Raw genomic sequence first — 56,246 nt, 5'->3', positions numbered from 1 at the left:
TTCCGGGATCATCACCTTGGTAATGATCTGGAACGGCGTTGCGCCCATGCTCTGGGCCGCTTCCACCACGCCCTCGTCCAGCTCGCGCAGGCTGGTCTCCACCAGACGTGCCACGAACGGGAAGGCTGCCACCACCAGCGGAACGATGGTGGCTTTGGTACCCACCGTGGTGCCCACGATGGCACGGGTAAGCGGGAATACACAGATCATCAGGATCAGGAACGGAACACTGCGCAGGATGTTGATAACGATGTTGAGAATGTGCATCAGCCAGCCGGGCAGCGGCAGAATGCCGTCCTTATCACCGGCCACCAGCAGCACACCCAGCGGCAGGCCCAGCACCAGCGCAAACGCGGTGGAAAGGACCGTCACGTAAAAGGTCTCCCAGATGGCAAAGCCGTAATCTGCAATACTCATTCGCCGGTCACCTCCTCTACCGTAATGCCGGGCTGGGCGCGCATATAGGCCGCAGCCTGCTTTGCCTGCTCCACATCAGCGGGCAGCTTGAGCAGCATGGAGCCGTAGCACTGGCCGCTCAGATCACGGGTGTCGGCACTGAGTACCGACACCAGAATGCCTTTTTCTGCGGCAAGGCTTGCCACCAGCGGCTTTTCCGTGGACGAACCGTTGAAGGTGACGCGCACCACATGGTCGTCCGGTGCAAAGCTGGAAAGGTCCCGCGCGGCGCTGCCGCCGTTGGGTGCCACCAGACGCTTTGCTGCGGGCGTTTTGGGGTTCGAGAAGATCTCCTGCACGGAGCCTTCCTCCACCACAACGCCGCCGTCCAGAATGGCAACGTGATCGCAGATCTCTTCCACAACGCTCATCTGATGGGTGATGACCACCACCGTGATGCCCAGCTTCTTGTTGATGTCCTTGATCAGGGTCAGGATAGCATGGGTGGTGTTGGGATCCAGTGCGCTGGTGGCTTCATCGCAGAGCAGAACTTTGGGGTCCGTTGCCAGTGCGCGGGCAATGGCAATGCGCTGCTTCTGGCCGCCGGACAGCTGTGCCGGGTAGGCGTTGGCCTTATCGGGCAGGCCCACCACTTCCAGCAGCTCTCTGGCACGCTTTTCGGCATCCGCCTTTTTCACACCGGCCAGCTCCATGGGGAAGCAGATGTTCTTCAGACAGCTGCGCTGCATCAGCAGATTGAACTGCTGGAAGATCATGGTGATATCGCGGCGGCGCTCACGCAGCTGGGCTGCGTTTAAAGTCTCCATAGCGGTGCCGTCGATCACAACGCTGCCCTCGGTGGGGCGTTCCAGCAGGTTGATGCAGCGCACCAGCGTGGATTTGCCCGCACCGGACATGCCGATGATGCCATAAATGGAACCATCCGGGATGGTGAGGTTGATGTCCTTCAGCGCATTCACCGCGCCGTCCTTCATCTGGAAGGTCTTGGAAAGATGTTTGATCTCGATCACAGAAATTGCTCCTTGCTGTTGAATAAACTCCTTCAGTCAAACCCTTGCGGGTTTGCCAGTTCCCTCATGGAGGGAGCCTGAAACAGAACGGTCAGGCAAAGACCCCCTCCCCGAGGGGGCTGTCACCGCAAGGTGACTGGGGGAGTTTGCTTAGCCCTCGATCGGTGCCAGACTGTCCTGCTTGCCGCCGTAGATGCCCATAGGCTCCACGTGGATGCCGGCAACCGTCACCAGATGGGTGCCGTGCTCTGCATTGAAGTCGTCCAGATACGGCTGATGCTGGAAATAGTTGGTATCGCACTGGCCGTCCTCAACGATGTTGTTGGGAATGATGTAGTCGTCGTACTCCTGAATATCCAGCGTGATGCCCTTTTCGGCCAGAATGTCCTTGCAGATCTCCAGAACCTCGCAGTGAGGAGCCGGAGTAGCAGCGCAGCTGACGGTCTCGCCGTTCAGTGCATCGTAGTCGATGGAGGAGTCATAGCCGTCGGTGGGGTTCTCCACAACGGACACCACAGCGCCCTTGTAGTTTTCATCCATGAAGTCCTTCACCTTCTGGCTCTGCAGAGCAGCGGCCAGAGCCTTGATCTTCGGCTCTTCCTGATTGCCGTCCTTGCAGACCAGAATGTTAACGTAAGCAGAGGTGCCGTCCTCCATTGCCAGAGCATCGGTCATGGGGTCCAGACCAGCGGAGATGGCGTAGTTGGAGTTGATGACGGCGTAGTCCTCGTCCTGCAGGACGTTGGGCACCTGAGCAGCCTCGACCTCATCGACGGAAACATTCAGAGGGTTCTCCTCGATGTCCTTTGCGGTTGCGGTCAGGCCTGCATCAGCCTTCAGCTTAAAGAAGCCGTTCTTCTCCAGCAGGGTCAGAGCACGTGCCTCGTTGGTGGTGTCGTTGGGCACAGCCACCTTCACCTTGTCCAGCTTAGCCACAGCAGAAGAAGCTGCGGAAGAAGCAGTGCCGGAAGCAGCAGAAGATGCGGTGGAAGAAGAACCGCCGCATGCGGTCAGGGCAGCTGCAGCAGCTGCAGCTCCGGTAACTTTCAGAAAATCACGACGAGTAATCATAGTTTTGTTCCCTCTCTATTTGCTTATTATAATGTACAGCGGCCCGCACGGCACAGTTCCGTGCTAAGGGCCTTTGACGGATGCATGAAAAAAGCTCCCGTCCTTGACCTTGAGCCAACGCTCAGACAAGGACGGGAGCATAACATACTTCCGTGGTACCACCTTGGTTTACCGTACCCTTGCGGGCACAGCCTCAATGCTGCGGCAGCTTTGCTGCTTACAGCCGGACGCTGTAACGGGCGCATCCCGTTGCAAACTTAGCGCTCATGCACCTCGCCTGCACAGCTCCGAGACCATTTTCAGCTTCCTGTTTCCTGCCCTTTTCCATCGCCCGGGCTTTCTGGTAAGGATCAATGCGAAGGCCTACTCTTCTCTTCACAGCCATTTTTGTGATATTGCATTTATAATAATCCAATCGACCGGATTTGTCAACACCTACAACGAAGTTTTTTAGTAGGAAATTGCGTTTTTTTATCTTGTGCGCCAGCCGCGGACATGGTAGAATAAGACAGCATTATTTATAAAGGAGGTGCGGCAATGAACAGCCGCGAGGTTTTCCCGGATGAAGAACTGCGCCGCCGCATCATGGATTTTATCATGGCGGCGGGCCAGACATTGCTGGAAAACGGTGCCGAGGTGTTCCGGGTGGAGCAGACCATGGAGATCATGGCCCGGTCATTCCACCTGCGGGAGTTCCATGTTTACGTGCTGACCAACGGCATCTTTGCCAGTGCGGGCACCGCCGAGATCAGCGAGGTGCGCAATGTGCCTACCCGCACCACTCATCTGGGCCGAGTGGCGGCAGTGAACGCCCTCTCCCGCGAGATCGCAGAGGGCAGCATGTCGCTGGACGAGGCCGAGAGCCGCCTTGTGCTGGCACGGCGCATCCCCTTCCCCAAGGACTGGGTGCAGCTGGTCTCCGGCATGTGCGGCGCGTTCTGCTTTGCACTGATCTTCGGCGGCACGCTGCGCAGCGCATTGGCGGCGGCACTGGCAGGCTTTCTTGCCAGCGGGTATCTGCTGCTGTGCGGCCGGCACGACCTGCCCGGCGGCTTTTGCAAGATCAGCTGTGCGGCGCTCATCACGCTGGCGTGCATTCTGGGCTGCAACCTGCTGGGCACCTCTGCCAGCCACGCCATTATCGGTTCGCTGATGATCCTGACGCCGGGCATCGCGTTCACCATGGGCATCCGGGATTTCGTGCAAGGCGACTACCTTTCCGGCACCATCCGCATGATCGATGCACTGCTCATTGCGGCCAGCATTGCCATTGGCACCGGCCTTGTGCTGAGCCTTTATACATTCTTTACGGGGGTGGTCGTGGCATGATGTTGACCAGTACACAAATTGGGGAGCTGGCCGCGCAGTTCTTTATCGCCGGCGCAGGCACCCTGAGTTTTGCCGTTCTGTTCGGCTGTCCGCGCAAAAGCCTGCCCTTCTGCGGGCTGGTGGGTGCCGTGGGCTGGTTTGTCTACGAGCTGGCCGTAATGCTGGGGGCAGACAGTGCCGCAGCCTCCCTGCTGGCGGTCATTCCTCTCACCCTGCTCACCCGGGTGTTTGCCATTGTGATTAAAATGCCGGTAACGGTGTTCCTGCTGTCCGGCATCTTCCCGCTGGTGCCCGGCGCTGGCATCTACTACTGCGCCTACTATTTTATACAGGGCAACAATGCGCTGGCCCTTTCCAACGGCATCAGCACCTTTAAAGTAGCCGTTGCGCTGGCCATCGGCATCACGCTGGTGCTGTGTGTGCCGCTGCCGAAGCGGAAGTAAGACCCTCTCCGTCATCTCGCTTTGCTCGATGCCAGCTCCCCCGAAAGGGGGGGGAGCTTTTTTGCTCCTAACCGGCAGATGCTTAAAATTCCCCCTTCGGGGGAGCTGGCGAACGCAGTGAGCCTGAGAGGGTTCATCCGTTCCCTTGGGGAAGCTGGCAAAGCCGCAGGCTTTGACGGAAGGGGTTGCCCGCTGCCGAAAAAACGGTGGAACTGACTATAAACGTAAAAGAGCGGCAGTCGCACGATTGTCGCTCTTTTTGTACTTAAAAACAGGACGGTAGCCGTGTTGACTACCGCCCTGTTGGTGCTATTTGAGTTTTTTCAAAAAACTTCTGTGCCAGGAAATCAGAGCTTGGTCACAATGAAGACAGTATCGAAGGGACGAACCTTCAACAGCTCTTCCGCCGTGCCGTAGTCGGGGCTCAGCTTGTAGCCGTCCGGCAGCTGAATATCAGCAGCGCTGACGCCAGTTGCATCGACTGCAACCTCAGCCTTAGCCTTAATGTAGTTGTTCGGCAGCTCCAGCAGTTTGACATCGATGGTCTTCTTGGTCGGAGTCACAGTCACATCAGTCACGAAGACGATGATGTACTCACCCTTGCTGTCGTCCTTGCGGACTTCAACAACAGCGTTCTCGTTCTCCAGATGGTAATCTTCGGGAAGCAGCTTCTTATCGATGTCAGCAACCTTCACAGAGTTCTCGGTCTTCAGAACATCAATCTTGGCAGTCTCACCCACAACGTTGGTCACACCATTGCCTTCGTCCTTCATGAAGATAACCGTAACAGGACGAGTGGTCACACCGGGGACATCGGGGACATCGGGGCCAGCGTTGCCAGAGCAGCCAGCCAGAACACCGGCAGCAGCAACAGCCAGAGTAGCGACACCTGCGCCCTTCAGGAACTGACGACGAGAGATATTAGACATAATAATCAACCTCACAATCTTTTCTGCATGCCCCCATCACTTTTTTGTGGAGCCTGCTTTTTCTATATAATACCCTCCCTGGTAACTGTTTGTCAAGTGAAATTTTAACAAAAAAATAACACCAATAGGGCGGAGGCCTTGTTGGCCGCCACCCTGTTGGTGTTGTGTTCTTAAATTTTTAATTTAAAAATTCAAATAATTTTGAAAAATCCGGTTCAGCTTACATCGTAACATAAACGGTTGCAACGTTGTGCTCATCGATTTTACCGTTGACCACATCTCTAACATCAGCAATCTTGTAGCCGCCGTCGAGCTTCACGTCATCGAGGTCGATCACATCGCCGCCGCCATACACTTTAACCGTCTTGGTCCAATTCGAAGAAGTGGCAGCTGCAACCTCCTCGGGACCACTGGTGCCCAGAATCGCCATATACTTGATCGTGATAATCTGAGGCTTTGCAGTTTCGTTCATATTCATGTTGATCCAGACCGTACCGTCTGCAGGAATCTTGTAGTCAGTCGTGTTTACAATGTAGAAGTCCTTAGTATCAGCCGGTTTCTTTTCCTGAATGGTAGTATAGCTGATGCTGTCCACCAGAACTCCAACCTCGATATCAACCGAACCAAAAATCTTGCCTTCAGAGCGGCTATAATACTTCAGCGTGACCTTCTTCTTCTTCTCGGAAATGTCCGGCGTGCTCTGATCAGAGCAGCCAGCCAGAACACCGGCAGCAGCAACAGCCAGAGCAGCCACACCTGCGCCCTTGAGGAACTTACGACGAGAAATGTTAGACATAAGAATCAACCTCACAATCTTTTTGCATGCCCCCATCACTTTTTTGTGGAGCCTGCTTTTCCTATATAATACCCCCCCCCCGTAACAGTTTGTCAAGTGGTTTTTGGCATCTTTTTCCGCCGGATGCAGAAAAACAGGAGCGACCAAGAGAAAATCGTAAGTTCGGTCAAGCCCGGCAAAAAGGGCCGCTGCACAGCATCCCGTACAGCGGCCCTTTTTGTTCTCCGTTATTTTCATTCATTCTCAACATGTCTTGTTTTCATCTTCTGTCTGCTCATGTTCCCCTCTTGCCGCCCGCATCAGCCCGGCAAACAAAAAACCCAAATTGACCCCCAGAATAAAACCCACGATGCCTGCCGCCAATACCATTGCGCCTCCTCCTTTCTTCTACCATATTTTACCATGTATCATTTGTCGGATGCAATCGCAGCCTGTCGCAAAAGGCAAGATCACTGTCCAACGTGCAAGCTTTTTTGCGCCGGAGCGTTGCAAGACTCTGCCGCATCTGCTATACTTTTGACAACACTTATATAAAGGAGGTGCTCTTTATGTCTGTTATGGATACTCTTGTCAGCCGCCGCACCTACCGCCGCTTTGTACAGAAAGCTGTTCCGCAGGATGTGGTGGAAGATATCGTCGAGGCCGTCCGCCTGTCCTCCTGCGGAGCCAACCGTCAGGCTGTGCGTCTGGTGGTGGTGAACAAGCCCGAGGCGGTGGCAAAGGTGCAGCCGCTGGTCAAGTGGGCTGCCTATCTGCCGCCGGAGCAGGGCACGCCCAAAGCCGACGAGCTGCCCACCCTGTATGTGGCCGTGGTGCAGGACACTTCCATCCCCGGCGACCTTGCCACCGATACCGGCATCGCCCTTGCCAACATGACCCTTGCCGCATGGGACAAAGGCGTGGGCAGCTGCATCATGGGCGCGATCAACAAGCCTGCCCTCACCGAACTGCTGGGCATTGAAGAACCGCAGAAGCTGGCATTCATGGTGGCGTTCGGCTACCCGGCCCACAAGGCTCACATTGTGCCGCTGACGGCTGAGACCGGCGTAAAATATTATCTGGACGAGAACCGGGATTACTGCGTGCCAAAGCGGAGCAAAGAAGAGATCGCAAAATATCTATAATTTGTATATATACATTTCTTCAACGCATTTTTTGTATAATTGTTTTCAATTCGGTTTCAATTGATGAGATTTTTTGCACAAGTATTGACTTTTCAATTTGTACAATCTATACTAAATTCGTTCGCCAGATGTTCGATGAATCGCATCGTTCTGGCGTACCGCAAAAACATACAGTACATTTGAGGAGTGTTTGAATATGAAAAAGATCTCTCGTCGCAGCTTTCTGGCAGCTGCCGGTCTGTCCGTTGCCGCTCTGGCCCTGACCGCCTGCGGTGGTTCCTCTTCCAGCGTGGCTTCCTCTGTGGCAAGCTCTGCTGCCGCTTCTTCTGAAGCTGCTTCCACCAGCGCTGCCGCTGGCGAGCTGGCCACCGTTGAGGCTGGCAAGCTGACCATGGCCACCAACGCCACCTTCCCTCCCTACGAGATGACCACCGACGCCGGTGACATCGAGGGCATCGACGTGGAGACCGCTCAGGCCATTGCCGAGAAGCTGGGTCTGGAGCTGCAGATCGATGATATGGACTTTGACGCCGCTCTGCTGAGCGTGCAGCAGGGCAAGGCAGACATCGCCATGGCCGGCATCACCGTCACCGACGAGCGCAAGGCCGTGATGGCATTCTCCGACAGCTACGCCACCGGCATCCAGTCCATCATCGTGCCGGAAGGCTCCGACATCGCATCTCCCGATGATCTGGCAGGCAAGAAGATCGGTACCCAGCGCGGCACCACCGGCTACATCTACTGCACCGACGACTTCGGCGAGGACTCTGTGGTGGCTTACGACAACGGTCTGACCGCTGTGCAGGCCCTGAACAATGGTCAGGTGGACGCCGTGGTCATCGACAACGCTCCCGCCAAGGAGTATGTGGCTGCCAACCCCGGCCTGAAGGTGCTGGAGACCAGCTATGCCGAGGAGGATTACGCCATCGGCATGAATAAGGACAACACCGCTCTGGTGGAGGCCGTCAACGCTGCTCTGGAAGAGCTGAAGGCAGACGGCACCCTGCAGTCCATCGTGGACAAGTACATCACCGCTGAATAATCAGCTGGCTGATAACGGAACCACGGGGAGGCAGCCCCAACTGGGGCACCTCCCCTTTTTTGGAAAAATAAGGTTACAAAATTCTAACAAAACAGGAAAGTGAGGATGCGAATGGCTGCTCAATACGAACTGCTCAAAGAGCTGCTCAACAGCGGCACCAAGCTCAGCTTCGGGCAGGAGTTCTTCTTCAAATTTTATCAGGCCTTCGTCCTGAATGACCGCTGGACGCAGTACATCAAGGGCGTGGGCACTACCCTGCTGGTCACTGCGCTGGCACTGGCACTGGGCATCGTGCTGGGCAGCGTGGTAGCTCTGGTGCGTGTAGCACACGACCAGCAGCGCCCCGGCCACAAGAACCCGGTGTTGGGCTTCTTCAACATCATCTGCGAAATTTACACCACCATCATCCGCGGCACGCCTATGATGGTGCAGCTGCTCATCATGAGCATGGTCATTTTTGCCAACAGCCGCAACTTTACCATGGTAGGTGCGCTGGCACTGGGCATCAACTCCGGTGCTTATGTTTCGGAGATCATCCGCGGCGGTCTGATGGCCGTTGACCCCGGCCAGATGGAGGCCGGCCGCAGCCTTGGTTTGAACTACATGACCACCATGGTGGTCATCATCATCCCGCAGGCCATCCGTGCGGTGCTGCCTGCTCTGGGCAACGAGTTCATCGTCCTGCTGAAGGATACCTCCCTGATCACGGTCATCGGCGGCAAGGAGCTGCTGTACGCCGCACAGGGCATCATGAACCGCACCTACGAGCCCATGTTCCCGTTGCTGGGCGATGCACTGATCTACCTTGTGCTGGTCATGCTGTTCACCCGTCTGCTGGCAAAGTTTGAGAGGAGGCTTGCTCAAAGTGACCGATAAGATTCTGGAAGTCCGCGGCCTGACCAAGACCTACGGCGGCGAAAAGAAAAAGGGCGCAAAACAGCCCACCCCCACCCTGGACGTGCTGAAGGGTATTGATATCGACATCTACCGCGGCGACGTGGTCTGCCTGATCGGCCCCTCCGGCTGCGGCAAGTCCACCTTTCTGCGCTGCCTGAACCGGCTGGAGATTCCCTCCTCCGGCAGCATCAAATTTGAGGGCACCGAGGTGGACGAAGCCCACATCGACGGTGTACGCCAGAAGATGGGCATGGTGTTCCAGCACTTCAACCTGTTCCCGCACCTGACCGTGAAGAAGAACCTTGAGCTGGCCCCCACCCTGCTCAAGCTCAAGGATAAGCAGGCCATTTCCGACAAGGCCGACGAACTGCTGGCCCGCGTAGGCCTGTCCGACAAGGCCGACGCCTACCCCAAGAGCCTTTCCGGCGGCCAGCAGCAGCGCATTGCCATTGCCCGTGCCCTTGCCATGGACCCGGACGTGATCCTGTTCGACGAGCCCACCAGCGCCCTCGACCCCGAAATGGTGGGCGAGGTTCTGGAACTGATGAAGGAGCTGGCCCACACCGGCATCACCATGCTGGTGGTCACCCACGAAATGGGCTTTGCCCGCGAGGTGTCCAACCGCGTCATCTTCATCGACGACGGCAAGATCCAGGAGGACGAGCCGCCGCAGGAGCTGTTCACGAATCCGAAGCATCCCAGACTGAAAGCATTCCTTTCCAAGATGCTGTAAGGCTTTTTCCACAGAGTAAAAGGGGCTGTTGCATGTGCAGCAGCCCCTTTTACTCTGTATTATTCTTTGATGCGGAACACAAACAGCTTGCTGAAAATGTAATTCAGAGCCATGACGATGAACTGTACCGCAAACTTAGAGATCCGGTCATTCCAGTGCAGAATATTTACCAGCAATGTCATGCAGGCCATTTCGATAAGGAGAGTGGAAATCCTCGCACTGAAAAATTTCAGCATTTCGCGCAATTTATCAGCACTTTTGCTTTCAAAAACGAACTTCCTGTTTGTGATGTAAGCAAAAGAGACTGCGCAGATCCATGAGAGCGTATTGGCAGTCATCAGTTGAAATGGGTCTTGCGGGTTCAGAAAGACTGCAGTGAAAAAATAGTAACTTGCCAGACTCACTACCGTAGTCAGACCACCTACGATCACATAGTTGATCAATTCCTTATAACGAAAATAAAGTTGCTTTATTATTTGTATCATACGCAGTGCCCGGAATTGATTTTCTTTTCCACAATATAGATCGGACGGTTTTTCAGCTCTGCAAATGCAACGGAAAAATATTCACCCATAATTCCGACCAGCAAAAAGAGAACGGCAAATAAAACATTGACTGCCGCAAGGATCACCTTATACTCGCGGAATCCACACAGTGCACTTATAGCAAAAATCACAGCAGCAAGAAAACTTACAGCACCGGCATAGAGGCCGAGTTTCAGTGGAAAATCAGAAAAACCGACTATGGTGCTGATTGCAAAATTCATCAGTTTTTTTAGCGTATAGTGGCTGGCACCGCCAGCTCTTTCCGCAGCAGTGTATTCCAGCGTTGTTTTCCGGAAACCAACGCTTTGTACATATCCACGTAGAAAACGAGTTTTTTCACGGTAATTTGTACGTAGAACATCTGCCACACGGCTACTGATGGCAAAGAAATCCGATGCATTTTCCTCCAGCTTTACTTGATCAGACAAGGCGTTGATTACCCGGTAGAATGCTCTGGATGTAAAGTTTTTGATGGCACCTGCCGATTTGTTGGAGGTTCGGACCATGCTGATAACCTCATAGCCTTCCTCAAATTTCGCCATGATGGGGGCGATGCATTCCAGAGGGTGCTGCAGGTCGGCATCCATGCAAATGATCACGTCCCCCGCAGCATGATCGATGCCTGCAATCATGGCAGCCTCGTGGCCAAAATTTCGCGAAAAACTGATTACACGGACATTCTTGTTCTGCTGCGCAATCACTTCCAGAATATTCATACTGGCATCGGTACTGCCATCATTTACAAAAATCAGCTCATATCCCCCTTCCCCGTATTCCAAATTCTGTTCGATGGAGCAGAAAGCTTTATAAAACTTTTCCAGAACGGCTTCTTCGTTATAAACTGAAATAATTAACGATAATTTTTTCATTTAACTTCCCTGCTTTTTCGTAGTTCTTACGGCTCATCTGCAAATTTGACAACAATTTTTCCGTTGATGCACCGGATCGAACCCTGATCCGGATAGCAGGGCATAGATGCTACCTCGGCATTACCGTCAAACTCTGCGGCATCTCCTAATTCCGGTGCAAAGCCACACCAAAACTCCATGGCTTCCTTCCATGCGTAATCATTGAAAATAGGTTCTCCTTTATATGTAGCCAGATCCAAATCATCGAAATATTCGCTGATTCCAACAAGATTTTTATCGTGCTTGTCATACTCCCCGATATAAACAACCTGCGCATCTTCAGTATAACCTTCGATACTTTCAATTCGCGTGATCAAAGTTGTGTAATAACTGATCATTTGTGTCTGCATCACGTCTGCTTTTAGGTAGAGGATATTGCTGTAACGAATATTTAGAGTCACAAGTACTCCTAATAGGGCAACAGCGGCTTTACATAGGGCACCTTCTACTTTTGTTCTATCTTCGGGATATTTATCAATAAACCATACAACCAAAGCAAAGGCAAACGCCTGTCCAAAAGTCATTACGGCATGAACATCCCAAGGCTCTACCATCAGGTATACAAAGCATGCTGCAATAGGATATGCGATTAGGATCAATAGGGTTTGACATCCTTTTGGGGTCTTAAGAATATACATTTTCCGGAGCACAAATATGGCAATGATCGCAGTAACAATGATCAACAAAGTATAGACATATCTTGCGCTGAAGTCTTCCACAGCAGTGCTTGGATAAAAGAATGAGCCGTAACCGCACAGTATCCGATAAATATAATTGCTCAGATTTGTTCTTCCAAAATGATTGATACCTTTGTAATCCGTCAAAACAACGCCAAACTGATTCAGAAAATATTGATTGACTAGAAAATATTCTGTAACAAACCCAATGCACACAGTTGCATTACACAGGGCCATTTTCCAAAACGCTTTCCAGTTCATATCAGACTGCCGGATATCTTCCATCATATAAAGCAGCAATGTACAGATGCAGACCGGGATATTTGCCTGGTACACACCAACAGAGCAAGCCATCAAAACCGTGCAGAGTAATAGAGCGACAACATTCTTTTTCTGGTGAAAAATCCATGCTCCAACAACTCCCAGTAGGGATGCAGCATAATAGTATGGTGCAGTAAACATGTAACTGAATGTTCCCGTCACTGACGGAAATGTCACCATACTTCCGCACAGCAGAATAACAAGAGGCTTTGACTGGATCTTCAAACTATCCACCAGCAGATATACGATTGCTGCAATGCACAAAATCGTAATCGTACCATTTACCACTGGCAGGCTGTAGTTTTTACTACCCAGCAAATTTGCACTCAGACTTCCAAGAATGCCCAGCATCCACCGTCCAGATTCGTAAGTAGCGCCCACTTCATTGAAATACCGTACATCATCATGGAATGAGTATTTGTTGAACAGAACCATACCATGCGCCAACAATCCCCAAAAAGTAGCACTGCACAGTACTGTTTTTAACAGGCTCTCATTTACCTTTAGCTTTTCCGCAGTTTTTTCCATGTCTTTCTCCCAAACAAGGCATCATTCCCGAATTTAGCCAAAACTATATAGTTGTATTATGCAATGTCAGCCTATCTCCTGCAACTATTTCTGCAAAAAAACGTGCTCTGTGGTTTCTATTTTCCACAGAGCACAGTTCTCATCATTCTGTTTTGTTGCAACTTTTACAGCGCATTATTCGTACCATCTGTTTCCTGCTCACTGGTATACAGCACCATCAGATGGTTGGCGCTTTCTTCCAGCTGGGTCTTGGCCTGACGGAGATTGGCTTCCTCGTTTTCATTCATCTTTTCGGGCTTATCCTTGCGCAGGCAGCGGCGGAGGTTGGCGAGGTCGGTTTTGATGCGGTTCTTCTCGTCCTTGTCCAGCTCCTTTTTGCATTTGGAAAGAGCCTCGTCCACCTTGTAGGCCAGCACCTCGGCCTGATTGTGCAGGTCTAAGCGCTCCTTGCGGCGGCTGTCCTCGGCCTCGTAGGCGGCAGCGTCTGCCATGGCGCGCTGGATCTCATTTTCCGAAAGGTTGGTGCTGCCGGTGATGGTGATGTTCTGCTCCCGGCCGGTGCCAAGGTCTTTGGCAGACACCTTCACCACGCCGTTCACGTCGATATCGAAGGTAACTTCGATCTGCGGTTTGGAGGAGAAGCTTGCACGAATGCCGGTGAGCTTGAATTTGCCCAGACTCTTGTTGTCACGGGCAAAGTGGCGCTCGCCCTGCAGCACGTTGATCTCCACACTGGTCTGCATGGGCCGTGCGGTGGTGAAGATCTGGCTCTTGCGGGTGGGGATCATGCTGTTGCGGGTGATCAGCGGGGTGGCCACGCCGCCCAGCGTCTCAATGGAGAGGGTCAGCGGGGTCACATCCATCAGCACAAGGCCCTGCGCCGCTGCGCCGGTGGCACCGGCCAGCTTGCCGCCGCCCTGCAGCAGACCGCCCTGCACAGCCGCACCCATGGCAACACACTCGTCCGGGTTCAGGCTGTGGCTGGGTTCGCAGCCCAGCAGCTCCTTCACCTGACGCTCCACCGCAGGCATCCGGGTGCTGCCGCCCACCAGCAGCACCTTGCCCAGCTGGCTGGCAGAAATGCCTGCATCCCGCAGCGCATTCTGCACAGGAGCCACTGTGCGGGCCAGCAGGTCGCCGGTCATCATTTCGAACTGCGGGCGGGAAAGCGAGATATCCAAGTGGTGAGGGCCGTCCTTGCCCACTGCGATAAAGGGCAGGTTCAGCTGTGCCGACGGCGCGGCAGAAAGCTCCTTCTTTGCCTTTTCGGCTTCCTCTTTCAACCGGCCCATAGCTGCCGGGTCGCGGGAGAGGTCGATGCGATCCGACTTTTTGAACTCGGCCACGGCATATTCCACGATGCGCTGATCGAAGTCGTCACCGCCCAGATGGGTGTCGCCGCCGGTGGCAAGCACCGTAAAGGTCCCGTCCTCGATCTCGATGATGGACACATCAAAGGTGCCGCCGCCGAGGTCGTAGACGAGGATCTTCTGCGATGCTTCGTTATCCAAACCATAGGCCACAGCGGCAGCAGTAGGCTCGTTGATGATGCGCAGCACGTTCAGGCCTGCAATGCGGCCTGCATCCTGCGTAGCCTTGCGCTGGCTGTCGTCGAAGTAGGCGGGCACCGTGATGACCGCTTCGGTCACCGGCTCGCCCAGATAGCTCTCGGCATCGCGGCGGATCTTGGCCAAGATCATGGCGCTGATCTCCTGCGGGGTCAGGTCTTTGCCGTCGATGTGCACCCGGTAGTCACTGCCCATATGGCGCTTGATGCTGGAGATAGTGCGCCCGGAATTTGTGGCGATCTGGCGCTTGGCCGCACCGCCCACCAGACGTTCACCATCCTTCGTGAAGGCCACAACGCTGGGGGTGGTGCGCTCACCCTCCGCATTGGTGATGACCACGGGCTTGCCGCCCTCCACCACTGCCACACAGGAATTGGTCGTGCCGAGATCGATGCCGATTACTTTGCTCATACTGTCTGTTTCCTCTCCGGTGCTGTGCATCTTGGGCGCAGCTCTTCAAATCATTTCCGAGTATATCTTACCGTCCCGATATGACGATTTTTTAGTCCAATTGTAAAGATTCCATGTCGTAAGCTGTGGCTCGGGCAGGCAGTTCACTGGTCAGTTCCCGGATGAGCTGGTCGGCTTCGGCCAGCCACTGCTCTGCGTCCGGCTCGTGCTCACGGGCCTTGATGGCAAAGCCCTGCCTTGCTTCTGCGGCCAGTGCCAGCGCCTTTTTGCGGCTGGTGTAGCGCGTTTCGGTCTGGGCCACACGCAGGCACACCTGCGGAGTGTACTCGATATCCGGCATATGGGCTGCGTTGGCGCGGGCACGGCGGTAATACAAAAGTGCCCGGCCATTGTCGCCCCGGGCAGCGCAGTCATCACCCAGTGCAATGTTGGATAAGATCTCGCCGCTGTCTGCTGCTTCCTTCCACATGCGGCGGGCCTTGGCACGGTTCGTGCGGGTGCCGCGGCCCTTATAAATACAGTCTGCCAGCAGGGCAAGTCCCATGGCGCTGCCAAGCTCGGCTGCTTTTTCAAAGCATTCCACAGCCTGCGCCCAGTTGCCCTTGCGGGCGGCTTCCTTTCCGGCATCCGCTTTCTCATCACCGGGGTCTTCCGGCGTATGGCCCGCGTGCAGCAAACCGTTGAGCAGAGCGCCGTCCAGCGTAGCCGAGTGGCTCCACGGGTCCAGCACCACGCCGTCGATTCCCTCAGTGGAAAGGGCCAGCTCCATGGCATCCTGCAGGGTGTAATCTGCCATTGGCCGGGCAGAAGTGCTGCGGTCGGCGCAGGCCGCAGCTGCAGAGGTGAACATAGGCAGCCATGTGCGGCCCTTCTCGTTGCGCAGGGTCCACAGCTGCAGGTCCTTAGCCTTTGCCGTGGGCACCGGATGCTCCGTCCACGGTGCAGGCGTGTTGTGCACCGTCAGTGCCGTGCGCAGCGGCACCAGAACATGGGTCTCCATTTCCAGTGCATAGTTCAAAGCGCCCATCAGCGTCCAGAAGCTTTCTTCGTTCTGGCCTTTATATAAATTTTCCACTGCCTGCTCAAAGGCCGGGCAGCCGGTGCCCGCCGGGCTGTAGGCCGGAGCGTTCTGCCGATGCTTGCGGGTGCCCACCGGGCGCAGCCGGATGCCGCCGTCTTGTCTTTTTGCCATCTGCTCACCATTCTTCCAGTTTCTAGTCAGTTTTTAGTATAGCAGGAAATGGCTTTGGGTACAACGCCTATCTGTATGTATCCATTTTTCCCTGCTCAAAAAAAGCGGGGTGCCAGATCAGCTTCTTCTGGCACCCCGTTAAAAATACATTTTTCCTGAAACGCCTTATTCCGCGTCCAGATCTTCTTCGGTCTCAGCAGCAATATAGATCGGTCTGTGCTTTGTTTCAGGATATGTTTTGGCAAGGTACTCGCCCGCAATGCCCGTACACAGCAGCTGCACACCACTGCACAAAAGGATAATGCAGACAAGGCTCGGCCAGCCGGAAGTAGGGTCGCCGAACATCAGTGCACGCACCACCACGATTATGATGCCTACAAACGCCAATACGCAAAAGGCAAGGCCAAGGCCCGCCGCCATCAGCAGTGGAGCTGTGGAAAAGCCCACAATGCCTTCGATCGAATATTTGAGCAGACCCCAGAAGTTCCACTTTGTTGTGCCCGCCACACGCTCTACGTTTTTGTAGTCGATCCACTTTGTTTTAAAGCCGACCCAGCTGAAAATGCCCTTGCTGAAGCGGTTATATTCCGCCATGCTCAGCACGGCATCAGTCATTTTGCGGCTCATCAGGCGGAAGTCTCTTGCTCCATCCACGATCTCTGTATCCGAGAGCTTATTGATGATCTGATAAAACTTTTTGGCAAACCAGCTGCGAACGGGCGGTTCACCCTCGCGTGTCGTGCGGCGGGTGGCCGCGCAGTCATATTCGCCGGAGAACAGCAGCTCCAGCATTTCCGGCAGCAGCGAGGGCGGGTCCTGCAGATCCGCATCCATCGTTGCTACATAATCGCCCTTTGCCGCTTTTAATCCGGCATAAATGCCTGCTTCCTTGCCAAAGTTCCGGCTGAAGGAGATGTACCGCACACGGGCATCTTTCCGGTGCAATTCCCGCGCGATCTGCAGTGTGCGGTCTTTTGAGCCGTCATCCACAAAGATGAACTCAAAATCTGCTCCGTGGGATATTCCCATCTGCTGTGCGATCTTACTGGCCTCTTTATAAAAAATGGGAAGTGATTCTTCCTCATTGTAGCACGGAACGACCAAACTTATCAGCATTCCTGTTTCCCCTTTTGTGCAATATTTAAAATTATTGTAGCATACCCCCACCCTGGTTTCAACCGTTTTCGGCATTTTGCCCGGCGGTTTTCAGCACACTTTTGCAATAAAAACATTTTCTATGGCTTTTTAAGTTTTTGTACGCTATAATAAGTAGGATTTCATAAACCTTATAATGCAAGAAAGCAAGAAAGAAGGAGTATCGCCTTGAACAAGATGCTAGGCTATCTGAAGGACTACAAGCGCGAGAGCGTGCTTGCGCCCCTTTTCAAGATGCTGGAAGCCACGTTCGACCTGTTCGTGCCGCTGGTCATGGCGGATATCGTGAACATCGGCATTGCCGCCCACGACTTCCACTATATTCTTGTGCGGTGCGGCATTTTGCTGCTGCTGGCCATGATCGGCCTTGCCTGCAGCCTGACGGCACAGTATTTTTCCGCAAAGGCGGCCGTGGGCTATTCCACAGCTCTGCGCCACGCCCTGTTTGAGCACATCCAGACCCTGAGCTTTACCGAGATGGACACCCTCGGCACCAGCACCCTGATCACCCGTATGACCAGCGACGTGAATCAGGTGCAGAGCGGCCTGAACCTGTTTTTACGCCTGTTCCTGCGCAGCCCGTTCGTGGTGATCGGTGCCATGGTCATGGCCTTTACGGTGAATTCCCGTGCAGCGCTGATCTTTGTAGTGACCATCCCGCTGCTGAGCGTGGTGGTGTTCGGCATCATGGCTGCTACCCGGCCCCTGTACAAGACGGTACAGAATCGCCTTGACCGGGTGCTGGGCCTGACCCGCGAAAACCTGACCGGCGTGCGCGTGGTGCGCGCTTTTGATAAGGAAAAAAGCGAGGTAGAGCGCTTTGAGAATGCCAACGACCTGCTGACCAAGATGCAGCTCCATGTAGGCCATATCTCTGCCCTGATGAACCCGCTGACCTATGTGCTCATCAACATTGCCATTGTGGCACTGCTATATGTGGGCAGCATTGAGATCAATGTGGGTGGCATGGCTTCCGGCGACGTGATCGCGCTGGTGAACTACATGAACCAGATCCTTGTGGAGCTGGTCAAGCTGGCAAACCTGATCGTGCAGGTGAGCAAGGCGCTGGCCTGCGCAGGCCGCGTGCAGGCTGTGCTGGACACCACGCCCGGCATGGCCTTCCCGGAAAAGCTTCTGGGCGAGGTGCCCGCCGAAAAATCCGGCGATGCCGTGCGCTTTGAGCACGTAAGCCTGACCTATGCGGGTGCCGGTGCACCCAGCCTTTCCGACATCAGCTTCACTGCAAAGCGCGGCCAGACCATTGGTGTCATCGGCGGTACCGGCAGCGGCAAATCCAGCCTTGTCAACCTGATTCCCCGCTTCTACGATGCCACCGAGGGCACGGTGGAGATCATGGGCCGCGATGCCCGGAACTATCCCCGTGAAGAACTGCGCGGCAAGGCAGCCATGGTCATGCAGAAGGCCCAGCTCTTTGGCGGCACCATCCGCTCCAACCTGCTGTGGGGCAACAAGAATGCCACCGATGCGGACCTGTGGGCCGCACTGGAAACAGCACAGGCTGCGGAGTTCGTCAAAGCCAAGCCCCTTGGGCTGGACGAGCCTGTGGAGCAGGGCGGTCGCAACCTGTCCGGCGGACAGAAGCAGCGCCTGACCATCGCCCGCGCCCTTGTGGGCAAGCCAGAAATTCTGGTCCTTGACGACAGCGCCAGCGCACTGGACTACGCCACCGATGCCGCCCTGCGCAAGGCACTGGCTGCTCTGCCCGGCAGCCTGACCGTGTTCATCGTGAGCCAGCGCGCCGCCAGCCTGCAGTACGCGGATCAAATTCTGGTGCTGGACGACGGCCATCTGGTGGGCATCGGCACCCACGACCAGCTGCGCCAGACCTGCCCCGTCTACGAGGAGATCTACGAGAGCCAGTTCAAGAAAGGGGATGCGCAGAAATGAGTGCAAAAGCAAAAACAAAGCTGACCCCGCAGCAGCGCAAGGCCACCTTGACCCGTGTTCTGGGCAAAATCAAACCTTATTCCCTGTTTGTGGTGTGCAGCCTTGTGGTGGCCGCTGTGAGCGTGGGCGCGCAGCTGTATATCCCCATCCTCTGCGGCAGCGCCATTGATATGATGCTGGGCAAGGGTGCCGTAGATTTTGGCGGTGTGATGCGCATTATCATCGAGGTGCTGGTGGTTGCCGGTGTGGCCGCTCTTGCGCAGTGGCTGCTGAGCGTGTGCAACAACCGCATCACCTTCCTTGTCAGCCGCGACCTGCGCAACGAAGCCCTGCGCAAAATTCAGACCCTGCCGCTTTCCTACCTCGACAGCCACCCCTCCGGCGATATCGTCAGCCGCATGGTGGCCGATGTGGATACCTTTGCGGACGGCCTGCTGATGGGCTTTACACAGCTGTTCAGCGGCGTTCTGACCATCCTCGGCACCCTGCTGTTCATGCTCAGCGAGAATGTGCCCATCACGCTGGTGGTGGTGTGCATCACCCCGCTGAGCCTCGTGGTGGCAAGCTTCCTTGCCAAGCGCAGCTATGGTTACTTCCAGAGCCAGAGCGCCGTGCGCGGTGAGCAGACCGCGCTGGTCAACGAGATGATCGAGGGCCAGAAGGTGGTGCAGGCCTTCGGCCACGAGGCCGAGAGCCTTACCGCCTTTGACGAGGTGAATGGCCGTCTGCAGGACGTGAGCCTGAAGGCCATCTTCTTTTCCAGCCTGACCAACCCCGCCACCCGCTTTGTGAATAACATCGTGTACGCAGGCGTGGGCCTTGTGGGTGCCGTGTACGCGGTGCGGGGCGGCATCACCATCGGCCAGCTAAGCGTGTTTTTGAGCTACGCCAACCAGTACACCAAGCCCTTCAACGAAATCTCCGGCGTGGTGACGGAGCTGCAGAACGCTCTGGCCTGCGCCGCCCGCGTGTTCGAGCTGCTGGATGCCGACGATCAGGTGCCGGAAGTCGAGAACGCCTCCGTGCTGCAGCCGGACGGCCATGTGCAGCTGGAGGATGTTTCCTTCCGCTACCTGCCCGACCGCCCGCTGATCGAGGGCCTTTCCCTCGACGTAAAGCCCGGCCAGCGCATTGCCATCGTCGGCCCTACCGGCTGCGGCAAGACCACCCTCATCAACCTGCTCATGCGCTTCTATGATGTGAACGGCGGTTCCATCAAGGTGTCCGGCACCGACATCCGGGATGTGACCCGCGCTTCCTTGCGCGGCAGCTACGGCATGGTGTTGCAGGATACATGGCTGCGGGCCGGTACCGTGCGGGAAAACATTGCCTACGGCAAGCCGGATGCAAGCCTTGAAGAGATCGTGGCAGCAGCCAAAGCCGCCCATGCAGACAGCTTCATCCGCCGCCTGCCGGAGGGCTACGATACCGTCATCGCCGAGGACGGCGGCAACATCAGTCAGGGCCAGAAGCAGCTGCTGTGCATTGCCCGCGTGATGCTCTGCCTGCCGCCGATGCTGATCCTGGACGAAGCAACATCCTCCATTGATACCCGCACCGAGGTGCGTATCCAGAAAGCCTTTGCCCGCATGATGCAGGGCCGTACCAGCTTTATTGTGGCGCACCGCCTTTCCACCATCCGCGAGGCGGACGTCATCCTTGTGATGAAGGACGGCCACATTGTGGAGCAGGGCAGCCACGACGAGCTGCTTGCTGCAAACGGCTTCTACGCCAAGCTCTACAACAGCCAGTTCGAGGGCGTGGAGACCTGAGAGTTCCTGATAATAATAACAAAAAGGAGCGATGCAGCGCATCGCTCCTTTTTGTTATTATTTGCTTTCAACTTTCTGCACGATGGGTTCATCGGGCGGCGGCGTGAGGGTAGAGTGCTCCACAATGAACTGCTCCGCCCTCTCCCGGGCCAGACGCTGGCGCACCTTGCGTGCATCGTTGGCGGGGAAGGTGCGCTCGCCGTCCAGCTTGGCATCCCAGTGGGCAGCGGCTGCTTCCACCTCGGCGTCCGTGGGTGCAAGGCCCTCCTTTTCTGCCACCAGCAGAAGCCCCAGCCAGCTGCGCAGCTTGCGCTCTGCCTGCGCGTGGAGCCATGCACGGAACTCTTCCACCGTCTGGCCGCGCACTTTAAGGAACTGGTCAAAGTTGATGCCATTGGCCTGCAGGCTCAGGTTGAACTGGCGCTGCTCGGCAAAATAGTTACCGCCCACCAGCTGCTTTGGCAGCGGGCCTTTCACTGCATCGCCCAGCTGCCATACCAGCTCCTTGCGTGCCCGCTGCTCAGCCTGGGCACAGCGCTGTGCCCAGATCTCGCGGGCCACCTGCTGCCGCAGCGCCGCCTTGCCCGCTGCATCGGCTGCACGTTCTTCGTCGCCGTGGTGACGGTTGATCTCCAGTTCAATGGTCAGCTGCCGGATGGGGTGCGGCTCAATGGGCTGCACGAAACCGGTGTATGCTCCCACTTCCAGCGGCGGCAGCGCGTAGAACTGCGCACCCGCCCGGAAGCCCTCGGCCCGGTTCACCGCCAGCAATTCAAAATCCGGGTCGGTCACCGGCACCACATGGTACTCCCGCACCAGCTGCTCATACAGCGCCGAAAAGCCGCCAAGAATGGTGCGATTCACCGCCTCGGTCAGCAGACCGTCCTCTTCCTGCGGCGCGTCCGGCTCCGCCTGCACCTGTGCAACGGCTGCCGCCAGCTCCTCGGCACCGGCTGTGAATACCAGACGGCAGTCGCCCGGCTCAGCCATGCCAAAATGTTCCAGTTTCATTCTCTTTTCCCCTTTCAGCGGGCAATGCCCACGGTCAGCACCAGCAGGGCCACACCTATCACGGCATACAGCACCTCGGCTCCCAGCGTAGCCCGGTCGCCTTCCACGTACATCTTCTCCGGGTCGTCGGGGTCATAGTATAAGGTGACGGTATCCCCCACCGCAAAGCTCTTGCCCCGCGCAGGCTTCGGGTAGTGCAGCCGATGGCTGCCGCCTGCGGTGGTAAAGGCCAGCACATAGGCACCGCCATCCCGGCTCCGCACGGTGCCCTCCACCGTGGCCGTGACCTTCTGCCCCTGCGTGCACAGCCTGCGCCGTGCCAGCACGCTGCGCAGAGCCATAAAGAACATGATGCCTGCTCCCAGCAGGAAAATAATGATATTGAACATTCTGCATTTCCCTCGTTTTCTCAGTCTGCGCGCAGGACACCCTCCCAGCGCGTCCTGTTTATTGTATCACACTTTGGCAAAAATTTCGCCCTGCAGCTGCCATTCAGAATGCATCAATTTTCAAGCAAAATTTTGTCGAGAAAAATTAAAAATAATGCTTGACAATTCTGCCATATCTGGTATAATAATTATCGTTCCGAGCGACACAGCTCACGAATACAACAGAATATGCGGATATGGCGGAATTGGCAGACGCGTTAGATTCAGGTTCTAATCGGGGCAACTCGGTGGAGGTTCAAGTCCTCTTATCCGCACCATGACGAATGTTCTTACAGCATTTAGCTGTCAAAGAACATTCGTCATTTTTTTATTTGCTAAATAGCGACATCACAGGGGGCGTAGTTCACAACTACGCCTTTTCTTGTATTCACCGACACATCGGGTGTCGGCAAAGGAAGTGCGCTTGGAATCTCGATGGTGCCCACACAGTTGTAGTGAATGCGGAGCCGCTGCTCCCATACACCATTGACCTTTTCTGCATTGAACACCTCGATTTTTTCCACCAGTTCATTCAGCATCCGGGGTGTCAGCTTTTTTGCTCTGGTGTACTTGCGAACCAGACTGATAAACATATCCGTTGTCATAGTACGGCTGCTCTGCTTTTCGATTTCGGAGCGGAGCTGTTTGATTTTCTCGGTCAGCTCCTTTTGCTCGTCCTCATATCTCCGGGACATTCTGGAAAAGCGTTCGTCAGAGATTTTGCCGGAAACATTGTCCTCATAGATGCGCTCAAAGAGGCCGTCCAGTTCTTCATCACGGGCAAGAAGTGTTTTCAACTCTTTTTCTTTCAGCTTGCGGTCGGTTTCATCCGCCTGCTGGGAGTGCCCGATAACAGCTTTCAGAAAGTCGTCCTCATAGAGGCTGGCAAACTTGGTCAGCCGCCGAATCTCGCCCAGCACCACTTCTTCCAGAAAGTCTACACGGATGTAATGGGTGGATTGGCAGGTGCCACGGTTGCCCTTGTAGTTGGAGCAGTTGAAATACTTGATTTCCGGGTTGCCCTGATTGAAGTGGAAGTGCAGATTGCAGCCGCAGTCTGCGCAGACAAGCAAGCCAGAGAACATATTGTGCTCTCCGTTGCTGGTACAGCGTTTGCGCATTTTTCCGCGCTTCTGCTGCACCTGTTCAAACACGGCACGTTCAATAATGGGTTCGTGAACATCTTGGAACACTACCCAATTTTCCGGGTCGTTATGAATCCGCTTTTTGTTCTTGTAGGACTTGGAGTAGGTTTTGAAGTTCAGAATATCCCCGCAATACTCCTGCTGATACAGAAGATGGGTAATCGTGGAGCCATTCCACTTGGTGGCGGGGCGCGTCTTGGTCTTTCCGGGACGGCCGATGCCTTTCTGAATCCAGTAGGCCTGCGGCGTCAGGATGCCTTCCTTTTCAAACTGGGTGGCAATCTGTTCCGTGCCAAAGCCCTCCAACGTCATATCAAAAATGCGCCGGACAACTTGTGCAGCTTCTTCATCAATGACCCAATGCTTGGGATTGTTCGGGTCCTTGATATACCCATAGGGCGGAAGTCCCATCGGTTCGCCGGAGTTGCCTTTGATTTTATTACTGATACGGCGTTTCTTGCTGATGTCGCGGGCATACCACTCATTGAACAGGTTTCGGATGGGTGCCAGTTCGTTTTCTCCCTCGGCCGTGTCGATGTTGTCCGAAACGGCAACAAGTCGGATGTCATGGTCTGGGAAAAATTCTTCTGTCAGCCGCCCGACCTCGATATAGTTTCGGCCCAGACGGGAAAGGTCTTTGACGAACACAGCGGAGGCTTTCCCTTGTTCGAGCTGCTGCATCATTTCAACGAAACCGGGACGGTTCATGGTCACGCCGGAAATGCCTCCCTCGGCCGTGTCGATGTTGTCCGAAACGGCAACAAGTCGGATGTCATGGTCCGGGAAAAATTCTTCTGTCAGCCGTCCGACCTCAATATAGTTTCGGCCCAGACGGGAAAGGTCTTTGACGAACACAGCGGCGGCTTTCCCTTGTTCAAGTTGCTGCATCATTTCAACGAAACCGGGACGGTTCATGGTCACGCCGGAAATGCCATCATCCAGAAAGTGAACCAGATTGGTATAGCCTTTTTCCTTTGCAACTTTGGTGAGCAGTTTCTTTTGGTTGACGATGCTGTAACTCTCGCCCTCCAAATTATCATCACGGGAAAGACGCTCATAGAGAAAAGCGGTTGCTTCACGGGATTTCTTGTTACTCGACTGTTTCATACTCGCTCCTTTCTTGGGACAGTCGAATAGCAAATTTACTTGTACACCTATATTATAACACAATCCGCTTTCTCTGTCCGCTGCCTCCCGAAAGGTCATTATAATTTTTCGCTTTCGGATTTCATCAGCCGGAGAAGAACTTCTCCTAAGGTCTGGGAGCTTTCTTCTTTGAACACCGGCTCAACGATAAAGGAGCGATTGCCAATACGATAAGTCGAATCCAGAGTAAGCATCTCTGGATTTTTTGTTTTTTCAGGGTTTGTCTTTTTCGCTTGCATCGTAAAAATCCCCTTTCTTAAAAATCAAAAAATGAGCCAACGGATGGCTGCTGGCAGCAGCCCACGGGAATCTCACCCCTGCATTCCTCATGCAGCCCTACTCATTGCCTGCGACGCTCTGAACGCTCGGACTTTGACGGTAAGGGAGTATCAGCCTGCCTGTATGTCATGGCCCGCAAGCAGCCGCGCTTGCATTGCGGCGGGGTGGAAATCGCTCCGCTTTTCAGAGAAAAGCATCGTGGCGCACCCGCCGTCCGGCTCGATACAGACAGCAACGTATCCGTTTGCCCTATGATGCACCGCCATTGTCCTGCGGGCATATTTTTCAAGGTGCTGTCCCGAAACGTGGAAAGGGTCAGACCGTTTCGGCTCTGGTCACAATAGAGGAAATAAGTTTGATTTCCAGATGGCGTTTCATGTACTCGTCTATGCACACATGGGGCTGGCCGTGCTTGTCGTAGAGAATGCCTGTACAGAGCTTGTTGATATAGCCTCTGTAATGTCGCAAAACCTGTTCAACTGCATCGGTGTCCCCAGCGCAGGCAGAGCGAATCACCGAGAGCGGTAAAAAATCTCTGCTCGTGTGTTCATAGGAGTTCATTTACGCCTAACCTCCCTCCGGCAAGTGCGCCTTTAGTTCTTTTCGCAGCTCATTCAGCGTTTTTGTCCGGTGGCGCTGTACAGCACTCCGGGACATTCCCATGAGGTCGCCAATCTCGCCATCGCCCAGTTCCAGAACGCAAAACAGAATCAAAATGCTTTGTTCTTGCTTTGGCAGAGCGGCAAACGCATTGGCAACAAGTTCATTGTCGATGTGCAGATCACAGCCGTAGGATGAAAATACAAATTCTTCACTTGGATAATGGTCTACACTCGTGAGCTGCCCCAGTTCTTCCAACGAAAGAACGCTGAATGACTTTTCACGGTCAAGCAGACGTTTCTTATTTCGGTGATAGTTCCGGGCCTCATTTCGCAGCACCGCTTTGCAGAACGCATCGAATCGATACTGTTCGCCATCGTTGCGAGGGATAGCTTCCATCTTCTCACCCCCTTTCCGTGGGGATGTCGGGTGGATTTTTCCCTTTCCGCTAATATGACACCTGAAATACCCGATTCTACCCGCTTTTTTGAAAATTTCCAAAAATATTTTTTGAAACAGGTAGGTTTTCAGGCGACAATAGAAAAGCCCAGCAGACCGAAAACGGCCAACTGGGCATAATGACAGCACGAAACGCGCAGTAACTACATCGTATAGTACATAGTAAAAGCCCTGCTGACCCTGTGCGGGAGCAAGGCTTTTTTTGACAGTTCAAAGCTAGGCGTTCGATAGAATATCAGGCGCATGGCGGCATCCTCCTAGTGGCCGCCATACGGACGATGAAACGCTTTGATAAGCAAAAAGAACCGGCGGCCTTGATTTTCTCAAAAGCCGCCGGTTCAAAATGGGCGCGCGGATATGTCTGCTGTACGACGGCTTTTTTTCTTTTGCCGTCGTGCGGCAGGTTGCTAACAGGCTATTTCTCTTTATGAGGATTATTATAAAATCCAAATGTTACACAAATGTCCGAGGTGCCTTTGATTTCGACAGAAAAACAGGCTGAATTGTTACAAAGCTCGGACATTTCAAAAGAATTTTTTGAAAAACACTAAAGAAGCGGAGCAGCTAAAATCTGCTCCGCTTCGATATGATTGATCTAAGGATGTTTTGCTATTTGATTAAACTCACTCTGTCAACCGCAATCGCTCCACAACTGGAAGGTTAACGTCAGTTTTGTAGACCCATATAGGCACAATAAGGCAGATTAGCAACACCAGTCCAGACACCAGCACCAGTGGGATAAATGGATAGGAGAAAACAGCATAATAGGCCACTTTACTAAAAATCATATATAGCAAGATGAAGATTGCTGTTCCAATGGTGACTGCAAGGGAAAGGGAAACGCCCCAATAATAGAAACCTTCCATAAATAGCATTCGTTTGATTTGTCGCTTTGTCATTCCAATGCTTTCAAGAACAGCTAATTCATAGCGCCGAGTATTTACATTGACAACCATTGTATTGACAAAGTTCATGACACCAACAAGCAGCAGTATCACGGACAACCCTGTTCCTAAAACCTTTGCTGTAATGAGATATTCCTGCATTTCTTCTCGCCGTTCATATCGGGATATAATATCAATGTTAGCTTGTGATGCGGTGATTTGCTTTAATTCTTGCAGTATACTTTCGTCATGTTGACCATCCGTATCAAAGGCCACGCGGAACACTCTATATTGCGGAAAGAGTTCTTTCAAAGCTGTTTGACTAATATACAAATCAGGAGCCGTCCCTCTCTCATTGCCTCCTCCTGCTCGAAACCCTTCATTCAAATAACCGTTCGCTACAATAAAGGAATGCTGTCCGTTCTGCGTCTGGATTGTTATTTCCTGCCCCGGCTGAATAAGGTCTTCTACTGTTTTGGACAGCAGCACAACCTTTCCTTGTTCAAAGGCAGACGTGTCAATAGGCAAGTTTAAGGTTTTATTGATTTCTTCCAAATATGCACTGTCAATTCCAAAAACCCCACTAAAAAAGTTTTGCTGATAATTTTCTAATTTTGTCGGATCAGAAAAATCAATGCCGTTTACTCCGTCTAATGACGCAAGAAACTCGTGAAATACAGCATCGTCATATACAACATCTGCTACTACTTGAGGATAAGGTGCATAGGTCAACCTCAAATTCTCAATGCCGTCAAGCTGACCAATCTCTGAAACCATTTCGCTGGAAATTAAATCTTCTCTTTCGTGGATACTATATGTGAGTGCAAAATCGCTTACTCCCCATTGGCTCACATAATTCTCCGGGCTTAAACCATGTAATAGCCCTGTGACGACAAGGAACAAGGAAAGGCCGAAAAAAAGCGATGCAAAAACAAGGGTTGTACTCTTAGCATTACGAAAGACATTGTTCCATGCCATTCTGGACAACTTCATTTTGCTACAATTTCTGGCGCTACTCTTTGTGCTGGCTGCTGTATATTGGAGTGCTGCTATTGGTGAAACACTTCCGGCAATTTTGGCGGGCTTCATGCTTGCAATCATAACTGTAATGAACGTAAATATGGCCGCTCCTATGAAAATAAACGGCGAAAAAGATACTTTTGTTCCCACATCAGAATTTGTTGAATACATCATATTCAGGAAGTAAGGAACAATGCCAAAGGAAACAACCGCACCAAGTAACAGACCAATCGGAATACCAATACAAGAGATTCTGATTGCCTGCTTATAGATAATTCTCTTTATCTGCCTTTGGGTCGTTCCAATCGTTTTAAGACGGCCATAGAATTGCACATCTTTTATGACAGAGACATAAAGAATATTATAAATCAGCAGATAGCCGCTAAAGGATATAAAAACTGCTAAAATTATTACAGCTAAAATAATAGTTCCACCATTTGCCTGTTCTAATGATACAATTTCAAATGTTTGCCCTTCTGTAAAGTCAATCTCACGCCGCAATCTTTCACAGTTTTTGTCAGCATTATCATTGCCTTGAAAACGGATCATTGCCGTAACACTATTATCCAGTGATACATTTAAGCTATCCTTAAAAGCGGATGAAACATAAACATAACCACGATTATTTGTGCGCATTGGAATGTAGTCCGTATAGTAGCCCGACAGCAAAAAGGTGTCCGTGACATAATCATAGCTATCGCCAATTTGGTATGACAACACAATCTCCATCCCTATTTGCGGATCAGAAATGCCCATCTGTTCAAGCACCCATGTAGGTAGCATAATTTCGTTTTTACTTGATGGGTAATTTCCTACAACACCTGATATAGTAGGAAGACGGTGGTGTTCCCACTCTGTATCATTTATCCATACTACACCTAATCTTGCATTTCTCAGTTGTTCTGTACCAACACTACCTAAACGCTGCTGTATACCTACGTCAAGGACAAGGTTTGATTTTGAAATTTCAACCAACTGATTTTCTGTTACATTTGTGATTCCGACATCAGCGGTAGTTCCCATTAACCGAATTTGTTGCATTTGGTAGGTTTCAAAGTAACTAAAACCAATACTGAATGTCGCAGTTATCATAAATGCAGTTAGCACAAGAGCAATGATTGCAAATAAATTACGCTGCCGTTCACGATGCAAACTGCGCTTTGCCAGCTTCTTTTCAATGTCACTGGTATCATTTTCAAAAGGCCATGTCATAGCTTGCCACCTCCTTATTCCACAATCCTGCCATCCTCAATGCGGACAATCCGATCTGCAAGGCGGGCTATGTCGTCATTGTGGGTAATCATTACAACGGTTTGCCGGAACTCCGCGCTGGTGCGCTTGATAAGTCCCAGCACCTCGGCGCTGGTCTTGCTGTCAAGGTTACCGGTTGGCTCATCGGCCAGCACAATAGCCGGTTTGGTAATCAGAGCGCGGGCAATCGCCACACGCTGCTGCTGTCCGCCAGAAAGATTATTCGGCATATTTTTCAGTTTATCTTCCAGCCCCAGCAGGTGAACGATCTCGTCCAAAAACTTCTGATCCACCGTGTCCCCGTCCAGCTCCACCGGCAGGACGATGTTCTCATACACATTCAGAATAGGAACAAGGTTATAGTTCTGGAAGATAAAGCCGATGTTGCGGCGGCGAAAGATGGTAAGCTGTTCATCGTTCTTCTTTGCCAGTTCTTCGCCCCGGACGATCACAGTTCCGCTGGTGGGAGTGTCCAGCCCGCCCATCATGTGAAGCAGGGTGGACTTGCCGCTGCCGGATGTTCCCACAACGGCCACAAACTCGCCGTCCTCCACGGAGAAGTTCACACCGTCAAGGGCGCGGGTAATGTTCGGCTCTGTGCCGTAATACTTTTTCAGATCAATCGTCTGTAAAACGCTCATACTCAAAACTCCTTTCAAGGCTTTCTGCCTGTTGATAAGGGTATTGTAAAACCCAAATGTCCGCGAAATGTTACAGCGGCCAAAAAATTTCATTGAAAATCAGGGTGAAATGTTACAACGCTCGGACATTTCAAAAAAATTTACGGCGGCAGCCGGAAATGGCCGTCCGCCGCGTTCTATTTTGTAGGCAGCATAATGGAAAATTCCGAACCCTTGCCCGGCTCCGAAACCACTTTGATATAACCGCCCTGTCGCGTTACGATCTCGCGAGCCAGATATAGGCCAATGCCCACGCCCTGCTGTTCGTGTACTTCTTCCTCACGATAGAAGCGCCGGAAGATGGCGGCCTGATTGCTTTCAGAAATGCCCTTGCCGGTGTCGGTCACTTTGATCTCCACATACATTTCCCACAGCACCACCGACACAGCGATTTTCCCGCCTGCCGGGGTGTACTTCACCGCATTGTCCAGCAGGTTAAAGAGGGCTTCGGATGTCCACTTGCTGTCATGGGAAACGGTCAAATCCTCCGGGCAGTCCACGGACACGGCAATTTCCTTTTTCTCCGCTGCATACACGATCCCACTCATGGCCTGCGCCACGGTATCAAAAAGGCGGCCCGGCTTCTTATCCAACTGGATCACGCCCGTTTCCAGCCGGGAGGTTTTCACAAGGGCCTGAAAGAGAAAGTCCAGCTTATCCGTCTGGCTGCGGATTCCCCGGATAAAGTCGGTGCGCTCCGCCTCAGTCATGGGCTTTTCCAGCAGGGTATCCGTCGCCATTTTCAGATTGCTTACCGGCGTTTTCACCTGATGGGAAATATCCGATACAAGGGTCTGTAACTCCTGCCGTTCCTCGTCCACCCGGCGGCGGTTCTCCTGCATGATCTGGTAAAGCCTTGCCAGCCGGTGTCCAATTCTGGCAAGCTGGGTTTCGCTGTCCTCTGGCCGCTGGGGTGCTTCATTTCCGGCGATCATGTGGTCTAAGGTCTGGCACAGGTCAGCGGTAAACTGCGACAACCGCTTTCCAAACGCCTGCGTCAGTACAAAAATCCCCACAAGGGCGCACAACAGCAGCGCCCCGCCCGTCAGCAGCACCGCCGTCTGTTTTGTCACAAGAAACAGGGCTATGGTGATCCCGGACATGGAGAGGACAAGCCCTATTGCCACCCGGCCAAATAGCCGCTTTACCGATAGATTTTGAAACTTCATTTTGCCTCGCCTCCCGTCCATTGATAGCCCATACCGTAAACGGTCTTGATGTATGGCACACCTCCGTCGGCTTCAATCTTGCTGCGAATCCGGCTGATGGAGGTTGTCAGGGTGTGTTCGTCCACAAACCTCTCGTCTATATCCCACAGCTTTTCCAAAAGCTGCCCACGGGTCAGCACTTGCCGGGGATTTTTGCGGAACAGGTTCAGCATTTTGTACTCCATCGGGGATAGGGTCAGGGGCTTGCCGTTTAGGGAAGCCGTCTGCTCCGAGAAGTCCAGAAACAGCCGCCCGTCGTCGTAAATGTCCTTGGCCGGTTTGTGGTGTTCCAGCATGGCGAACATGGCTTTGATTTTCCGCTGCAAGGCCCCGATCACAAAGGGCTTTGTGATGTAGTCCACCGCGCCCACCTCATAGCCCCGTATCTGGTCGCTCTCCTGATCGTTGGCGGTCAGGAATATTACGATGGTGTCCGGGTGCTGGGGCTTTATCAGCTTGCACAGCTCAAAACCGTTCCCATCTGGCAGGTTAATGTCCAACAGCACTAAATCAAATTCCCGCTGGCGGATGGCTTCGGCTGCGGTTCTGGCATTTAGAGTAGAAGTCACGCCGTAGCCGTCTGCGGTCAGGTTGTAGGCCAACATCTTATTCAAAAAACTGTCGTCCTCGACAATTAAAATCTGCTTCACATCCTCACTTCCTTTTCTTTTTGCAAATAGTATAACAGGCAAATGTCCGCGAAATGTTACAGCGGACGGATTTTTCAAAAAAGGGTTTCTTCCTTATTATAGGATAGCCCACTTTACAATACAATGCTCAAACTATGAACAATAAAGTTTAGCAACAATGCGCTTTGCATCATTTCGCCAATCGTCCATGAACTATAAAATGTATATGGGTGATGCAGAATGGCGAAAATCGAGGACTGTCCCGGCTTTGAAACATTCGGAGCGGATGTCAAGGCAGCTCGAAAGGCAAAACAACTTTCCCGCAGTGCGCTGGCTGACATGATACATTGTGACAGCCGGTATCTTGCGAACATCGAAAACGAAGGCACGCTGCCCAGCCTGCCGGTGGTGATTCAGCTGATAAAAATATGTGGTCTGCCCGTGGAGCGGTACTTCAACCCGGAACTCATGCGGGAAGAAAGTGCGGAACGTCAGCGGGTCAGCCACAAGCTGCAGCTTTGCCCGGAAGAATACTTACCCATCGTAGAAGGTGCCATTGACGGTGCCTTACGAATCCATGAACAGGAAAAAGAGCCCGCGTGTGTCTGATTGCCACACATGGTCATTGAGAGGATGCAAAAAGCGTCCTCTTATTTTTTTGTATTTTGCGGGCAAAACGGGGATGTTGTGGTGTCATAGTAGTGGGGAAAGGTAACGTAGCAAGCATAGGGAGTGTAGCCACTCCCGGCAGAAATGCTTGCTGGGGAGTACCCCAGACCCCCAAGAAACGAGGTGAAACTATGGCGAACCGAACCCGAAAAATTGTTCTGCGTGTTCCCGTGACGCCGGAGGAACAGGAACTTATCCGGCAGAAGATGGCTCTGCTGCACACACGGAATTTTTCTGCCTACGCCCGGAAGATGCTGATAGATGGTTATGTTGTCCACATCGACACCACCGACATCCGGGCGCAGACCGCCGAACTGCAAAAGATTGGTGTCAACGTCAATCAGATCGCGCGGCGGCTGAACAGCATGGGGCCGCTGTACACACAAGACGTTGCGGACATCAAGGGAGCATTGGCGCAGATATGGCAGTTACAAAGATACATCCTATCAAGTCAACGCTGAAAAAGGCACTGGACTACATCGAAAATCCGGCCAAGACGGATGAAAAAATGCTGGTATCCTCCTTTGCCTGCTCCTACGAAACCGCCGACATCGAATTTGAACTGCTGTTGTCACAGGCCATGCAGAAAGGCAACAATCTGGCCCACCACCTGATACAGTCTTTTGCGCCGGGAGAAACCACGCCGGAGCAGGCCCACGAAATTGGCCGACAGCTTGCAGATGAAGTCCTGCAAGGCAAATACCCGTATGTGCTGACCACGCACATTGACAAAGGACACGTCCATAACCACATCATCTTCTGTGCTGTGGACATGGTGAACCAGCGAAAGTATGTTTCCAACCGACAGAGCTATGCCTATATCCGGCGCACCAGCGACCGGCTGTGCAAAGAATACGGCCTGTCCGTGGTAATGCCCGGCCAAAACCGGGGCAAGAGCTATGCCGAGTGGGACGCACACCGCAAGGGCGCGAGCTGGAAGGCAAAGCTCAAAGCTGCCATAGATGCAGCCATCCCACAGGCCAAGGATTTTGACGATTTTCTGCGGCTCCTGCAGGAGCAGGGCTATAAGGTCAAGCGTGGCAAGTATGTTTCGTTCCGCGCGCCCGGACAGGAACGGTTCACCCGCTGCAAAACGCTGGGTGAAACCTACACCGAGGAAGCTATCACCGAGCGCATCAAAGGGCGGTTTGCGGAGCGGAAGCCCAAAGAAAACCAAAAAATTTCGCTGCGGATTGATTTGGAGAACAGCATCAAGGCTCAGCAGTCCGCAGGGTATGAGAAGTGGGCAAAACTCCACAATCTGAAACAGGCTGCCCGGACGCTGAACTTCCTGACCGAGCACGAAATCGAAAGCTACCCGGATTTGGAAAGCCGGGTGGCCGAGATCACCGCCGCCAGCACCGAAGCTGCCGCCGCATTGAAAGCAGCAGAGCGCCGACTTGCTGAAATGGCCGTGCTGATAAAGGATGTCACCACCTGTAAGGAACTGCGCCCACTGGTGCAGGAGTACCAACGGGCCGCTGACAAAAAGCAGTTCCGGCGTAAGCATGAAGGCACCTTGATTCTCTATGAGGCCGCAGCCAAGGCCCTGAAAAAGCAGGGCTTTCAAAAGCTGCTCGACCTCTACGCCCTGAAAAACGAGTATAAGCAACTGGCCGAGCAGAAAGACCAGATGCAGCGGCAGTACAATGATGCCAAACGCCAGATGCAGGAGTATGGCATCATAAAGCAGAATGTGGACGGCATTCTGCGGACAGCACCGGGAAAGGAGCAGGTGCAGGAACGGTAAGCTGCGCAAGTTTTCCTCGCAATCGGCTGACAGTTCAGACAATATCTGCTATAATTAAAACAATGATTCTTAGAAAAAATCCTCAGTTGGAAAGGAGATTTTTCAAATGGACAGCAACCTCATTCCGTATCAGCCTGTAATCTCCGATATTAAAAATTTGATTGCCGCAGGCCAGAATGTTGCCTATAATGCAGCTAACCGCGCAATGATTATGACCTACTGGAACATTGGAAAGCGCATTGTTGAAGAGGAACAGAGCGGTGCCGAGCGTGCAGAGTATGGCAAACGGCTGATTTCGATTCTGTCTGATGAACTTACGAAAGAGTTTGGAAGCAATTATTCTGGTAGAAGTCTCCGATACTACCGAAAATTTTATTTGTGCTTTCCTGACTTTGAGATTTGGAACACGCGTGTTCCAAATCTCAACTGGTCACATTTTCGTGCGTTGTTACGTGTTCCTGACGAAGATGCCCGTGTTTGGTATATGAATGAAGCTGCCAATGAAAATTGGAGTGTTCGTACCCTTGACCGTAATATTGGCACACAGTATTATTATCGGCTGCTCCATTCTCCGAAAAAAGAAGCCGTCATTGCAGAAATGAAAGAGAAAACGGCAGCAGAACCCAAGCATCAGTTTGAACTTCTCAAAAGTCCCATCGTGGCAGAATTTTTAGGCTTTCGCACCGAAGATTCCTTTGCAGAGTCCGATTTGGAGTCTGCAATTCTTTCTCACATCCGGGACTTCCTCATGGAAATGGGAAAGGGATTTGCTTTCGTGGCCCGGCAGCAGCATATTGTGACCGATACGGAAGATTACTACATCGACCTTGTGTTTTACAACATCGAACTGAAATGCTATGTTCTGATTGACTTGAAAATGGGGACGATCACCCATCAAGATGTCGGCCAGATTGATATGTATGTTCGGATGTACGATGAACTCAAATGCAAAGAGGGTGACAACCCCACGATTGGCATTCTGCTGTGTGGCGAAACCAGCGAGGACATCGCGCGATACTCTGTCCTGCATGATAACGACCATCTGTTCATGTCGAAGTATCTGACTTACCTGCCCACTAAAGAACAGCTGCGGGTTGAAATTGAGCGGCAGAAAAATATTTTCTATATGCAACATCCTAAATTAGAGAAAAACGATAACTAATTGGAACTGAAAATATTATTGAATCCATGGAGGACACAATGAAAAAAACTGAATTACTTATAAAATCACGAGAAGCCATGATGTCGGCTGTTCAGTTGTACAATAATCCTCAAATCACGTTTAAATCAGAAACATTTATTACATTGGCAATTATTGCTTGGACTTATTTACTTCATGCATTCTATGCCAATGAAGGCATAGATTACCGTTATTTTCATAATAAGGGAAAGAAAAAAGTATATGATAAGACAAAGCATGGAGCTTATAAACATTGGGAGCTTGAGCGTTGTCTGGATTGTCAAGATTCTCCAATCGATTCCATAACTGCTAGCAATCTTAAATTTTTAATCGGAATACGGCACGAGATTGAGCATCAAATGACCAAAAAGATAGATGCATCTATCAGTGCAAAACTTCAAGCGTGTTCGATCAATTACAATTTTTACATCAAAAAATTGTTTGGAAATGTATTTGGAGTTGATCAGGAACTCGGACTTGCTATTCAATTCTCACCCATAGAAGCCGAACAGAAAGAGCAACTTTTCCGCAATGAGAAACTATCAAATAACATAAAAAACTTTATAACAGAATTTGAGGACTCTTTAAGCGAGGATGAACTTGGTAATACACATTATGCATATCGTGTTGTATTTGCACGCGTAGATGGAAAGCGTGTTAACAGCACAACAGATCAGGTTATTACATTCGTACGAGCGGATAGTCCGCAAGCGCAAGGATTAAATGCTGCGTATACACTAATAAAAGAAACTGAAAAGAAAAAATACCTTTCAAAAGATGTAGTCAAATTGATGAACGAAAAAGGATATACTTGGTTCAACACTGGAGATATGACTGCATTTTGGAAGAACGAGCTAAAGAGTAGAGAAAAATATGGAATCTATATTACCAAAAATCAATGGATGTGGTATGAAAACTGGCTTCCAGTTGTAGAAAAACATTGTCAAGAAAAGGAATTGCAAAGACACGAAGAAGCCAAAATCACATATACTCCATCCGAAATTGTTGATATTATGAAAAAGAAGGGATATTCCCGTTTTAATGTATGGTGGTTTAATCAAATATGGAAAAACGAGCTCGGCATCAAAAAAGAAAGCACAGAATATGGCTGTCCTTTGAAATATGGACATTTTGGATGGTATGAATCAATCATACCGCTAATAGAGGATTACTGCAAAAAGAATACTGGAAGATTAAAATAGAAAAAGCCGGACACAGCAGCCACAAGGCCACCGTGTCCGGCTATTTCTGTGTTGACAACGACACATTACTTTGATTAAAAATAATGTGCGGTTGTCGAGCTAGCGGTATTATTCATTCGTAAAATCAAACCTCTGTCCATCAAAATCAGCATCGGTCATGCGCTCCAACTTTGCAATGGTGCCGTTTGCCAACCGCCGCATTTCGGTATCCATATCCGGCAGGGCGGCCAGCATCCGCGCCATCGTCCGGCGGCGGTCAGAAGCGTGGTACATACAAATCAAATTTTCTTCTTCTACGCTGAAATTCATGCGTCAGACCTCCATTTCGTGTTGCTTGCTGCGGGCCGCTGCCTTTTTCGGGCTGGCGGCCTGTTTTGTTTCGGAAAGCTGCTTGCGGACGGAAGTGCGGGGCTTGCAGATGCCCTTGTCCCGGTTTTCGTTTTTGCCAACCAGCGCATAGATGCCAAAACGGTCTTTTACGCTGGACAGATGTAAAGATTTATACGGCAGCATGGCAAGCAGCTGGTCCGTGTCCCGGCTGGATGCCAGCTTGGTGAAGTAGGGTGACACCTCCACCATGAAATGATTCTTGTCCGGGCTGTTGGGAGCAGCCAGACGCTTCATATCGGCTACGATACGCTGGGCCTCGGCCTCGATCAGCCCGGTGTGCAATGCCGCAAGGTGTTCTTTGAAGTCACCGGGCTGCGCAGATTCCCGGCTGCGCTGCTCCTGCCGGATAGCCGCTTGCAGAAGTTCCGGGTCACGGGGCTGCGTTTCATACCGCACGAACTCCCCGAAATATTTGTCCGGTCGGCTGTTGAAACGCTCTTTCGGGCCAATCTCCCGCATCCCACTTTCGTAGATCAGACGATTGGCACCCACGGGCAGGGCGGCATCCCGGATATGCTGGAAGTGCTGCTGATAGTCCAATTCATACAGATTGCCTTGCACGGTTCCGTTGGCTGCGCCGGTCAGCTCCACCGCATAGGCAAGAATCCTGTCGTGGGTCTGCTCGCCGCAGAATTTCCATGTGTTGTAGGCTTGGGTGTCTTTGAGCAGCACATCCCGTTCCCGGAAGCAGAATGTTCCAGAGGGCCGAGACAGCCACAACAGCAGCTTATCTTCCGGCTGGTCGCTGCGGGCCGCTTCCCGCATCATCTTGATGTCATAGGCAAAATCGCTCTGGTAGTATGCGGTGTTCTGGTGCATGATAGCTTCCAGCGCAGCAATCACATCCATATTTTCAAATTTCTGCACGGTTTACACCTCCAATTCCTTTGACTTTTCCCGTGGCTGTGTTTGCTTGCTCTGTTCCTTTTTTGCGGCATCCAGCTGTGCCCGGATGGACGGCTTTTTCGGTTTGGCCGTGCGGGACTTCTTGGCTTTCGGTGTCTTTTCTTCGGCCTTGACTGCGGCGGCAAGGTCCGTCAGAGAAATTTGTTCTCCGGCTTTTGCTTTTGCCTCCAATTCGCCCAGAGAGGGCGCATTGTTCAGCACGCCGTCAATCATGTTTTCGTTCTGTTCGGTGGAAAGCTCTGCGGTGCGCAGCGGATTTTCCCGAAAGAACTCCGGCACCTGCTGGAAGCCCACACTGTCGCAGTAGTGGGCGGTGTCCTGCCCATTCTGGTGCAGCACCACCACATCCGAAACAGACAGCGAGTGTCCCTTGAAATCTGCCGGATAGTCCACATTGAATGTGCGGTAGATGTCCTCCAACGTAGTGCCAGCAGTCAGCGGCGCGGCGTATACTTCCGTATAGTTGGCCTTGTCCACGGTCAAACCGGCAGCCTGCAGGCGGTCGTAGGGCTCAAAACGGTAATCGCGGGTGGAATCCTCATTGCGCAGCTGGTAGATGGAAAAGCTGTCCTGCTGCGGTGCTTCAAAGCCTGCCGCTGCGTATTCCTCTACTGTCATTCCAGCAGCGGCCGCTTCCTGTGCGATTTCGGCCTGCACCTGTGCCTTATAGTCCTGCAAGCTCTGGTCAAAGTCAGCCAGCTTGGGCGGTTCCGGCAAGTTATACTGGCCTTGGTTAAGCAGCGGGCGGCAGTCTTGCACATAGGCCACAATAGTGTTGTAATAGGCAGCCTGTTCCGGCGAAATGTTCTGCCCCTCCTGCAAAGCGGTGGCGGCGGTCTGCTCCATAGCGGAAAGATTGCAATGTTGTTTGAGGTACGGGATAAACTCGGTCAGCACCATTTCCCGCTCTGCCTTGTCTTGTTCCCACGCTTCCGGGCCCTTGTTGTGCAGAACAAAATTTTTCCAGTTCTCGTCTTTGGCGTAGTATTCGTGGTAGCTCTGGATGTGCTGAATCAGAGAGCCGTCCCCGTCACCAAAATCCTGCCGCCCCTCGTAGTTATCGGGCTGGCCGTTCAGGGTAAAATCAATACGGAATGCGGTCTTGTCGTACCAGCCGCCCGTGTAGCCGTCCTTTTCCCGGTCCGCGTGCTGGGCGGTGTCCAGTTCTTCAAAAACACGATTCGCCACGGACAGCGGCATGATTTCGCCGTCCTGCAGCTTGTCGCTTTCGCTCCACAAAATCGTGACCGTGGGCTCTGCGGTGGGGTCTGGAATTTTAACGGGTGCAGGAATTTCATTGGCCTTTTCCGCCGCCTCTTGGAACGCCGCCAGCTTATCGCCCAACAGAACTTCCGCCACCGCGGCTGTCTGCCCCAGCAGATTAAGTGCTTCCTGCCCGGCATCCGGCAGGGTCAGACCGGGCGCGTCCAGCTGCCCACCGTCCAGAGCCGTGTGGTCCGGGCCATACAGAGTGTAGTCATAGCCAGAATCGCAGGTCTGGATGAACAGCGTATTGTCATTATCCAGTGCAAATGCGGCCTTCTGTGCAGCGGAAAGGTCTGCTTCCCGCTGCTGGCGAAGTTCTGCCAGATGTTCGTCCAGCGCGGAGATCAGCTCATGGGCCGCGCTGCGGATAATTTCCAGAGAGGCTTTCAGTTCGGCCAGTTCCCGGCCCGAACTCCACCCGGCCACATAGCCAAAGGAATACTCGGACGTGTCCAGCCCATAGTGCTGGCAGACGGCATAAGCCACGCTTTCCGCCTGCACCTCGCGGGTGCGGCTGTCCGGGCGGTTGGTCTGTTCCGGGTCGTTGGGGTCGATGGCGTGGAGCTTGGCATGAGCAATCTCGTGGATAGCCGTCTTGATGGTTTGCAGCTGGCTCATGCCCTCTTGGATGGCAATGCGGTTGTCGAGCAGATGAAAATAGCCGTGCGCCTCGCCCTCGATGTCCTCAAACCCGATGGGCACCGGGGAAGCCTGCTCCAACGCCTTGAAAAAATCTTGATAGTCCTGCACGCTGCCGGAAAGTTCATTCACCGCAATGGATGGCAGCGGTTCGCCCTCGGTCTGGCTGACATCGAACACAGAAACCACTTTGAAGGCCGGAATCTGCACCGTCTTTTCCTCGGTCAGTGGCTTACCGTCTTTGTCCAAAACGGGCTTGCCCTGTTCGTCCAGCTTTTCCGTTTTCTGCTTAACCTTGTAGGGCGCGGGAGCAAGAATCTTGATGCCCTTTTCGCCCTTTTTCACGGTGCGGTGGAACGTGTTTTTCCACTTGTTGAAGCCCGCCACCAGCTGTCCGCCCTGCATGGCGATCAGCAAGGTGTTGTTGAAGCTATAATTGTGGAATTTTGCCATCGTGGTGAGATAGGCTTTGTAGCGGTCGCTGTCGAACAACTGCTGAATCCCTGTTTCCAGTCGGTCCGTAATTTCTTTCATCCGCTCTGCGCTGTCCTTACCATTCAGGATAATGGGAATAACTTTCTGCGGTTCCGTTTCAGGCTGAACAGGCGGCGGGATGTTGGCCGCATCCCGCAGGATTTCCGGTGCAGGAAAGGACAGCACCCGGTATTCCTCCGGCACAGACTGGCCCTCGTGGACTTTCTGCCACTCGTCCCCGCTTTTGACAAGATAGCCGTACTCGGTAAACACGCCCTGCTCCTGCTGGGCCACATACCGGCCAAACTGTGCCGTGTCGATGCCGCCTTTCCATTCCTCCGGCATATCCACCATGCCGGAACGGTTCAGATAGTAGTCGCCCAGCTGGGCAGGGCCGCGCACATCCGGCAGATGCACATAATAGTCCACGTTTTCGGGAAAGTCGGTGATTCTCCCGATGCTGGAAAGCTCACTCTGCGGGACTTGCAGGGCGGCGTTCAGCTCTGCGCGTTCCCCGGTAGAGAGTGTTTCCAGTCGTGATGCCAGAAAGTTCAGTTTGTCCACATTGGATGCCAGTACCATGTTGTAGGGAATCGCAAAACGCTTTTCTTCCTCGGCAAAGTAGCCGGAAATGAAAAGGCCCTGCGGATTATCGGACGAAATGCCGATTTGCCGCAGGGCCGCTTGTACCCGTTCGGTTGTGGTAGGCAGGTCCAGCCAGACGCCATCTCCGCCTTGCTGCTGTCGATTTTGCAGCTGGATGGAAAATAATTCGCTCATTTGGTCACACTCCTTTTTTTGCTATCCTACGGATAGAGAGAGCCGGTTATGGCAAAATGAATGCTTCACCTTACCATAACCGGCCCTCGTATTTTTGCCTTACTCTTTGCGCTCTACCCGGTAATTGACGTACTTGCCTCCCGTATCTGCCAGAAGCACCGTTGCATCATAAGTTTTGCCTGTTTTCTCGGAGTAGAGGCCCTTTACCTTTGCCTTACCGTTTTTGAGCAGAGCGGCGGCGATCTTCGGGGTGAACGCCTTTTTTCGCTGCTCAAAGAAGCGGTCATTCTTCCACATTACGAACTGACAGCTACGATTTCCGCAGTAGAAGTTTTTCTTGCCCTCGTAGACGTTTTCACCACACCGGGGACACTTGCCGATGATAACCCGTTCCGACTGGAACAGGTTTTGTTTGTCCGCGCTGATGCAGGAATAGGTTTTGACCAGCTGGCGTACCTGCGTTTCAATTTCGGCCATGAACTCGTCCGCGTCTGCATTGCCCTTGGCAATCTCGGTCAGGCGGTTTTCCCATTCGGCGGTCAAGACGGGAGAGGTCAGGCTTTCCGGCAGAACCACCGCCAGATTGATGCCGTCCTTGGTGGGGACAAGCTGTTTGCCCTTGCGCTGCACAAAGCCCATTTGCACCAGTTTTTCCAGAATCGCGGCGCGGGTGGCGGGTGTGCCCAGCCCCTTGCGTTCTGCGTTTTCCGGCATATCTTCGGCCCCGGCCCGCTCCATTGCTGACAGGAGCGTATCTTCGGTGTAGGCTTTCGGCGGGGACGTGAAATGTTCCGAAATGTCAGTTGTCACGGAAAAGTTCTGTCCCTCGGCCAGTTTCGGCAGGGTGTTCAGCACTTCTTCCTCGGTATCTGCTTTCAGGGTGGAGCGGAACCTCTGGTCGATCTCTTTCCAACCGGGGACAAGCACCGTCTTTCCCTTGGCGGTGAACTCGTTCCCGGCGCAGGAGAACACAGCAGTCACAGTTTCGTACTCATGGGGCGCGGCTATCGCGCAGAGCAGTTTGGAGCAGACAAGGTTCATCAGCTTGCATTCACTCTCGGCAAGACCAGTGAAACCCTGCTTTACAAATTCGGACGTGGGGATGATGGCGTGGTGGTCCGATACCTTTTTGCTGTTCAGCACCCGGCCTACTTCCGTAGTCAGCGCAAGTCCTTGGGCAATGGGCAGCAGCCCCAGCAGGTCAGACACAAGATGTTGTGCTGTCTGGCCCATATCCTCGGTCAGATATTGGCTGTCCGTGCGGGGATAGGTCAGCAGTTTCTTTTCGTAAAGTTGCTGGGCATAATCAAGGGTCTGCTTGGCGGTGAAACCGAACAGACGGTTTGCTTCCCGCTGCAAGGTGGTCAGGTCATAGAGCTTGGGCGGCTGTTCTGTCTTTTTCTCCCGCTTGACAGAAGTACAGACGGCAACTGCACTCGTGCATTTTTCTTTGAGAGAATTTGCGGTTTCTGCATCCGAAATGCGCTCACTGTCCGCTTTCAAGCTGCCGGACTGGATGCTGACCGTGTAATACTTTTCTTTCTGGAAGCGCAGGATTTTTGCGTCCCGGTCCACCAACATTTTCAGTGTCGGGGTCTGCACCCGGCCTACCGTCAGGGTTTTGTGATACAGCACCGAAAACAGCCGCGTTGCATTGATACCCACCAGCCAATCCGCCTTTGCACGGCAGAGGGCCGATTGATACAGAGCATCATAATCCGAATCCGGGCGCAGATTTGCAAAGCCCTCCCGGATAGCAGCATCCTCCATGCTGGAAATCCAGAGCCGCTTTACAGGTTTTGTGCAGCCGGCCATTTGGTAGACAAAACGGAAAATCAGTTCTCCCTCCCGGCCAGCGTCGGTCGCGGCGGTCACACTATCCACATCGGGGCGGTTGAGCAGGGCACGCAGAACTTCAAACTGCTGTTTCTTTTCGTCCGGCACGATGAACTGCCACGACTGGGGCAGAATGGGTAAATCCTCATACCGCCACTTGCAGTATTTTTCATCGTACTGGCCAGCCTCGGCAAAGGACACCAGATGCCCGATGCACCAGCTGACCAGATACCCGCCGCCCTGCCAATAGCCGTTTTGCTTTTCAGTGGCCCCGATCACGGCGGCAATGCTGCGGGCAACACTGGGCTTTTCGGCGATCACCAGCTGAAAGCTCATGTTTCGTCCTCCTGTCCGTCCTCCGAATGAATCTCGATTTCAGCCGGTTCCTCGTCTGCATCTTCGTCCTCGCCAAAATCGTATTCGTCCAAATCATCGTGGCCGGTGGTATCGGTCTTGGGCTTGCGGAACTTGAAATAATAGAGTGCCGCGCCGCCGCCAGCCAGAGCCAGCACCAGCAGGATTATCAGACTGCCCATGTTGGACTTGGGCTTTTCCTCCGGCGTTTCGGTGTCGGTTTTCACCGCTTCCGGGGCCGTGCAGTTGCGCAGGCTCTTTTCACACAAGGGGCAGTTTTCGTTGACGTTTCCGGCCTCACATTTCACCGTGCAGGTGCAGACTTCGGTTTCCTGCGGTTCTTCATCCAGCAGAGCCAGCAAGTCGGCATCATCCACTTGGTTCAGGAAGTGGACAGTGGTTTCTTTGTCCTCGTTGGCGCGGTCAATTAGAATGTAAAAATAATTCCCGGCCTTGGTGGTCACTGTGATAAGCTGTTTGTCCCCGTAGAAATCATCCACCAGTGTTGCGTTGCCTTTGGGCGTGATGGGCACACCCTCCGGCTCCATGCCGCCCGTAGTGGGTTCTTCTTCGATAATCTCCGGCAGAGGTTCCGGGGCAGGGTCAGTACCGCTTGCGAAAGCGGGCATGGAAAAGGAGCAGAGGCAGAGCAGGATAGCCAGCAGCCCAGCTGCAAAACGGCGGTTCCAATCAGGTTTCATTGGCGGCATCCTCCTGTTTGTGGTACGGGGTGACGGTGGGTGCAGCGTTCAGCGCACCGCTGCGCAGGAAAGCCGCGAACTCGTCCGGCTTCATGTTCATGCTGCGCACCAACTGAATGATCTGCAAGTTTTCCTGTTCAGTCTTTGCAGCTTCCAGTTCTTTCAACTGCTGCTGGTATTCGCTGATTTTTTCTTTGAGCCGTTCGATGTCGCGCTCAATGCGGGAAAGTCTTTTTGCCATGGAGCCACAAAATCTTTGGTGGACAGGCCGGAGGGTGCCAGCCAGTCCCATTCAAAGCGAAACGGTTCGCCGTCCGGGTGGAAGATGCCGTGCAGCACCTCCAAACGCTCCTGCCCGTCCATGACGTGCGCCACGCAGCCCATGGTCTTGAAATAGCCCAGCAGGTCAAGACCAATGCGGGTCAGCCGCGCCCGTGCGGTTTTTAGATTGTCTGCCTCGATGGTGAAGGTCAGGTACTTGGTTTTGACAATGCCGTTGTTTCCGCTGGCAAGCTGCTTTTGCAGGATGGCGGTGTACTCGGCGCGGATGTCGTCAAAATCATCCCCCTGCGGTGCGATCTCAAAACTTTTTGCGTACTGCACCGGGTCAACCTTGCGATTGAGAAACGAAAGCTGCACATGGATGGAGGCATCCACATAGTTGTACAGGTCGCACAGGTGTTCAAAGATGGCGGTCCGGGTCTCCGGCTGGGCCAGCTGATAGCTGATGTCCTCAAAGGCAATGCACTTGGAGAATGTGCGTCGGTCAATGCGGCACACACCGTCCGGGTAGATGGCCTCATACGGGATGGTGGCCTGTGCCGTGCGGGGCTTGCCGTCACCCTTGTACTTGCGGAGAACGGCATCAATTTCTTTTTTCTGGGCGCGGGTGAGCTTTTTGGGCTTTTCGGTTTCGCGGGGTATCGTTTTTCTGGACAATGGCCTTTACCTCCTGTTCCATTTGGTATTGCCGCACAAGGGCGGCGTAAGCATTGTTGGTCTGATAGGGCCTTTCCTTGGGACGGATAAAGCAGCACTGAATCATTTGCTGAATCACCACTTCAAGGGGCTGGCCGTGCCGCTCGAACAGAGCGAACAGCAGCCCCGGCAGCATGGCAAAAATCATCAGCAGGGCCGCCGCGCTGTTGGAAAGATAGTTCCGGGCCAAAAAATAAAGCGGTCCGCCCGTTAAAAGCGCACCGCCGAAGCAGACCAGCTGCCGCTTGGTCAGCCCGAATAAGACTTTGGATTTTACATGGGTCAAATCTTTGGGAACGGTCACATACGCCATTCAAACGCTCCTTTCTCAATGGGCACCGAATACGGACTTGCTGATGCTGCCGGTCTTGAATAGACAGAAACAGAGCAGCACGGTGTAGCCCATGCAGCCCCAGATGGCCCCGGCAATGTCCGCTGCACCTGAAATGTTGCGTATCAGCACCGCATAGATGCCCACGACAATCATAATCAGGAACGCTTGGAAGCCTAACGCCAAAAGCGATTTCAAATAGTTCTGCCCGGTGCTGCGCCACTCGCTGCTGCCCATGGTGGCAAGCGGGATAGGCCCCAGTGCGGTCACAACGTAAATCTCGATCATGCGGCCGTAGGTCACAAGGAAGATGCAGATGGAAAGGATGTTCATGGTTAGGCCCACCACAAGGGTCTGGAACCACAGACTAAGCAGACTGCCAATGGTCATGCTTTCCAGCTGAAATTCCAGTCCGGGTATCAGGCGGTCAAAGTGGATGGACGTTTCGCCGATGATCACGCCGGAACTTTGGTTGACAACGCTCTGGGTGGCATCGAACACGCCCATGACGATGTTCCATGTGTTGCTGACAATGAGGATGGCAAAGGCAGACTTGAAAATCCAGCGGAAGAACATGGAGGTGTCAAAGTCGTGCATATTGTTCTTTTCGGTAATCATCTGGATAAGTTCATGGCACATCACAAGGGCAAGGATAGCCGCTGCAATGGGCAGCACCACCGTTTCGGACAGACTGCGAAGCATATTGAAAATGCCGCTGTTCCACGCCTGCGGAGTGGAGCCAACGTCCGAAGCGATTTCGCCCACCTTGGCGTTCACGTTATCGAACAGGCCGGAGAGGTTGCCCGTGATGCCATCGATCAAAATGCCTTTTATCCATTTCTCGATGATCTCACTAATCAAGCAAAGATACCTCCTTTCCCGCGCCCTCCCATGTGAGAGGGAGAGCGCGGAGTAGGATTTTAAGTGTTAGTTGTTCGGAAAATTGTGGGCAGCGATGCAGGACTTAGCCCAGCAGCCCGGACAGCAGCGGGACAAGGGTCACGCCGATCAGGGCAACGCCGCCGCCCGCGACCAGCTGCTTCACGCCCTGGCTCTTTGCTTATGTGCGATAAAGAAGTAATAGAAGTGTAAAAAATTTTGCCGTTCCTATCCGATACTTGCCTTTGGTATCGGATAGGGCGGGCGGTCATTCGGGCAAGTCCACCTTGCCAACGAAAGAATAGTAAATCTCAATGTCCTGTCTGCGTGTGCCGTTTTCATCGTAGCTGCACTCATGCACAACGATTTTCTCTACAAACTCACGCAAGAGGGTGTGGGTCAGTTCCTCAAAGTTCATGTGCTTGCGGACAATGTTCATAAACTTTTCTGCGTTTACGGTGGCTTCCTGCGCTTTAGAAAGCTCCGCCTGTATTCTGGCAACACGCTCTTTCAATTCCTGCTGTTCGGCTTCGTAGTCTGCCGAAAGCTCTGTGAAACGCTCGTCAGAAATGCGATCGCTTACGCTGTCCTCATACAACCGCTTGAAAATGGCGGAAAGCTCGCTGATACGCTTTTCAGCGGCTTCCAACTCCTTTTTCTTGGAGGCGTTCCGGCGTTTGCCGCCGTCCTCGTTCTGCTCGATCAGCAGCTTCATAAACCGGGCTTCATGCTTTGCCGCATAGCTCGTCACTTTTCGCAGATTGGAGAGAACGCCCGCAGTCAAAAGGTCGGTGCGGATAAAATGCGCGGTGCAGTCACGGGTACGCTTCTTGTAGTTCCCGCAGATATAGCAATCCTGTTTCCGCTTATCGGTCTGGTAGCGCTGCTGATACATGACGCTGCCGCAGTCCGCGCAAAAGAGCATACCAGAGAATAAGCCCACTTCATCATAGCGGTTTGGACGCTTGCGCTGTTTGCGTAATTCCTGCACACGCTCCCATGTCTGGGTGTCGATGATAGGCTCATGGTGGTTCTCGAAAATTGCCTGTTTCTCAATGGGATTTTCTACGCTGTGCTTGGTCTTGTAGGACGGTTTCTCCGTCTTGAAGTTCACCAGACAGCCCATGTACTCCCGGTTTTCAAGGATATGCACCACGGTATTTGTCGCCCATTTGCATTCATAGCCGGGGTGATAGCGGCGGGTGCTGCCCGTCCTGCGGTATTCCAGCGTTCCCGGCGTTGGGATTTCCTGTTCGGTCAGCATACGGGCTATCTTGGTCGGGCCGTTCCCGGCAAGGCACAGACGGTATATCTGCTTGACTACGGGCGCGGCTTCCTCGTCAATGATGAAGTTTTCGTCCTCGTCCATGAGGTAGCCGTACACGGGTTTGCTCGTAACAGGCTTGCCGCTCATGCCTTTTGACCGTTTTACAGCTTTGATTTTCTTGCTCGTATCTCTCACCAGCCATTCGTTGAAAATGTTCCGCAGAGGGGCAAAATCATTATCGCCCTGTGCGCTGTCCACTCCATCGTTGATGGCGATAAAGCGGACGCCTTTTTGTGGGAAAATCATCTCGGTATACATTCCCACCTGCAAGTAGTTTCGCCCTAACCGTGACATATCCTTTACGATAACGGTAGCCACTTTCCCGGCTTCAATGTCCGCAAGCATGGATTGAAAGCCCGGTCTTTGGAAGTTCGCACCAGAATAGCCATCGTCCGTGTACCAGCGTAGATTGGAAAAACCGTTCTGCTTTGCGTAGGTTTCAAGAATACGCTTCTGGTTGGAAATGGAATTGCTTTCGCCTTGCAGCTCGTCCTCATGGGATAGTCTTGGATAAAGGGCAGTGATTTTCTGGGTGGTCTGTCTTAACATAAAATCCTCCGTTTCCGACAGCCAGCCCCACTATTCCGTATTTCGATTATACCACATGGGGCGGCTGTCTGTATAGCGGCTTCTGCTTCTTTACCGCCCGGTAAAATGACGATTTTTTCTGTGCGGCTTGTAGCGTTAAGTCGAAAGCTGGGCTTTGTGTCCTGCGGCGGCTTCCGCCTCCAGCACTTTCATCATCTTATCGGCTGCGGTGTCGGTGGTATCTTTTTTGAAAAAGCCGGAAACGACAAGGACGGTGTTGCCCATGCGGATCTCTGTCACGCAGTCCGGGCGGCGTTCCGGGGTGGTGTTCTGCTTGTTCTCTGCCATAGGCAACTCCTTTCATCTCATCAATTCTTTCAGCCTGTTCAGCTTGGCTTGCGCCGTTTCACGGCGGAAGTTCTCGCCTGTAAAGAGGATAGGGGCGCACATTTCCAAAAGGCGGTCATAAATCCGGGCATGAGCGGTGTCCAGCGGATTTTGCAGGCTGTCCAATGTCAGATTGGTGGTAACGATTAGGGGCTTGCGGCTGCGGTAGCGGCTGTCAATCACATTGTAGACCTGTTCTAAACCGTACTCTGTACCGCGCTCCATTCCAAAATCATCAATGATAAGCAGAGGGAAACGGCAAAGACGCTCGATATACTCGTTGCGCCCCTCAAAGCTGGCGGTCAGGTCATTCAAAATCGCAGAAAAATTCGTCATGCGAACAGCGACTTCCTGCTCCATGAGGGCATTAGCGATACACCCGGCAAAATAACTTTTTCCTGTACCGACCTTGCCCCATAGCAGATAGCCGATATTTTCCTCGCGCATGGTTTCCCAATGCTCCACATAGAAGTGTGCAATCTCCATTTGCGGGCATTTCCCGTTGTCATTAGCGAAAGTCCATTCCTGCATGGTGGGATTGGTAAATCCCCGGCGTTTCAAGTCCTCTACGGTATCAAGGTGCTTTCTGCGCTGTTCGGCGGCTTCACGCTCCAAACGCTGGGCTTTCTGGCAGTCACATTCTGCCGGGTGGCGGTCACGCCCAAACAGGGCGGCTTGCTTTTCCGGGAAGTAGGCTTCTTTCGGGGTGTGGCACTTGCCGCAGTAAAGCAGCCCGTCCTCGCCCGTGTAGTCCTCCGGCTGCGGGGTAACAGCCGCCATATTCAAAACTCGTTCCGTAAACAGATTACTCATAAGCTCTCGCCCTCCTTGCAGGTGTATTCGGGTATGCCCTGTTTCGTGGCAGCCTTTGCGGTATCGTCTGCCGCCCATCTGCGGATAGTGGCGGCGTAGTTTTTATATTTCTTGCCCGTGGACGCAATATAGCCGGAAAGCCGCTCAATGTAGTACGCCCATTTTTCGGGCAGTTCCGCTTGCAGTTCGGAAAGCTCCGTATCGGTCAGAAATACATTCTCATATCTGCCATAGCTGCGGGCGGGGGCTTGTCCCTTTAACTCTCCCTCTTTTTCTAACTCTATATCTATCTCTTTCTTTATCTCTATCTCTGGTGGACGAATGTCGGACAAATGTCCGCCATTTGTCCGCGGCGGCAAAAGTGCCTTGTTTTCAAGCCTTGCGGCTCGTTTCCGTTCCGCTTCGGTAGAGGATTGACCGATCATCAGCTCAATGTCGGTCATATAGAGCAGCCCGCAGTCAAGCTGCTCCACAAGCCCTAACTGCTGGAAGATGGCTAATGCCCGTTCCACCGTCCCGATTTGGTGACGGGTCAGCGTGGCTATCATCTGGGCGGTATAGGGAATATGCTCGTCAAGCTGCAATCTGCCGCCGTTTTTCAGCGATTTTAAGTACAGCTTCAAGAGGATATTGGAATACAAAATCCCGTCCTTCATGTCCTCCAACAGCACAATGGAATCGCTGTCGAAGAAGTTTTCTTTCAGTTTGAGGTAGTAATATTTGCGGTTATCTGCCATTGGCGGTGTCCTCCCTGTGTTTCCATCTCTTAGAGAAATACCGGGGGCAGAGGACGATAATCGCCCGGAAGCTCTGCTTGCAGCCGTGTGTGCAGCCCCGGCAAAGGTCATTGTAGGTGATACGGTTTCGGTGATTGAGGAAAAAGCTCCATTCCAACCGCCGCTTTTTGCTCATGCGCGGCATTTCTCGCTCCTTTCTGCCGTTTCCGCTGGTATAAGCGGATAGGTCGGTAAAAATGTAGTTTCTCGGTATCATTTTCGGGGATTTCCTGCGCTGTATGCCCCGTTTCAAAGGTGGGTAGTATTGCGGATAGGGTGCAGGGAATATCCTCGTTTTGGTGTTGTTTGGGGGCGGTTTTTAACGCTCCTGTTCGTGCTTTTTCTGCCTGTCTTTCTCACCTTGCAGGATTTGGGAAAGGTTGCTTTTCACGGTATGCAGCTCCTTGACACGGGCTTTTTTCTCCCGGTATTCGTTGTAATGGGCGTTCTTTTCGGCGGTAAGCTGCTCGATTTCCGCTTGCAGGGCTTTATGGCTTGGCAACTTGGAAACGCCATGCGCCCGAAAATAACGGGTGGCTGCGTCCGCTATGATAAAATCGCTTTCGTGCCGTTCCCGGTAGGCGCTGCGGGCTTTTTCCGTTTTCTGCGCTTTCAGACCGTCACGGGCAGGCTTGGTCTTGGCATAGGCAAGCACCTGTGTCTGAAGCTCCTTTTTCTCCCGGATAGCAGCGTCCAGGGCTTTCAGCTTGGCGGTGCTGTCCTGTAAATCCGCATTGGCGGATACAAGGGCTGCGTCCAGCTCCTCCGGCGAATAGCCGTACTGCCCATAGGCGGCAACGGTAGCCGCCATTTGTTTCAGATTGTGGACTGCCGCCCAGCGGTCATAGCCCGCGCCCTTTCCCTCCGCTCGCTTCGCTGCCCGGTCAACCATGCGCTGAATACCGTCCTTTTCCGGGGTGGTTTGGACAGCTTTTTTGCCCTGCAAACGCTCCCTTATGTTGCGGGGGTATTCGGGTACGGTTGCGGTCTGCTCGGCGGCTCTGTGGGCGTTCTGTTCCAAAAGGGCAAGAACGGCAGCGCGGTCAAAATCATCTCCCAGCTTGCGGGCGGTAATGGGCTTTGTCCTGTCCGGCGTGAGGTAGGATAGCCGCCCTCGGCTCTCCTTGACAGTCACGCCCTGTTGCAAGAGAACGGCGGTGAACTCGCCATAGCTTGCGGCAGAGGACAGCGCGGTGCGTATGGCCTGCCGCAATTTTTCCTTGTCTGTTTCAAACTTCGTGGGCTTGGCTGGCTGCTCCTCGGCTGGCAAGGCGGCAGCTTCCTTGTCCAGCTTTGCCTGCCCTTTCCGCTGCGCCCAATACTCACGCTCGGTAATGCGGTTTTTGCTGCCATGCAAAAGGTCGATTTGATAGAGATTTTCCCGGTGGCACAGCTCCATGACTTCGGCTTTGAAGTATTCCATCGTCGCGTCTGTGCAGCGGTGTTTGCACCCGGCGCGGGTGTCTGCCGGTCTGTCCATGTAAGGCAGGAACGGAACTTCCTCTATCCGCAGAGAATTGATAACGATATGCACATGGATATTGCCGCTGTGGTTGTGTCCGTCCGGGTGGGTGCAGACAATGGCTTGGTGTCCGGGAAACTGCTTCCGGCAAAATTCCTCGCCCAACGCCTGCGCCCGATCTACGGTCAAACCGTTGTCCACCGCGTCCCGTGGGTCAAAGCTGATAATGTAGTGGTGGCTTTTTACATCTTCCCGCTTCTGGTTCTTCCCATAGCGGAGATTGGAGCGCATACAGGCAACGGCAAAATCCTCGTCGCCGCAGTTCAGCGTGGCTATTCGATAGTCCTCCCTGAGCATGAGCCGCCCGTTTTCATCAAGGGTGGGCTTCATGGTAAACTCGTCATGTTCAAAGGTGAGGTACTGCTCGGCTGCGCCATAGTCCGCATTTTTAGAGCTGATATGTTTGAATGTTGCCAACAGCGTCACCTACCTTTCGCAGGACTTCAAACTTCAAGGTAGCAAGGTCAGAAATGGCGGCGCGGACTTCAACGGACAGGGCGTTGTATGGTGTGCCGTACTCGTTGAGGGCGCGGGCAATCTGATTGAGGTTGCCACCGATTTTTCCGTATTCGGCGGTCAGCCTGCCAACGGCGGACAACAGTTCATCATTGACCGGGGAAACGGTAACGATGGGGCGAATGGTCGCCCGTGTAATGGCTTGCCGGATAAATTCGGCTTGGCTCATGTCATAGTGTTTCAGCCGCTCGGTAAAGTCGGCGTATTCTTCCTCGGTCATGCGGGTTTTGACCACATGGCAGCGGTGGGGCGTGTTGTATTTTTTCTTCAAGCGTTGACCTCCTTTCTCGCCCGACAGGGCGCATGAGCAGGGTTTGGGGAAGGCACTCCCCAACAAGATTTACCAAAGGGGGCAAAACCGCAGATATGCGGATTTTGGCACCGTGGTAGAATCTTGCTCTAAAAAACTACCGCTTTCCTTGGCGGCTCTGGTTTGCGGATATACTGGCTTGCTCCACCAATATAGCGATTGCGGCGGCGTGTTCTGCCCGCTATTCACCACTACAACGGTGAAAAGGGGGCGTTTTTGCAAACGCAGCGGAATTTTTTTTGTTTTCCCTGTCTGCTCCCTACAACAATCCGGCGGTGTGGTTTGCCAAAGATTTTTGAAAATGGGCGCAAAAAAAGCAGTAAACCTTTTCAAGATTTACTGCTTATCTGCCGCTGTGATGGGCGGCGGTATTAAATTGTCAGCCGTTTTTCAAATGGAATTTATCTGCAATCGCTTTCTTTCTGCTTTCCAATTCCTTTTCTGTAATCTTCCATAATCCTAACGCAATGATCTGCTATCTTTTGCATTCCGAGTTCTTCAAAAAAGGCAATTTGTATTTTCATCATTTCTTCACAAACAGTCAACTTCTGCTCATCCATATTGCTAATAGCAAGCCATGGGAACGCTTTATATTTCTTAGTGTCCCCAATGAGAAAATTGTACCCTATCAACTCATTTTCACGGAAAACGAAATAGAATTGTGGGCCTGAACCTGGAACTGACTTTTCCATAATTTGCTGCATTGTTTTCACGCCGCCGTATGCCGGAAAAAAACCTATTCGCTCAAGAGCATTTAATATGTCAATCCTTTTATCTGTGGGTATGTCTCTATAATTGATAATCTGTTCCATTTGATCTACCCTCATTGAAGTTTAATTTGTCAGGCTCTAATTATACAACTTTTCTGTTTAGCGGTCAAAGCGGAACTTCAACAGGCTTTCTATCAGTTGCCTGACGATATGCTCCTGCATATCCGTGTTAATCTGTCCGTCCATTTTCGCACAAGAGCGGATATATCCGGCATAATGAGATAGAACGGCGGCAACAGCTTCCGGGTCGCCCTCGCTTGCCTTAACGATTGTTTCATAGGGAAGTAGCTGGTTCATAGGACAAGCCCTCCAACTCTGCCCGTAGCTGCCGTAAAATCATCTGAATACGCCGCCCGGTTGTGTTGCCAGCCCGTCCATATCTCCGTCCAATCTCCCTATGCGTCAATCGTTGGAAGTAGTACAGGAAAATGATTTCCTGTTCCATCTGTGATAGTGCGGACAGCGCTGCGGCAAGCTCTGGACTTTCCAAAAGCACCATCTGACCACAGACGAAAAGCGGATAGCTGTTCATGGCAGCTTGCTCCGCAAAGTATTTATCTGTGGTGCTGAATGGATAGTGTTTTTCTTCTATCAGATATTCAAGCGAGATTTCCCGCTTGCGGCGGCTGCGTATGCTCCGGGCTGCGTCTATGGCAGCGTGGCGAATAACGGTCTTGCAAAAGGCATCGTGTGTATGCCGGATATGTTCTTGATACTTTTCGTGTTCGGTCATGGAAAATCCCCCTTTCTGAATAATGGCAGAGGGCGGCAGCATTTTATGCTGTCGCCCTCTTGATTACCGAACAGCAAAGACGGGCGGGGCTGTCAACGGCGGCACATTTGCGCCGTTCATCTTGACCGTTGACTGGCTCGGCTGGGTTTGCTATCTGCTCACGGCAATTCACTCTCATTGATAGGAATTGCTTCAAGTTCCGTATTCAAATTGTTCCAATAAGAGCCAATATCCGCACTTGTGAAATACTTAAAACCGCCTGCTTCTGACTTCAATTCGCCGTTTTTAACTCCATAGCAGGCGTAAATCAAATCGTAGCTTGTTCCATCTGAGAGGTTAAATCTAAAACTGGTCACATCTGCTCCGGCAGTTTCCTCAGTTGTTTTGTCTTTTAGGGATAAGCCCTTGAACTTATCATACAGGGTCTTTATATCATTTTCAGCAACAACTACTTTCTTTTCTGCTGATGCAGGCACTCCGTCATAGTGGTACATTTCAACGCTTTCGACATCTTCAACCTCAAATGGGAAGTCGATTTTGACAGGCTCATAAGCAATGTTTATAGGTAACAGAAAGAGAGCCGTAAAAATTGCAATGGTACAAAGAGCGATGGAAACGAGAACAGCAATCGTTATCTTTTTCCTGCCCCTCTGCTTTTCTTTTGCCTCATGGCGCATAATAACGCTTTCGCTTTCTTCGTGAAGAACATCTTCGCTCGTGTGAGAAAGCAATTTCTGACAAATTGCGTTACAGTCAGCACAGGCGTTCAAATGCTCTTTTACCATCTCTGCGCTTGCTTCGCTGCAAGCACCGTCAACATACAGCGGAAGAATATCTCGAACAATATCGCATTGTTTACTCATGTTTTTCATCCATCCTTTCTTGAATTTTTAGCTTTGCACGATGATAAGTAACTCTCGCCCATGATTCTGTTTTTCCAAAAATTGCAGCGATTTGTGAAAAAGATAGTTCCCCGAATACGCGAAGCTGAAAGACTTCTTTGTATGGTTCTTCCAAACGGTGAAGAACGAGGTGTATGCGGAACGCCATGTCAGAATCTGCAACTGAGTTCTCAACATTTTCATTTGATGGCAAGTCATTGATTTCACTCACATCAGCTACTCGCTGACGGCTTCGCATTTCATCATGGTAAAGATTTTTTGCTATGGAGCAGAGCCATGTCAATTCATCTGATTTACCTTTGAATTGTGATGTTGTAGAAACAGCCTTATAGAATGTGTTCTGCGTGATTTCTTCTGCTATCTCACGATTTTTGGCAAGAGAAATAGTATACGAGTATACCTGTAAATAGTAGGCTTTATAGAGCTTTTCATAGTCCATACTTGTCATCACCTCCTTCAGCTTCATAGGTTAGACGGAGAAATCGGAATTTCGTTACAAAGAAGTTTGAAATTTTTATACCTTTACGCTACTCTTGCTTTGTGCGGACTATTGGTAGACGCGCATTAACGGCAAGTAAAGAGATTGCTGTGTCAGCTTGATATGTCCAAATGCTAATTAAGTATAGCATACAGCTATGAATTTTTCTATTGCGTTCCCCTGACTTCGGAATAGTGGCAGGGCTGGCTATCCTTGTTTTGCTTTGTGCTTCTCTACCGTACATGAGCATTGCTGCCGGGGTTATCCTGTCCATAGCCCTCCAACAGGTTGATGCCGCCCCAGACACACAGGGCACCGCCCAGACCAACCACGATGGTCTGCAAAGTATCGACTGCGCTGTTGAAAAATTCCATAAGGTCCTCACTTTCTGCCGCTTGTTCTGCGGCACTCAAAAATTTTTTCAAAAAATACCGCCTTATTCGGCGGCTGAATCTTCATCCGACAGGTCGATTTCGTACAGGTCAAAACTTTCGTCCTGTGCGACTACCTGCTGCCGTTTCCGGCGCAGGGTGGATAAGAACCTGTCCACATCAAAGGTATTTTTCTTGTCCGCGTCCGCAAGGTATTTGTAGTGCGGGTGCTTGGTGATGTCGAACTTCTCCGAGAAGAACGGCCTCACACCCCGCAGCTGCAAAATACATTTGCCGCCGTCCATGATTGCAATTTCGTCCTCTGACATCAACGCCTTTCCTAGTTTTTGATAGTTCAGTCCGTGGGAGGTTTGAGAACCCCGGTTTTCGCTGGTGTTGAAACTGTCGATGGTCTCTTTCCCCAGCGCATCGGAGATCTCTTTGGCATTTTTGCCCCGCCCGCTCAAAAAGAGAACAGAATCGCAATTGTCCGAAATGATTTCGGCCGCATCCTTGTAGATAGCTTTCAGCTGCGACTGGCTCTGCAAGATGATGGATGCCGAGATTTCCCGGCTGCGGATGGTGGCGATCAGCTTGTCGAAGTTGGGAATCTGCCCAATGTTGGCGAACTCGTCCAGAATCAGCCGTACATGGACAGGCAGTCGGCCACCGTATTTATCATCCGCACGGTCACACAGCAGATTGATAAGCTGGCTTTGGAGCATGGCGAGAATGAAGTTGAACGTGGTGTCCGTGTCGCTCATAATCAAAAACAGAATCGTCTTTTCATCCCCGATGGTGTCCAGCTCCATTTCATCGTCCTCCATCAGTTCCCGCACCTCCCGGATGTCAAATGGGGCTAAACGGGCACCGCAGCTTATCAGGATGGAGGAACGGGTCTTGCCGGCCGACAGCAAAAACTTTTTGTACTGCCGGACGGCGAAGTGGTCCGGGTCTTTCTG

General features: G+C 52.5%; 58 protein-coding genes, 1 tRNA gene and 2 pseudogenes (1 of these 61 running past the window's edge). 14 read left to right on the top strand and 47 right to left on the bottom strand.

The window, feature by feature from the left end; all coding sequences use genetic code 11:
• From DWY76_RS11645 to DWY76_RS11635, 3 genes are all read right to left on the bottom strand, one after another.
• A protein-coding gene (locus tag DWY76_RS11645; protein ID WP_097773982.1) for a methionine ABC transporter permease crosses the window boundary here: on the bottom strand, positions 1-417 show its 5' portion. The gene continues 240 nt to the left of window position 1, outside the view; the window shows 417 of its 657 coding nt (coding positions 1-417); it begins with the start codon at positions 415-417; the stop codon falls past the left edge of the window.
• Positions 414-1,427, bottom strand: coding sequence for an ATP-binding cassette domain-containing protein (locus tag DWY76_RS11640; protein WP_120081405.1), 1,014 nt, complete (start codon positions 1,425-1,427; stop codon positions 414-416). Before DWY76_RS11640 ends, DWY76_RS11645 begins: the two co-directional genes overlap by 4 nt.
• A 150-nt stretch (positions 1,428-1,577) precedes the next feature.
• Positions 1,578-2,498 carry a MetQ/NlpA family ABC transporter substrate-binding protein gene (locus DWY76_RS11635; RefSeq protein ID WP_097773984.1) on the bottom strand — a complete coding sequence of 307 codons (921 nt, stop codon included), beginning with the start codon at positions 2,496-2,498 and terminating at the stop codon, positions 1,578-1,580.
• A 537-nt stretch (positions 2,499-3,035) separates the two neighbouring features.
• Between DWY76_RS11635 and DWY76_RS11630 the strand changes: the two genes are divergently transcribed.
• Positions 3,036-3,827, top strand: coding sequence for a threonine/serine exporter family protein (locus DWY76_RS11630; protein WP_120081404.1), 792 nt, complete (start codon positions 3,036-3,038; stop codon positions 3,825-3,827).
• A complete protein-coding gene (locus DWY76_RS11625; protein WP_005946505.1) occupies positions 3,824-4,270 on the top strand; it encodes a threonine/serine exporter family protein in 447 nt (148 codons plus the stop codon). Before DWY76_RS11630 ends, DWY76_RS11625 begins: the two co-directional genes overlap by 4 nt.
• Before the next feature lie 347 nt (positions 4,271-4,617).
• On the opposite strand, the gene DWY76_RS11620 is transcribed toward DWY76_RS11625, so the two are convergent.
• The 3 genes from DWY76_RS11620 to DWY76_RS14525 form a co-directional block, all read right to left on the bottom strand.
• Positions 4,618-5,199, bottom strand: coding sequence for a twin-arginine translocation signal domain-containing protein (locus tag DWY76_RS11620; RefSeq protein ID WP_120081403.1), 582 nt, complete (start codon positions 5,197-5,199; stop codon positions 4,618-4,620).
• Between the two features lie 220 nt (positions 5,200-5,419).
• The gene (locus DWY76_RS14415; protein ID WP_243112027.1) at positions 5,420-6,232 is read right to left on the bottom strand and encodes a twin-arginine translocation signal domain-containing protein; all 813 of its coding nucleotides are present in this window, start codon (positions 6,230-6,232) and stop codon (positions 5,420-5,422) included.
• Between the two features lie 6 nt (positions 6,233-6,238).
• Positions 6,239-6,364 carry a hypothetical protein gene (locus DWY76_RS14525; protein WP_263287027.1) on the bottom strand — a complete coding sequence of 42 codons (126 nt, stop codon included), beginning with the start codon at positions 6,362-6,364 and terminating at the stop codon, positions 6,239-6,241.
• Between the two features lie 179 nt (positions 6,365-6,543).
• On the opposite strand from DWY76_RS14525, the gene DWY76_RS11610 reads away from it, so the two are divergent.
• The 4 genes from DWY76_RS11610 to DWY76_RS11595 all read left to right on the top strand — a co-directional run bounded on the left by DWY76_RS11610 (position 6,544) and on the right by DWY76_RS11595 (position 9,791).
• A complete protein-coding gene (locus DWY76_RS11610) occupies positions 6,544-7,119 on the top strand; it encodes a nitroreductase family protein (RefSeq protein ID WP_120081402.1) in 576 nt (191 codons plus the stop codon).
• A gap of 196 nt (positions 7,120-7,315) precedes the next feature.
• Positions 7,316-8,161 (top strand): amino acid ABC transporter substrate-binding protein, encoded by an 846-nt coding sequence (locus DWY76_RS11605; RefSeq protein ID WP_120081401.1) that lies wholly within the window; start codon positions 7,316-7,318, stop codon positions 8,159-8,161.
• A 111-nt stretch (positions 8,162-8,272) separates the two neighbouring features.
• Positions 8,273-9,037, top strand: a complete 765-nt coding sequence (locus DWY76_RS11600; RefSeq protein ID WP_120081400.1) for an amino acid ABC transporter permease — start codon at positions 8,273-8,275, stop codon at positions 9,035-9,037.
• Positions 9,027-9,791, top strand: coding sequence for an amino acid ABC transporter ATP-binding protein (locus DWY76_RS11595; RefSeq protein WP_120081399.1), 765 nt, complete (start codon positions 9,027-9,029; stop codon positions 9,789-9,791). Before DWY76_RS11600 ends, DWY76_RS11595 begins: the two co-directional genes overlap by 11 nt.
• Positions 9,792-9,850: 59 nt before the next feature.
• Here the strand turns inward: DWY76_RS11595 and DWY76_RS11590 are convergent, their stop codons facing one another.
• From DWY76_RS11590 to DWY76_RS11565, 6 genes are all read right to left on the bottom strand, one after another.
• A complete protein-coding gene (locus tag DWY76_RS11590; protein WP_243112026.1) occupies positions 9,851-10,234 on the bottom strand; it encodes a GtrA family protein in 384 nt (127 codons plus the stop codon).
• A gap of 38 nt (positions 10,235-10,272) precedes the next feature.
• Positions 10,273-11,205 (bottom strand): glycosyltransferase family 2 protein, encoded by a 933-nt coding sequence (locus tag DWY76_RS11585; protein WP_120081398.1) that lies wholly within the window; start codon positions 11,203-11,205, stop codon positions 10,273-10,275.
• 26 nt (positions 11,206-11,231) lie between these two features.
• A complete protein-coding gene (locus DWY76_RS11580) occupies positions 11,232-12,770 on the bottom strand; it encodes a glucosyltransferase domain-containing protein (protein ID WP_097773993.1) in 1,539 nt (512 codons plus the stop codon).
• A gap of 164 nt (positions 12,771-12,934) precedes the next feature.
• A complete protein-coding gene (gene dnaK, locus DWY76_RS11575) occupies positions 12,935-14,749 on the bottom strand; it encodes a molecular chaperone DnaK (protein WP_120081397.1) in 1,815 nt (604 codons plus the stop codon).
• A 91-nt stretch (positions 14,750-14,840) separates the two neighbouring features.
• The gene (locus DWY76_RS11570; RefSeq protein WP_097780918.1) at positions 14,841-15,941 is read right to left on the bottom strand and encodes an SseB family protein; all 1,101 of its coding nucleotides are present in this window, start codon (positions 15,939-15,941) and stop codon (positions 14,841-14,843) included.
• A 165-nt stretch (positions 15,942-16,106) separates the two neighbouring features.
• Positions 16,107-17,057 (bottom strand): glycosyltransferase family 2 protein, encoded by a 951-nt coding sequence (locus DWY76_RS11565; protein ID WP_120081396.1) that lies wholly within the window; start codon positions 17,055-17,057, stop codon positions 16,107-16,109.
• A gap of 207 nt (positions 17,058-17,264) precedes the next feature.
• On the opposite strand from DWY76_RS11565, the gene DWY76_RS11560 reads away from it, so the two are divergent.
• Positions 17,265-19,004 carry an ABC transporter ATP-binding protein gene (locus tag DWY76_RS11560; RefSeq protein ID WP_347562257.1) on the top strand — a complete coding sequence of 580 codons (1,740 nt, stop codon included), beginning with the start codon at positions 17,265-17,267 and terminating at the stop codon, positions 19,002-19,004.
• Positions 19,001-20,776: an ABC transporter ATP-binding protein gene (locus DWY76_RS11555; RefSeq protein ID WP_120081395.1), complete on the top strand. Its 1,776-nt coding sequence runs from the start codon at positions 19,001-19,003 to the stop codon at positions 20,774-20,776. Before DWY76_RS11560 ends, DWY76_RS11555 begins: the two co-directional genes overlap by 4 nt.
• A 57-nt stretch (positions 20,777-20,833) precedes the next feature.
• On the opposite strand, the gene DWY76_RS11550 is transcribed toward DWY76_RS11555, so the two are convergent.
• A complete protein-coding gene (locus tag DWY76_RS11550; RefSeq protein WP_097773998.1) occupies positions 20,834-21,787 on the bottom strand; it encodes an FKBP-type peptidylprolyl isomerase in 954 nt (317 codons plus the stop codon).
• A gap of 14 nt (positions 21,788-21,801) precedes the next feature.
• Positions 21,802-22,176: a DUF3592 domain-containing protein gene (locus DWY76_RS11545; RefSeq protein ID WP_120081394.1), complete on the bottom strand. Its 375-nt coding sequence runs from the start codon at positions 22,174-22,176 to the stop codon at positions 21,802-21,804.
• Between the two features lie 230 nt (positions 22,177-22,406).
• On the opposite strand from DWY76_RS11545, the gene DWY76_RS11540 reads away from it, so the two are divergent.
• A tRNA-Leu gene (locus tag DWY76_RS11540) sits at positions 22,407-22,493 on the top strand.
• A 57-nt stretch (positions 22,494-22,550) separates the two neighbouring features.
• Here the strand turns inward: DWY76_RS11540 and DWY76_RS11535 are convergent.
• The 8 genes from DWY76_RS11535 to DWY76_RS11495 form a co-directional block, all read right to left on the bottom strand.
• The gene (locus DWY76_RS11535; protein WP_120081393.1) at positions 22,551-24,467 is read right to left on the bottom strand and encodes a recombinase family protein; all 1,917 of its coding nucleotides are present in this window, start codon (positions 24,465-24,467) and stop codon (positions 22,551-22,553) included.
• A 98-nt stretch (positions 24,468-24,565) separates the two neighbouring features.
• The gene (locus tag DWY76_RS11530; protein ID WP_005927535.1) at positions 24,566-24,745 is read right to left on the bottom strand and encodes a hypothetical protein; all 180 of its coding nucleotides are present in this window, start codon (positions 24,743-24,745) and stop codon (positions 24,566-24,568) included.
• A 355-nt stretch (positions 24,746-25,100) separates the two neighbouring features.
• Positions 25,101-25,346: a helix-turn-helix domain-containing protein gene (locus DWY76_RS11520; RefSeq protein WP_117477652.1), complete on the bottom strand. Its 246-nt coding sequence runs from the start codon at positions 25,344-25,346 to the stop codon at positions 25,101-25,103.
• Between the two features lie 6 nt (positions 25,347-25,352).
• Entirely contained in the window at positions 25,353-25,784 is a 432-nt protein-coding gene (locus DWY76_RS11515; protein ID WP_120020354.1) for a sigma-70 family RNA polymerase sigma factor, read from the bottom strand.
• 683 nt (positions 25,785-26,467) lie between these two features.
• Positions 26,468-28,960 (bottom strand): ABC transporter permease, encoded by a 2,493-nt coding sequence (locus DWY76_RS11510; RefSeq protein ID WP_120081392.1) that lies wholly within the window; start codon positions 28,958-28,960, stop codon positions 26,468-26,470.
• Between the two features lie 14 nt (positions 28,961-28,974).
• Positions 28,975-29,640, bottom strand: coding sequence for an ABC transporter ATP-binding protein (locus DWY76_RS11505; RefSeq protein ID WP_101872281.1), 666 nt, complete (start codon positions 29,638-29,640; stop codon positions 28,975-28,977).
• A 176-nt stretch (positions 29,641-29,816) separates the two neighbouring features.
• Entirely contained in the window at positions 29,817-30,848 is a 1,032-nt protein-coding gene (locus DWY76_RS11500; RefSeq protein WP_117676357.1) for a HAMP domain-containing sensor histidine kinase, read from the bottom strand.
• Positions 30,845-31,537, bottom strand: a complete 693-nt coding sequence (locus DWY76_RS11495) for a response regulator transcription factor (RefSeq protein ID WP_120081391.1) — start codon at positions 31,535-31,537, stop codon at positions 30,845-30,847. The genes DWY76_RS11500 and DWY76_RS11495 overlap by 4 nt, the downstream gene beginning before the upstream one ends.
• A gap of 219 nt (positions 31,538-31,756) precedes the next feature.
• On the opposite strand from DWY76_RS11495, the gene DWY76_RS11490 reads away from it, so the two are divergent.
• From DWY76_RS11490 to DWY76_RS11470, 5 genes are all read left to right on the top strand, one after another.
• On the top strand, positions 31,757-32,125 hold the full coding sequence (locus DWY76_RS11490; protein ID WP_097771861.1) for a helix-turn-helix transcriptional regulator: 369 nt from the start codon (positions 31,757-31,759) through the stop codon (positions 32,123-32,125).
• A 191-nt stretch (positions 32,126-32,316) separates the two neighbouring features.
• On the top strand, positions 32,317-32,646 hold the full coding sequence (gene mobC / locus DWY76_RS11485) for a plasmid mobilization relaxosome protein MobC (protein WP_117526957.1): 330 nt from the start codon (positions 32,317-32,319) through the stop codon (positions 32,644-32,646).
• Complete coding sequence (locus tag DWY76_RS11480; RefSeq protein WP_120081390.1) at positions 32,607-33,935, top strand: relaxase/mobilization nuclease domain-containing protein; 1,329 nt, start codon at positions 32,607-32,609, stop codon at positions 33,933-33,935. The genes mobC (DWY76_RS11485) and DWY76_RS11480 overlap by 40 nt, the downstream gene beginning before the upstream one ends.
• A 106-nt stretch (positions 33,936-34,041) precedes the next feature.
• Positions 34,042-35,097, top strand: coding sequence for a PDDEXK nuclease domain-containing protein (locus tag DWY76_RS11475; RefSeq protein ID WP_120021105.1), 1,056 nt, complete (start codon positions 34,042-34,044; stop codon positions 35,095-35,097).
• A 38-nt stretch (positions 35,098-35,135) separates the two neighbouring features.
• Entirely contained in the window at positions 35,136-36,317 is a 1,182-nt protein-coding gene (locus DWY76_RS11470) for a DUF3644 domain-containing protein (RefSeq protein ID WP_207653470.1), read from the top strand.
• Positions 36,318-36,425: 108 nt separating this feature from the next.
• On the opposite strand, the gene DWY76_RS11465 is transcribed toward DWY76_RS11470, so the two are convergent.
• The 25 genes and pseudogenes from DWY76_RS11465 to DWY76_RS11345 form a co-directional block, all read right to left on the bottom strand.
• Positions 36,426-36,626, bottom strand: a complete 201-nt coding sequence (locus tag DWY76_RS11465; RefSeq protein WP_120021104.1) for a transposon-transfer assisting family protein — start codon at positions 36,624-36,626, stop codon at positions 36,426-36,428.
• Between the two features lie 3 nt (positions 36,627-36,629).
• Positions 36,630-37,556, bottom strand: coding sequence for a hypothetical protein (locus tag DWY76_RS11460; RefSeq protein ID WP_120081419.1), 927 nt, complete (start codon positions 37,554-37,556; stop codon positions 36,630-36,632).
• A 21-nt stretch (positions 37,557-37,577) separates the two neighbouring features.
• Positions 37,578-40,772: a YodL domain-containing protein gene (locus DWY76_RS11455; protein ID WP_120081389.1), complete on the bottom strand. Its 3,195-nt coding sequence runs from the start codon at positions 40,770-40,772 to the stop codon at positions 37,578-37,580.
• 99 nt (positions 40,773-40,871) lie between these two features.
• A complete protein-coding gene (locus DWY76_RS11450) occupies positions 40,872-42,944 on the bottom strand; it encodes a DNA topoisomerase 3 (RefSeq protein WP_120081388.1) in 2,073 nt (690 codons plus the stop codon).
• Positions 42,941-43,663, bottom strand: coding sequence for a DUF4366 domain-containing protein (locus DWY76_RS11445; protein WP_120081387.1), 723 nt, complete (start codon positions 43,661-43,663; stop codon positions 42,941-42,943). The genes DWY76_RS11450 and DWY76_RS11445 overlap by 4 nt, the downstream gene beginning before the upstream one ends.
• The gene (locus DWY76_RS11440) at positions 43,653-43,904 is read right to left on the bottom strand and encodes a DUF4315 family protein (RefSeq protein ID WP_005935081.1); all 252 of its coding nucleotides are present in this window, start codon (positions 43,902-43,904) and stop codon (positions 43,653-43,655) included. The genes DWY76_RS11445 and DWY76_RS11440 overlap by 11 nt, the downstream gene beginning before the upstream one ends.
• Positions 43,904-44,602 (bottom strand): annotated as a pseudogene (locus DWY76_RS11435) (PrgI family protein); the annotation flags it as partial. The gene DWY76_RS11440 and the pseudogene DWY76_RS11435, both read right to left, overlap by 1 nt.
• Positions 44,529-44,954 carry a PrgI family protein gene (locus tag DWY76_RS11430; protein WP_008982752.1) on the bottom strand — a complete coding sequence of 142 codons (426 nt, stop codon included), beginning with the start codon at positions 44,952-44,954 and terminating at the stop codon, positions 44,529-44,531. The pseudogene DWY76_RS11435 and the gene DWY76_RS11430, both read right to left, overlap by 74 nt.
• 15 nt (positions 44,955-44,969) lie before the next feature.
• Positions 44,970-45,833: a VirB6/TrbL-like conjugal transfer protein, CD1112 family gene (locus tag DWY76_RS11425; RefSeq protein ID WP_005927770.1), complete on the bottom strand. Its 864-nt coding sequence runs from the start codon at positions 45,831-45,833 to the stop codon at positions 44,970-44,972.
• Between the two features lie 103 nt (positions 45,834-45,936).
• Positions 45,937-46,032, bottom strand: a pseudogene (locus DWY76_RS11420) (Maff2 family protein); the annotation flags it as partial.
• A gap of 87 nt (positions 46,033-46,119) precedes the next feature.
• Positions 46,120-47,727, bottom strand: coding sequence for a recombinase family protein (locus tag DWY76_RS11415; protein WP_120081386.1), 1,608 nt, complete (start codon positions 47,725-47,727; stop codon positions 46,120-46,122).
• 135 nt (positions 47,728-47,862) lie between these two features.
• Positions 47,863-48,054 (bottom strand): transposon-encoded TnpW family protein, encoded by a 192-nt coding sequence (locus DWY76_RS11410; RefSeq protein WP_055163306.1) that lies wholly within the window; start codon positions 48,052-48,054, stop codon positions 47,863-47,865.
• Positions 48,055-48,066: 12 nt separating this feature from the next.
• On the bottom strand, positions 48,067-48,906 hold the full coding sequence (locus DWY76_RS11405) for an ATP-binding protein (RefSeq protein WP_120081385.1): 840 nt from the start codon (positions 48,904-48,906) through the stop codon (positions 48,067-48,069).
• Positions 48,903-49,643, bottom strand: a complete 741-nt coding sequence (locus tag DWY76_RS11400; protein ID WP_120081384.1) for a phage replisome organizer N-terminal domain-containing protein — start codon at positions 49,641-49,643, stop codon at positions 48,903-48,905. Before DWY76_RS11400 ends, DWY76_RS11405 begins: the two co-directional genes overlap by 4 nt.
• A complete protein-coding gene (locus tag DWY76_RS14410; protein WP_006573562.1) occupies positions 49,633-49,827 on the bottom strand; it encodes a hypothetical protein in 195 nt (64 codons plus the stop codon). The genes DWY76_RS11400 and DWY76_RS14410 overlap by 11 nt, the downstream gene beginning before the upstream one ends.
• Before the next feature lie 174 nt (positions 49,828-50,001).
• Positions 50,002-51,621 (bottom strand): relaxase/mobilization nuclease domain-containing protein, encoded by a 1,620-nt coding sequence (locus DWY76_RS11390; protein ID WP_165852632.1) that lies wholly within the window; start codon positions 51,619-51,621, stop codon positions 50,002-50,004.
• Positions 51,593-51,991 carry a plasmid mobilization relaxosome protein MobC gene (mobC, locus tag DWY76_RS11385; protein ID WP_181968635.1) on the bottom strand — a complete coding sequence of 133 codons (399 nt, stop codon included), beginning with the start codon at positions 51,989-51,991 and terminating at the stop codon, positions 51,593-51,595. The genes DWY76_RS11390 and mobC (DWY76_RS11385) overlap by 29 nt, the downstream gene beginning before the upstream one ends.
• 69 nt (positions 51,992-52,060) lie before the next feature.
• Complete coding sequence (locus tag DWY76_RS14250; RefSeq protein ID WP_207665853.1) at positions 52,061-52,363, bottom strand: hypothetical protein; 303 nt, start codon at positions 52,361-52,363, stop codon at positions 52,061-52,063.
• A 68-nt stretch (positions 52,364-52,431) separates the two neighbouring features.
• Entirely contained in the window at positions 52,432-52,857 is a 426-nt protein-coding gene (locus DWY76_RS11375) for a hypothetical protein (protein ID WP_118743017.1), read from the bottom strand.
• Positions 52,858-52,899: 42 nt separating this feature from the next.
• Entirely contained in the window at positions 52,900-53,097 is a 198-nt protein-coding gene (locus tag DWY76_RS11370; RefSeq protein WP_008818017.1) for a helix-turn-helix domain-containing protein, read from the bottom strand.
• Positions 53,075-53,575 carry a sigma factor-like helix-turn-helix DNA-binding protein gene (locus DWY76_RS11365; RefSeq protein WP_015537034.1) on the bottom strand — a complete coding sequence of 167 codons (501 nt, stop codon included), beginning with the start codon at positions 53,573-53,575 and terminating at the stop codon, positions 53,075-53,077. The genes DWY76_RS11370 and DWY76_RS11365 overlap by 23 nt, the downstream gene beginning before the upstream one ends.
• 116 nt (positions 53,576-53,691) lie before the next feature.
• Positions 53,692-54,396 carry a zf-HC2 domain-containing protein gene (locus DWY76_RS11360; protein WP_006875988.1) on the bottom strand — a complete coding sequence of 235 codons (705 nt, stop codon included), beginning with the start codon at positions 54,394-54,396 and terminating at the stop codon, positions 53,692-53,694.
• Positions 54,389-54,901 carry an RNA polymerase sigma factor gene (locus tag DWY76_RS11355; protein ID WP_003533443.1) on the bottom strand — a complete coding sequence of 171 codons (513 nt, stop codon included), beginning with the start codon at positions 54,899-54,901 and terminating at the stop codon, positions 54,389-54,391. The genes DWY76_RS11360 and DWY76_RS11355 overlap by 8 nt, the downstream gene beginning before the upstream one ends.
• 245 nt (positions 54,902-55,146) lie before the next feature.
• Positions 55,147-55,287, bottom strand: coding sequence for a Maff2 family mobile element protein (locus DWY76_RS11350; RefSeq protein ID WP_044960906.1), 141 nt, complete (start codon positions 55,285-55,287; stop codon positions 55,147-55,149).
• A 62-nt stretch (positions 55,288-55,349) separates the two neighbouring features.
• On the bottom strand, positions 55,350-56,246 hold an 897-nt coding region (locus DWY76_RS11345; protein WP_165852631.1), incomplete at its 5' end, for a VirD4-like conjugal transfer protein, CD1115 family.

Origin of the sequence: Faecalibacterium sp. AF27-11BH, assembly GCF_003603005.1 — a bacterium.
In the GTDB taxonomy this organism is placed as follows: Bacteria; Bacillota; Clostridia; order Oscillospirales; family Ruminococcaceae; genus Faecalibacterium; species Faecalibacterium taiwanense.
The sequence above is the reverse complement of the archived record's forward strand: the minus strand, read 5'-3'. Positions and strand labels throughout refer to the sequence as shown.

Excerpts from the sequence above, each read along its gene's own strand:
- dnaK (WP_120081397.1), bottom strand. The coding sequence starts at position 14,749 with ATGAGCAAAGTAATCGGCATCGATCTCGGCACGACCAATTCCTGTGTG.
- DWY76_RS11470 (WP_207653470.1), top strand. The coding sequence starts at position 35,136 with ATGAAAAAAACTGAATTACTTATAAAATCACGAGAAGCCATGATGTCG.
- DWY76_RS11610 (WP_120081402.1), top strand. The coding sequence starts at position 6,544 with ATGTCTGTTATGGATACTCTTGTCAGCCGCCGCACCTACCGCCGCTTT.
- DWY76_RS14525 (WP_263287027.1), bottom strand. The coding sequence starts at position 6,364 with ATGGTATTGGCGGCAGGCATCGTGGGTTTTATTCTGGGGGTCAATTTG.
- DWY76_RS11450 (WP_120081388.1), bottom strand. The coding sequence starts at position 42,944 with ATGAGCTTTCAGCTGGTGATCGCCGAAAAGCCCAGTGTTGCCCGCAGC.
- DWY76_RS11475 (WP_120021105.1), top strand. The coding sequence starts at position 34,042 with ATGGACAGCAACCTCATTCCGTATCAGCCTGTAATCTCCGATATTAAA.
- DWY76_RS11565 (WP_120081396.1), bottom strand. The coding sequence starts at position 17,057 with ATGCTGATAAGTTTGGTCGTTCCGTGCTACAATGAGGAAGAATCACTT.
- DWY76_RS11635 (WP_097773984.1), bottom strand. The coding sequence starts at position 2,498 with ATGATTACTCGTCGTGATTTTCTGAAAGTTACCGGAGCTGCAGCTGCT.
- DWY76_RS11405 (WP_120081385.1), bottom strand. The coding sequence starts at position 48,906 with ATGAGTAATCTGTTTACGGAACGAGTTTTGAATATGGCGGCTGTTACC.
- mobC (WP_117526957.1), top strand. The coding sequence starts at position 32,317 with ATGGCGAACCGAACCCGAAAAATTGTTCTGCGTGTTCCCGTGACGCCG.
- DWY76_RS11400 (WP_120081384.1), bottom strand. The coding sequence starts at position 49,643 with ATGGCAGATAACCGCAAATATTACTACCTCAAACTGAAAGAAAACTTC.
- DWY76_RS11480 (WP_120081390.1), top strand. The coding sequence starts at position 32,607 with ATGGCAGTTACAAAGATACATCCTATCAAGTCAACGCTGAAAAAGGCA.
- DWY76_RS11620 (WP_120081403.1), bottom strand. The coding sequence starts at position 5,199 with ATGTCTAATATCTCTCGTCGTCAGTTCCTGAAGGGCGCAGGTGTCGCT.
- DWY76_RS11535 (WP_120081393.1), bottom strand. The coding sequence starts at position 24,467 with ATGAAACAGTCGAGTAACAAGAAATCCCGTGAAGCAACCGCTTTTCTC.
- DWY76_RS11510 (WP_120081392.1), bottom strand. The coding sequence starts at position 28,960 with ATGACATGGCCTTTTGAAAATGATACCAGTGACATTGAAAAGAAGCTG.
- DWY76_RS11500 (WP_117676357.1), bottom strand. The coding sequence starts at position 30,848 with ATGAAGTTTCAAAATCTATCGGTAAAGCGGCTATTTGGCCGGGTGGCA.
- DWY76_RS11365 (WP_015537034.1), bottom strand. The coding sequence starts at position 53,575 with ATGCTGCCGCCCTCTGCCATTATTCAGAAAGGGGGATTTTCCATGACC.
- DWY76_RS11410 (WP_055163306.1), bottom strand. The coding sequence starts at position 48,054 with ATGGCAGAGAACAAGCAGAACACCACCCCGGAACGCCGCCCGGACTGC.
- DWY76_RS11375 (WP_118743017.1), bottom strand. The coding sequence starts at position 52,857 with ATGAGGGTAGATCAAATGGAACAGATTATCAATTATAGAGACATACCC.
- DWY76_RS11545 (WP_120081394.1), bottom strand. The coding sequence starts at position 22,176 with ATGTTCAATATCATTATTTTCCTGCTGGGAGCAGGCATCATGTTCTTT.
- DWY76_RS11630 (WP_120081404.1), top strand. The coding sequence starts at position 3,036 with ATGAACAGCCGCGAGGTTTTCCCGGATGAAGAACTGCGCCGCCGCATC.
- DWY76_RS11550 (WP_097773998.1), bottom strand. The coding sequence starts at position 21,787 with ATGAAACTGGAACATTTTGGCATGGCTGAGCCGGGCGACTGCCGTCTG.
- DWY76_RS11580 (WP_097773993.1), bottom strand. The coding sequence starts at position 12,770 with ATGGAAAAAACTGCGGAAAAGCTAAAGGTAAATGAGAGCCTGTTAAAA.
- DWY76_RS11555 (WP_120081395.1), top strand. The coding sequence starts at position 19,001 with ATGAGTGCAAAAGCAAAAACAAAGCTGACCCCGCAGCAGCGCAAGGCC.
- DWY76_RS11465 (WP_120021104.1), bottom strand. The coding sequence starts at position 36,626 with ATGAATTTCAGCGTAGAAGAAGAAAATTTGATTTGTATGTACCACGCT.
- DWY76_RS11625 (WP_005946505.1), top strand. The coding sequence starts at position 3,824 with ATGATGTTGACCAGTACACAAATTGGGGAGCTGGCCGCGCAGTTCTTT.
- DWY76_RS11490 (WP_097771861.1), top strand. The coding sequence starts at position 31,757 with ATGGCGAAAATCGAGGACTGTCCCGGCTTTGAAACATTCGGAGCGGAT.
- DWY76_RS11515 (WP_120020354.1), bottom strand. The coding sequence starts at position 25,784 with ATGGAAGCTATCCCTCGCAACGATGGCGAACAGTATCGATTCGATGCG.
- DWY76_RS11520 (WP_117477652.1), bottom strand. The coding sequence starts at position 25,346 with ATGAACTCCTATGAACACACGAGCAGAGATTTTTTACCGCTCTCGGTG.
- DWY76_RS11600 (WP_120081400.1), top strand. The coding sequence starts at position 8,273 with ATGGCTGCTCAATACGAACTGCTCAAAGAGCTGCTCAACAGCGGCACC.
- DWY76_RS14415 (WP_243112027.1), bottom strand. The coding sequence starts at position 6,232 with ATGAAAATAACGGAGAACAAAAAGGGCCGCTGTACGGGATGCTGTGCA.
- DWY76_RS11355 (WP_003533443.1), bottom strand. The coding sequence starts at position 54,901 with ATGAAGCTGAAGGAGGTGATGACAAGTATGGACTATGAAAAGCTCTAT.
- DWY76_RS11455 (WP_120081389.1), bottom strand. The coding sequence starts at position 40,772 with ATGAGCGAATTATTTTCCATCCAGCTGCAAAATCGACAGCAGCAAGGC.
- DWY76_RS11530 (WP_005927535.1), bottom strand. The coding sequence starts at position 24,745 with ATGCAAGCGAAAAAGACAAACCCTGAAAAAACAAAAAATCCAGAGATG.
- DWY76_RS14410 (WP_006573562.1), bottom strand. The coding sequence starts at position 49,827 with ATGCCGCGCATGAGCAAAAAGCGGCGGTTGGAATGGAGCTTTTTCCTC.
- DWY76_RS11440 (WP_005935081.1), bottom strand. The coding sequence starts at position 43,904 with ATGGCAAAAAGACTTTCCCGCATTGAGCGCGACATCGAACGGCTCAAA.
- DWY76_RS11445 (WP_120081387.1), bottom strand. The coding sequence starts at position 43,663 with ATGAAACCTGATTGGAACCGCCGTTTTGCAGCTGGGCTGCTGGCTATC.
- DWY76_RS11570 (WP_097780918.1), bottom strand. The coding sequence starts at position 15,941 with ATGGCAAAAAGACAAGACGGCGGCATCCGGCTGCGCCCGGTGGGCACC.
- DWY76_RS11585 (WP_120081398.1), bottom strand. The coding sequence starts at position 11,205 with ATGAAAAAATTATCGTTAATTATTTCAGTTTATAACGAAGAAGCCGTT.
- DWY76_RS11370 (WP_008818017.1), bottom strand. The coding sequence starts at position 53,097 with ATGAACCAGCTACTTCCCTATGAAACAATCGTTAAGGCAAGCGAGGGC.
- DWY76_RS11430 (WP_008982752.1), bottom strand. The coding sequence starts at position 44,954 with ATGGCGTATGTGACCGTTCCCAAAGATTTGACCCATGTAAAATCCAAA.
- DWY76_RS11415 (WP_120081386.1), bottom strand. The coding sequence starts at position 47,727 with ATGTTAAGACAGACCACCCAGAAAATCACTGCCCTTTATCCAAGACTA.
- DWY76_RS11460 (WP_120081419.1), bottom strand. The coding sequence starts at position 37,556 with ATGGATGTGATTGCTGCGCTGGAAGCTATCATGCACCAGAACACCGCA.
- DWY76_RS11350 (WP_044960906.1), bottom strand. The coding sequence starts at position 55,287 with ATGGAATTTTTCAACAGCGCAGTCGATACTTTGCAGACCATCGTGGTT.
- DWY76_RS11505 (WP_101872281.1), bottom strand. The coding sequence starts at position 29,640 with ATGAGCGTTTTACAGACGATTGATCTGAAAAAGTATTACGGCACAGAG.
- DWY76_RS11605 (WP_120081401.1), top strand. The coding sequence starts at position 7,316 with ATGAAAAAGATCTCTCGTCGCAGCTTTCTGGCAGCTGCCGGTCTGTCC.
- DWY76_RS11360 (WP_006875988.1), bottom strand. The coding sequence starts at position 54,396 with ATGAGTAAACAATGCGATATTGTTCGAGATATTCTTCCGCTGTATGTT.